The following is a 55,312-nucleotide window of genomic DNA, read 5'->3' on the forward strand; positions in this document are numbered from 1 at the left end:
CCCGGCTGAAGCCGGTCCCACTAACAGCATCGCGTGCATCCGGTGAGACCGGCTAGAGCCCCAACCTGTGGGACCGGCTTTAGCCGGGAAGGCGTCGGGCGTTACACCGAAAATCTATAGCGCACACACCGGCCTATTCCCGGCTGAAGCCGGTCCCACTAACAGCATCGCGTGCATCCGGTGAGACCGGCTAGAGCCCCAACCTGTGGGACCGGCTTTAGCCGGGAAGGCGTAGTGCGTTACGCCGCAAATCTGTAGCGCACACACCGGCCTCTTCCCGGCTGAAGCTAGTCCTACGAGATCAAACCGATTCGACCACCTTCGCACGGCGCAGGTCCGGCTGTTTCCAACCGTCTGCCGCAGCTTCTTCGATGGCTTGCTGGATCGCGCGCTTGCGGTTGTTTTCCGCGCGGCGGCTAAAGAACCAGACCAGGAAAGTCGCAATCGACACCGCCAGCAGAATCAAACTGGCAATCGCGTTGATCTCAGGCTTCACGCCCAGGCGCACCGCCGAGAACACTTCCATCGGCAGGGTCGTCGAGCCCGGGCCGGAAACGAAGCTCGCCAGCACCAGGTCGTCCAGCGACAGTGCGAAGGACATCATCGCCCCCGCCGCCAGCGAGGGCGCGATCATCGGGATGGTAATCAGGAAGAAAACCTTCCACGGCCGGGCACCGAGGTCCATTGCTGCTTCTTCGATGGACATGTCCAGCTCACGCAGACGCGCCGACACCACCACCGCCACATACGCCGCACAGAACGTCGTGTGAGCGATCCAGATGGTGACGATGCCGCGCTCCTCGGGCCAGCCGAGCAACTGCGCCATCGCCACGAACAGCAGCAACAGCGACAGACCGGTGATCACTTCCGGCATCACCAGCGGCGCGGTGACCAGACCGCCGAAGAAGGTCTTGCCCTTGAACCGGGTGATGCGCGTCAGCACGAACGCCGCCATGGTGCCCAGCGCCACCGCCGCAATCGACGTATACAGCGCGATTTCCAGCGAGCGCATGACCGCGCTCATCAGTTGGGTGTTGTCGAGCAGGCCGACGTACCACTTTACCGACCAGCCACCCCAGACCGTCACCAGCTTGGAGGCGTTGAACGAGTAGATCACCAGAATGACCATGGGCGCGTAAATGAAGATCAGGCCCAGTACCAACATCAGGTTCGAGAATCGGAAGCCTCTCATGCCTTGCCCTCCAGCTCTTTGGCCTGACTGCGGTTGAACAGAATGATCGGCACGATGAGGATCAACAGCATCACCACCGCCAGCGACGACGCTACCGGCCAGTCACGGTTGTTGAAGAATTCCTGCCACAGCACTTTACCGATCATCAGCGTCTCGGGGCCGCCGAGCAGTTCCGGGATGACGAACTCGCCCACCACCGGAATGAACACCAGCATGCAGCCGGCGATGATGCCGTTCTTGGACAGCGGCACGGTGATTTTCCAGAAGCTGTTGAAGGTGCTCGAGCCCAGGTCCGATGCGGCTTCCAGCAGACTTTGATCGTGCTTCACCAGGTTCGCGTACAGCGGCAGGATCATGAACGGCAGATACGAATAGACCACGCCGATGTACACGGCAAGGTTGGTGTTGAGGATCTGCAACGGCTCGCTGATCACGCCCAGCCACATGAGGAAAGCGTTGAGCAGGCCGTTGTTACTGAGGATGCCCATCCACGCGTAGACGCGGATCAGGATCGCGGTCCAGGTCGGCATCATGATCAGCAGCAACAGCACCGTCTGCATCTCTTTGCGGGCGATCGAGATGCCATACGCCATCGGATAGCCGATCAACAGGCACAGCACAGTGCTGATGAACGCCATCTTCAACGAGCCGAGATACGCCGAGATGTACAGATCGTCACTGGTCAGCAGCGCGTAGTTGGCGAAGTTGAGCACGATGTCGAGCTTCTGCTCGACGTAGGTGAAGATCTCGGTATACGGCGGAATCGCTACATCGGCTTCAGCGAAGCTGATCTTGATGACGATCAGAAACGGCAGCGCGAAAAACAGGAACAGCCACAGGAACGGCACGCCGATAACGGCCTGACGCCCGGTGGGTTTTATTCGATTGAAAGCCCGTTTTATTTTTCGGATTTTCATGAGCGCAATACCACGCCGCTGTCGTCTTCCCACCAGACGAACACTTCGTCGTCCCAGGTCGGTCGCGTGCCCTGGCGTTCGGCGTTAGCGACAAACGACTGCACCAGCTTGCCCGACGGCAGCTTCACGTAGAACACCGAGTGACCGCCCAGATAGGCGATGTCGTGAACCTTACCCCGGGACCAGTTGTGCTCGAACGAAGGCTGCTCGTTGGTCACCAGCAGCTTTTCAGGACGCAGCGCATAGGTAATCCGCTTGTCTTCCACCGACGTGGTGACGCCGTGGCCGACATAGATTTTGCGTTCGAGCTCAGGGCTGCTGATCAGCGCGTGGCCTTCCATGTCTTCGATGACCTCACCGTCGAACAGGTTGACGTTGCCGATGAATTCACAGACCAGACGGCTGGTGGGCGTTTCGTAGATATCGATCGGGCTGCCGATCTGCGCGATCCAGCCCAGGTGCATGATCGCGATGCGCTCGGCCATGGTCATGGCCTCTTCCTGGTCGTGGGTCACCATCACGCAAGTCACGCCGACGCGCTCGATGATCTCCACCAGTTCCAGCTGCATCTGCGAGCGTAGCTTTTTATCCAGTGCGCCCATGGGTTCGTCGAGCAGCAGCAGCTTCGGTTTCTTCGCCAGCGAACGCGCCAGGGCCACACGCTGACGCTGACCGCCGGACAACTGATGCGGCTTGCGCTTGGCGTACTGGGTCATCTGCACCAGTTTGAGCATCTCGGCCACGCGGGCTTCGACTTCGGCCTTGGGCAATTTGTCCTGCTTGAGGCCGAAGGCGATGTTGTCCGCCACGGTCATGTGCGGAAACAGCGCGTAGGACTGGAACATCATGTTGATCGGACGTTCATACGGCGGCATGTCGGTGATGTCGACGCCGTCGAGGTAAATACGGCCTTCGGTCGGGCGTTCAAAGCCGGCGAGCATGCGCAGCAGGGTGGACTTCCCCGAGCCGGAGCCGCCGAGCAGGGCAAAGATTTCACCCTTGTTGATCTGCAGAGACACGTCGTCCACAGCAATCGTCTCATCGAACTTCTTCGTGACCCGATCGATTTTGACCAGCACCTGTTTCGGTTGCTGACCACCCTCAAGGGATTTCTTGTAGGCGCCGGAGGCAACTGCCATGGGTGAAACTCCCAACTGTTTTTGCGCCCGGCCAATGTGGCCGGGCGCCAAGGTCTTTATTTACCGGTTTTGATCTTCGTCCAGCTGCGCGTCATCACACGCTGGATCTTCGGCGGCAGCTCGGAGTTGACGTACAGGCGCGCCTGTATCTCCTTGGAAGGATAAACCGCCTCATCGTTGCGAATCTCCTGATCCATCAGCTCGCCCGAAGCCGGGTTCGGGTTGGCGTAACCCACCTGGTCGCTGACCTTGGCGATGACGTCGGGCTTGAGGACGTAGTTGATGAACGCGTGAGCGGCCTTCACGTCCGGCGCATCCGAAGGGATCGCGAGCATGTCGAACCACAGGTTGCCGCCCTCTTTCGGGATCGAGTAAGCAATCTTGACGCCCTTGCCGGCTTCTGCGGCACGGGCCTTGGCCTGGAAAACGTCACCGGAGAAACCGGCCGCGATGCAGATGTCGCCGTTGGCCAAGTCAGTGATGTACTTCGACGAGTTGAAATAGGTCACGTACGGACGGACTTTGAGCAGCTTGGCTTCAGCGGCTTTGTAGTCTTTCTCGTCGGTGCTGTTCGGGTTTTTGCCCATGTAGTTGAGGACTGCGGGCAGCATTTCGTCAGCCGAGTCGAGGAACGCGACGCCGCACTTCTGCAGCTTCTTGATGTTTTCAGGCTCGAACAGCGTGGCCCAGGAGTCGATGGTGTCGACGCCCAGCACTTCCTTGATCTTGTCGACGTTGTAGCCGATGCCGTTGGTGCCCCACAGATACGGCACGGCGTACTGGTTGCCCGGATCGTTTTTTTCCAGACGCTTGAGCAGTTCGGGGTCAAGGTTGGAATAATTGGGCAGCTGGGATTTATCGAGCTTCTGAAACGCCCCGGCCTTGATCTGTTTGCCCAGGAAGTGGTTGGACGGCACGACCACGTCATACCCGGTGTGGCCGGCCAGCAGCTTGCCTTCAAGGGTTTCGTTGGAGTCGAAGACGTCGTACTTGGTCTTGATTCCGGTGCTGGACGTGAAGTCCTCCAGCGTCGTGGTGCCGATGTAATCGGACCAGTTATAAATGCGAACGGTGGAATCCGCGTAGGCACCGGCAGCGAGTGTGAGCCCGGCGCCGAGCAGCAAGCCTTTTGAAAATAAAGAAATAGACACGTGTGCCGTCCTTTTTAGTAGGTGGGCTGTTGCCCGTACCGATGACAGTAACGACTGCCTGTGACCCATCCGGCGCGCAACTTACCTTCGATAAACCCTTCTCGCAAAAAAACTTTTTGTGACGCGGGTGTCATGACAGGTGACGTGGGTGGGGCAAGCGCCCCACCCGGTCACGCTTATTTACCCGATTTGATGTTGGTCCAGCTGCGGGTCATCAAACGCTGAGTCGCTGCCGGCAAGTCGGCGATCGCGTACAACTTGGCCAGAACGTCTGCTGGCGGGTATACGCCCGGGTCAGAGGTAATGTCCTTGTCGACGAACTCGGTTGCCGCCTTGTTGCCGTTCGGGAAGTGAACGGAGTTGGTGATTTCAGCCATCACCTTCGGTTGCAGGAGGAAGTTCATGAACTTGTAAGCGCCTTCGACGTTCTCGGCATCTTTCGGGATGGCGACCATGTCGTAGAAGCTGCCTGCACCTTCTTTCGGAATGTTGTAGCTGACTTTGACTTTGCCGCCCGCTTCTTCAGCGCGCGCCTTGGCCTGATAGATGTCACCCGAGTAACCCACGGCTACGCAGATGTTGCCGTTGGCCAGGTCCGAGATGTACTTGGACGAGTGGAAGTAGGTGATGGAAGGGCGAATCTTCTTGAACAGATCCTCGGCCTTCTGGATGTCCTCTTTCTTCTGGGTGTCGGTCGGCAGGCCCAGGTAATGCAGCGCCACTGGCAGCATTTCGGTTGGCGAGTCGAGGAAGCTGATCCCGCAGCCTTTCAGCTTGGCAGCGTTTTCCGGCTTGAACAGCAGGTCCCACGAGTTGACCGGTGCATCAGCGCCCAAAGCGGCTTTGACTTTTTCAGCGTTGTAGCCGATGCCGATCGAGCCCCACATGTACGGGAATGCGTGCTTGTTGTCCGGGTCGCTGATCGACACGGCTTTCAACAGCGCAGGGTCGAGGTTTTTATAATTTGGCAGCTTGGACTTGTCCAGCTCCTGGTAGACGCCGGCTTTGATTTGCTTGGCCAAAAAGTTGTTCGACGGAACGACGATGTCGTAACCCGATTTCCCCGCCAGCAGCTTGGCTTCCAGGGTCTCGTTGCTGTCGAACACGTCGTAGACCACTTTGATGCCCGACTCTTTCTCGAAGTCGGCGATGGTGTTTGGTGCGATGTAATCGGACCAGTTATAGACGTGGAGGACTTTGTCATCGGCCTGTGCAGCGGCGGCCACTGCGCCCATGAGGGACAAGGCCAGGAGGGTTTTGCCAAATTTCTTCATTCGTACGGCTCCAGTGTTTTTTATGTAAGCGGCGTCTAGACGGCGGACAGTCTGGCAATTTCCCGGTAAAAATTCAGCCCTGCAATGACTCAAGCGTCAGGTCCAGGCACTTGCGCGCCTTTTCAATCAACTCGTCGATCTCGGCGAAGGTAATCACCAGCGGCGGCGAGATGATCATGGTGTCGCCCACGGCCCGCATGATCAGGCCATTGTTAAAGCAAAAAGTGCGGCAAATCATGCCTGCGCCTTTGCCGACATAACGCTCGCGAGTGGCCTTGTCTTTCACCAGTTCGATTGCGCCCAGCATGCCGACGCCCCGCACTTCACCCACCAGCGGGTGATCGCTCAGCTCGCGCAGACGCTTTTGCAAATAGGGTGCCGTTTCGGACTTCACCCGTTCGACGATTTTTTCTTCGCTCAGAATGCGAATGTTCTCCAGACCCACTGCTGCCGCCACCGGGTGACCGGAGTAGGTAAAGCCGTGGTTGAAGTCGCCGCCCTCGTTCAGCACCCTGACCACCTCGTCGCGCACGATGACGCCGCCCATGGGTATGTAGCCCGAGGTCAGGCCCTTGGCAATGGTCATGAGGTCAGGCTTGAGGTCGTAGAAGTCGCTGCCGAACCATTCGCCGGTACGGCCAAAGCCACAGATCACTTCATCGGCCACAAAGAGGATGTCGTACTTGGCGAGGATCTCTTTGATCTTCGGCCAGTAGGTATCCGGCGGCACGATCACGCCGCCAGCACCCTGGATCGGCTCGGCGATAAACGCGCCGACGTTGTCTACGCCCAGTTCGAGAATCTTCTTCTCCAGCTGTTCGGCCGCCCAGACGCCGAACTCGTCGGGGGTCATGTCCCCGCCTTCACCAAACCAGTACGGCTGCGGAATGTGCACGATGCCCGGAATCGGCAAATCGCCCTGCTCGTGCATGTAGGTCATGCCGCCCAGGCTCGCGCCAGCGACGGTCGAACCGTGGTAACCGTTGACGCGGCTGATGATGACTTTCTTGCTTGGCTGGCCTTTGATCGCCCAGTAATGGCGAACCAGGCGCAGCACCGTGTCGTTGCCTTCGGAGCCTGAACCGGTGAAGAACACGTGGTTCATGCCCTCGGGGGCAATGTCGGAAATGGCCTTGGCCAGTTGAAGTGCCGGCGGGTGAGCGGTCTGGAAGAACAGGTTGTAGTAAGGCAGCTCGCGCATCTGCTTGCTGGCAGCGTCGGCCAGTTCTTCACGACCATAACCGATGGCGACGCACCAGAGCCCGGCCATGCCGTCGAGGATCTTGTTGCCTTCGCTGTCCCAGAGATAAACGCCCTTGGCGTGGGTGATGATGCGCGGGCCTTTCTCTTTCAACTGCTTGAAATCGCTGAACGGCGCCAGGTGATGATCACTGCTGAGGGCTTGCCATTCGCGGGTTTGCTGGTTGTTGGAACTCATGAATCACTCCATTGTGGTATCGCGTGTGGGGCGCCGTCGATTCGCTCGTGATTCGCTCGTGATTCGCTCGTGATCCACTCGGATCTGGCTCGGATTCGGCGACGCCCCGTGACGTCAGACGGCAAAGAGCAGGAATTCCCGCTCCCAGGAACTGATCACACGCTTGAAGTTTTCGTGCTCGGCGCGCTTGACCGCGACGTAGCCGGTGATGAATTTCTTGCCGAGGTATTTTTCGACCGTCTTGCTGTTTTCCATGCGTTCCAGCGCGTCTTCGATGGTCAACGGCAGGCGCAGGTTGCGACGCTCGTAACCACGGCCGACCACAGGGGCACTGGGGTTCAGGCCCTCGACCATGCCAATGAAACCGCACAACAGGCTGGCGGCGATGGCCAGATACGGGTTGGCATCGGCGCCAGGCAGGCGGTTTTCCACGCGGCGGTTCTGCGGACCGGCATCCGGTACGCGCAGGCCAACGGTGCGGTTTTCTTCGCCCCACTCCACGTTAACCGGCGCCGAGGTGTCCGGAAGGAAGCGGCGGAACGAGTTGACGTTGGGCGCGAACAGCGGCAACAGCTCTGGGATCAGCTTTTGCAGGCCGCCGATGTGTTGCAGGAACAGCTGGCTCATCGTGCCGTCTTCATTGGAGAAGATGTTCTTGCCGGTCTCGATGTCGATGATGCTCTGGTGCAGGTGCATGGCGCTGCCGGGCTCGCCGGTCATGGGCTTGGCCATGAAGGTCGCGGCCACATCGTGCTTGAGGGCGGCTTCGCGCATGGTGCGCTTGAACACCAGAATCTGATCCGCCAGCGAAAGCGCGTCACCGTGACGGAAGTTGATCTCCATCTGCGCGGTGCCGTCTTCGTGAATCAGCGTGTCCAGGTCGAGGTTCTGCAGTTCGCACCAGTCGTAGACGTCTTCGAACAGCGGGTCGAATTCGTTGGCGGCTTCGATGGAGAACGACTGACGACCGGTTTCCGGACGCCCTGAGCGCCCCACTGGTGGCTGCAGCGGGTAATCGGGATCGTCGCTGCGCTTGGTCAGATAGAACTCCATCTCCGGCGCAACAATCGGTTGCCAGCCTTGATCGGCATAGAGCTTGAGGACTTTCTTGAGGACGTTGCGCGGGGACAGCTCGATGGGGTTGCCTTGCTTGTCGTAGGTGTCGTGAATCACCTGCGCAGTCGGCTCGATGGCCCAGGGCACCAGAAACACCGCGCTCTGGTCAGGACGGCAGAACATGTCGATGTCTGCAGGGTCCAGCAATTCGTAGTAGATATCGTCTTCGACGTAATCGCCCGTCACGGTCTGGAGCAGTACGCTTTCCGGCAAGCGCATGCCTTTTTCAGCGATGAACTTGTTGGTCGGTGAAATCTTGCCCCGCGTGATACCGGTGAGGTCGGCGATCATGCATTCGACTTCGGTAATCCTGTGTTCTTTCAACCAATCGGTGAGCTGGTCGAGGTTGGTACTCATAAATACCTCAGGGTTTTAATTCCTGGTCGCCGTCATGGCGGTCAGGCGTTCTTTGAAGCGCTGGCGTTACGGTGCCGCATTTTGAATCAAGGCATCGCCAAATGCGGGAAGACTCAAAGATAGTCGTGCTTGTGCGAAACGCGCGGCGGAAGATGCCGCAGACAGCCGGGGCCGGGTACGACAGCCGAAGCAAAAGACGCGCCCGCTGGAACCGCTGCGTGGATAAAGAGTAAGGTGTCGAGGTGCCACGCAGAGGCATGGGCAGTGCACGGCGCCCTGGCTGGGCCGCTACACTTAACGCGTGTGGTATGAAAAGCAGGTGCCCGAATGGCTGAGTGCAGGCGGTGAGGCCGATCAGCGGAAGGCGAAACATGAGACCCCCGGTATTATTGCTGTTATGGGTTGCAATCGAGCTTAGCGTTGTTCATTTTTTTCCACAACACGCCCGTAAAAAATAAAACACGCCCTGCTCAAACCCGCAGTTTGCATTACGTTAGGTGCCTAACATTTGCCCTAAAGTGCGGCGAAAATGGCTTTTTGGCGCCCTTTTAGGGCAAAACAGGGCTCCCTTGACTTCGTCTGGCCTTTCGGATTGACTGAAACCCGTAATGCTCGATGATTGATATTTTCAACAACAAAGGTGTTGCATCATGTCGGTACCCCCGCGTGCCGTTCAGCTCAACGAAGCGAACGCGTTCCTTAAGGAACATCCTGAGGTTCTATACGTTGACCTTCTGATTGCAGATATGAATGGAGTGGTGCGTGGCAAGCGCATCGAACGCACCAGCCTTCATAAGGTTTACGAGAAAGGCATCAACCTCCCAGCTTCCCTATTCGCACTGGATATCAACGGCTCGACGGTGGAAAGCACCGGTCTGGGTCTGGACATCGGTGACGCTGACCGAATCTGCTATCCAATCCCCGACACTCTCTGCAATGAGCCCTGGCAGAAGCGTCCTACCGCACAACTCCTGATGACCATGCACGAGCTGGAAGGCACGCCTTTCTTCGCGGATCCGCGTGAAGTGCTGCGCCAGGTTGTCAGCAAGTTCGACGAGATGGGCCTGACCATCTGCGCTGCATTCGAGCTTGAGTTCTACCTGATCGATCAGGAAAACGTGAACGGTCGTCCGCAACCGCCGCGCTCACCGATCTCCGGCAAACGTCCACATTCGACACAGGTCTACCTGATCGACGATCTGGACGAGTACGTCGACTGCCTCCAGGACATTCTGGAAGGTGCAAAAGAGCAAGGCATTCCCGCCGACGCGATCGTCAAGGAAAGTGCCCCGGCGCAGTTCGAAGTGAACCTGCACCACACCGCCGACGCGCTGAAAGCCTGTGATTACGCGGTCCTGCTCAAACGCCTGATCAAGAACATCGCCTACGACCATGAGATGGACACCACCTTCATGGCCAAGCCTTATCCGGGCCAGGCAGGTAACGGTCTGCACGTGCACATTTCGATCCTGGATCGTGATGGCAAAAACATCTTCACCAGTGAGGATCCCGAGCAGAACGCCGCATTGCGTCATGCGATCGGCGGTGTGCTCGAGACCCTACCCGCGCAGATGGCGTTCCTTTGCCCGAACGTCAATTCGTACCGTCGGTTTGGTGCTCAGTTCTACGTTCCGAACTCGCCGTGCTGGGGTCTGGATAACCGGACCGTGGCCGTACGCGTACCGACCGGTACCGCCGATTCGGTGCGTATCGAGCACCGGGTTGCCGGTGCGGATGCCAATCCGTATCTGCTGATGGCATCGGTACTGGCAGGCATTCACCACGGCCTGACCAACCAGATCGAGCCCGGTCCGCCCGTGGAAGGCAACTCCTACGAGCAGAACGAGCAAAGCCTGCCGAACAACCTGCGTGATGCACTGCGCGAGCTGGACGACAGCGAAGTCATGGCCAAGTACATCGATCCGAAGTACATCGATATCTTTGTTGCGTGCAAGGAAAGTGAGCTGGAGGAGTTCGAGCACTCCATCTCCGACCTTGAATACAACTGGTACCTGCACACGGTTTGATGGCTGCAAGGTCAAGAAAACGCCACCTTTTCGAGAGAATTGGTGGCGTTTTTTCATTCATGAGCTGCGCGGACACCCTGTGGGACCGGCTTCAGCCGCGAAGGCAATCTCGCGGCTGCCACTGTAGAATGCCGGCGGCCCCGACCGAGAGAGCACTGATGACCCGCCTTGCCCCACCCCGCAAACCTCGTGCACGCAGCCAGGCGCGGATCGACTCAATCCTTGATGCCGCACGTGCGCTGCTGGCCTCGGACGGCGTGGCTAGCCTCTCCATCTACAGCGTCGCCGAACGGGCCGAGATCCCGCCTTCCTCGGTCTATCACTTCTTCGCCAGCGTTCCCGCGCTGCTCGAAGCGCTCACGGCCGATGTTCACGAAGCCTTTCGCGAAAGCCTGCAGCAGCCCATCGATCATGATCAGTTAAATCAGTGGCGTGACCTGTCCCACGTAGTGGAATCGCGCATGCTCGCGATCTACAGCGACGACGCTGCCGCGCGGCAGTTGATCCTCGCCCAACACGGTTTGACCGAAGTCACTCAGGCGGATCGTCAACACGACATTGAACTGGGCAACCTCATGCATGAGCTGTTCGCCCGGCATTTCCAACTGCCGACGCTGCCCGATGATGTTGAGGTGTTTGCCCTGGCGCTGGAACTTGCGGATCGGGTGTACGCGCGATCGGTGCAATTGCACCACGCGATTACCCCGCGCATGGCCGAGGAAGGGTTGCGTGTGTTTGATGCGTATCTTGGGTTGTACCTGCCGCCGTATTTGCCGAAGCGCGCGATCGAGCAATAACGCAGGTCAGTTGTGGGGGCGCCACCCCGGTCACTCCCACAAGTCCTCGACCAGCCCGAAGCCCGAGTCAGACGCTAAACCTGTGGGAGCGAGCTTGCTCGCGAAAGCATTCTGTCAGACAGCCTGACTCTTACTGACCCACCGCATTCGTGAGCAAGCTCTCTCCCACAGGTCCTCAATCAGCCCGAAGTCCGAGTCAGACGCTGGCGTTGTGGGAGATCGCTTGCGATTCAGCATCGATCACAACTTGGCGATCGACACCTCGGTAGATTTCACGAAGGCGATCACTTCGCTGCCAACCACCAGTTCCAGCTCTTTGACGGAGCGAGTGGTGATAACGGAAGTGACGACGCCCGACGCGGTCTGCACGTCGATCTCGGACAGCACGTCGCCGGTGACGATTTCCTTGATGGTGCCTTTGAACTGGTTACGCACGTTGATGGCTTTGATAGTCATGGTAAGGCTTCCTTAGTGAGATCAGCTCCGGGGCAAGATTGCCTCTGGAGTTAGTTGGCCCAGCGCAGTTGCGTGGGCAGCGGTGAAGTCGGTTCGGGTTCGGGCGGGTTGCCTGGCAGCGACAACACGCGGTTGAGCACTTCGGTTTCCAGCGCGGCGAGTTGGTAGGAGCCCCGCGCCCTCGGACGGGCCAGATCCACCTGTAAATCAAGCCCGATACGGCCCTCTTCGATCAGCAAGACCCGGTCGGCAATAGCGACTGCCTCGCTGACGTCGTGGGTTACCAGCAATACGGTGAAGCCGTGCTTCTTCCACAGGTTCTCAATCAGCTGCTGCATCTCGATTCGGGTCAAGGCATCCAGCGCGCCAAGGGGCTCGTCGAGCAGCAACAGGCGCGGCTGGTGAATCAGCGCACGCGCCAGCGCCACACGTTGTTTCTGACCACCTGACAATGCCGCCGGCCATTCATTGGCGCGCTCGGCCAGGCCCACGGATTCCAGCGCTTCCAGCGCTTTGCCACGCCAGTCGCCGCTGAGGCCAAGGCCGACGTTGTCGATGATCTTTTTCCAGGGCAGCAAACGCGCTTCCTGGAACATCAGTCGCGTGTCTTCGCGCGCATCCGCCAGCGAGCCGTTACCGGCGAGCAGTTGGCCGCTCGACGGTTGATCAAGGCCCGCCAGCAGGCGCAGTAACGTGCTCTTGCCGCAGCCGCTTCGGCCCACGACCGCCACGAACTGGCCGGCCGGGATGTGCAGATCGATATCTTTCAAGACTTCCCGCGAGCCGAAGGTCTTCTTCAGCTTGCGGACCTGCAAGGGGATCCCGCGCAAGAGGTTTGCCGGTTGTTGAAGATTGCTCATTGCGCGCCACCTTTAGCCACTTGATACGCCGGGTGCCAACGCAGGCAGACCCGTTCCAGACCACGCGCCGCGAGGTCTGCCAGTTTACCGAGTACGGCGTATAGGACGATCGCCAGTACCACGACATCGGTCTGCAGAAATTCTCGAGCATTCATCGCCAGATACCCGATGCCGGAGCTGGCCGAGATGGTTTCCGCAACGATCAGCGTCAACCACATGAAGCCCAGCGCAAACCGCACGCCGACCAGAATCGAAGGCATCGCGCCCGGCAGAATCACGTGGCGGAACAGTCCGAAGCCGCTCAAGCCGTAGCTGCGGGACATTTCCACCAGCGCCGGATCGATATTGCGAATGCCGTGATACGTGTTCAGGTAAATCGGGAACAGCGTGCCCAGCGCGACCAGAAATATCTTCGCGGTCTCGTCGATGCCGAACCACAGGATGACCAGCGGAATCAGCGCCAGGTGCGGCACGTTGCGGATCATCTGCACAGAGCTGTCGAGCAGGCGTTCGCCCCATTTCGACAGCCCGGTGATGAAGCCGAGCGCCAGGCCGATCCCTCCACCGATGGCGAAGCCGATCCCGGCACGCCAGCCACTGATTGCCAGATGGGTCCAGATTTCGCCGCTGCGCACCAGCGTGACGCCGGCCTCAATCACTGCGCTCGGGGCTGGCAGAATGCGGGTAGACAGCCAGCCTGCGCTGACCGCCAGTTGCCATATCGCCAGCAGCAGGACCGGTAGCAACCAAGGCGCCAGTCTGTGGGTAATTCTTTCCACGCTCATGGAGTTGTCTCCTTCCAATGCCGGGCTTACTGGGCTTTCGCGACAGCAGCGGGTGGCGTCCAGATCACATCAGCGATGCGCAACGGTTTAGGGATCAGCTTGAGCTGGTAGAAGGTGTCGGCGATTTTCTGCTGCGCGGTGACGGTTTCGGGCGTGATGAACGAGGCGCCGTAGCCCTGACGTTTCACCGCCGTGCGCGTGATGTCTTCGGGCAGGCCGAGCAGCGGCGCGACCTGTTTGGTCACTTCCTCCGGGTTGGCCTTGGACCATTCGCCGACGGCGCGCACTTCTTCAACCAGGGTCTGGATCACCTTGGGATGCTGCTGCGCATAGGGTTTGGTCGCCAGGTAGAACTGATTGTTGTCGACGATGCCTGTGCCGTCGCGCAGGGTTTTGGCCTGCAGCTGCTGCTCGGCGGCGGCCTGGTACGGATCCCAGATCACCCAGGCATCGACGCTGCCGCGCTCAAAGGCTGCACGGGCATCGGCGGGCGGCAGAAATACAGTCTGGATGTCGGTGTACTTCAGGCCAGCATCTTCCAGTGCCCGCACCAACAGGTAGTGCACGTTGGAGCCTTTGTTAAGGACGACTTTCTTGCCTTTGAGGTCTTTGACCGAACTAATCGGCGAATCCTTGGGCACCAGAATCGCTTCGCTGGTGGGCGCAGGCGGTTCGGAGGCGACGTACAGCAGATCAGCGCCAGCGGCCTGGGCAAACACAGGCGGGGTTTCGCCCGTCACACCGAAGTCGATCGAGCCCACGTTCAGGCCTTCAAGCAACTGCGGGCCACCGGGAAATTCGGTCCACTGGACCTGCACGCCTTGATCGGCGAGCTTCTTCTCGAGCGAGCCTTTTGCCTTGAGCAGCACCAGCGTGCCGTATTTCTGGTAACCGATGCGCAATGTATCGGCCTGGGCCTGAGTAAGGGCGCCGAAGGAAACCGCCGCAGCAAACAGAGCGACCAGGCCTCGACGCAAAATAACGGTGCCCATGGCACGCTCCTTTGGTGTGTAGCTAAGAGGTGGCACCTGCTCGTCCGATGGCGGACCAGTAAGGCAGAAAGGGATTCATGGCCGGCGATCTCGCCAGGACGGAGAGACCATAACAGGGGATAGTTATTCTCTAAAATCATATTTATTCATTTGGTTAGCACCAAAAGGAATATGCGTAGGTAGCTTGTACTCTGAGTGCAAATGGAATTGTGGGAGCGAGCTTGCTCGCGAAGACTGGCTTTCATTCTCCAGAGAAAGTGGCTGCATGCCCCGGCCCCTTCGTGAGCAAGCTCACTCCCACATAGGTGGGAATTCCTTCGTGGATGGCGTTTACAGCACAAAAAAAAGGCCGATAAATCGGCCCGAATGTCATGGTTGAAACGGGTATATCAGCGGTTCGGCTGTGGCGTCAGGCGCAGGTACGGCGTGACGGCTGTATAGCCTTTAGGGAAGCGTTCCTTGATCTCCGCTTCATCCTTGATAGACGGCACGATGACGACGTCTTCGCCATCCTTCCAGTTCGCCGGCGTCGCGACTTTATAGTTGTCGGTCAGCTGCAAGGAATCGATCACCCGGAGGATCTCGTGGAAGTTACGCCCAGTGCTGGCCGGGTAGGTGATCGTCAGGCGGACCTTCTTGTTCGGATCGATCACGAACAGCGAGCGGACCGTCAGGGTTTCGCTGGCATTGGGGTGAATCAGGTCATAGAGCTCGGAAACCTTGCGATCTTCGTCTGCCAGGATCGGGAAGTTCACAAGGGTGTTCTGTGTGGTGTTGATGTCGCCGATCCACTTGGTGTGGGATTCGGCCGAGTCCACGGACAGGGCAATCGCCTTGACGTTGCGCTTGTCGAATTCGTCTTTCAGTTTTGCGGTGAAGCCCAGCTCGGTGGTGCAGACAGGCGTGAAGTCGGCGGGGTGCGAAAACAACACCGCCCATTTGCCATCCAGCCATTCGTGAAACCTGATCGGTCCTTCGCTGGAGTCCTGTTCGAAGTCGGGTGCGATGTCGCCGAGTTTAAGGCCCATACGTTGGTGCTCCTTGGTGATGATTCATCGGTTTACTGTGCATTCCAGCATCTGAAAGCAAAAGGAACGATTCGTGCTGAATGGCATTGATTCAGGCATAAAAAAGCCCCGCCGAAGCGGGGCTCTTTTCAACACATCACGCTTATTTGAAGGCGTAGGTGTAGTTGAGGACCAGACGGGTCTGGTCGGTGTCTTGCTGGCTAGCGTACAGATCGGAATCAGAACGCAGGCTGGCACGACGGAGGGTCACGCCGAAGCCTTTCATGAAGCCGTCCTGGAACACGTAGTCGATACGCATGTCACGTTCCCACTCCGAACCACGACCCAGCGCAGCATTCTGCAGGCGAATCTGGTCGCCCTTCAGGTAAGCAACGGCCGCTTTCAAACCTGGAACGCCCAGGCGTGCAAAGTCGTACGAGTACTGACCGAACTTGGTCTTCTCACCGGTGCGGGTGAAGTTGGTGATCATGCTGTCGGTGAACAGGTAAACGCTGTTACCGCCTTCGCCTTCGTTGCGACCGCGGCTATCGACGACGCTGCCGTTGTTGATGATCGGCATGGCGCCGTCGTCACTGACAGACTGGTAGCCCAACAGGAATGCGTTGCCACCCAGGGTGTAGGTGAACATCGCGGTCCAGGTGTTGTTGTCGACTTCACCGTTGTCGCTGTAGCCGTTGTTGTTGAACTTGTAACCGGTGTTGGCGGTTTGGCCGTTCTTGCCATCGGAGGTGCTGTGGAAGTAGCGCAAGTCAGTCTTGAACGACTGGTCTTCAGCGATCGGCAGGACGTGTACCAGGCCGAGGAACTGTTGCTTGTAATAATCTTCCAGGTTGGCGTAGTAGTACTGAACGGTCAGGTCTTTGGTGACCTTGTAATCGCCGCCAGCGAACTGGAAGTTATTGGAACCTTTGGTGCCACCACCCAGAGACAGGTCATCATAGTTGGTGGACGCACGACCGGCAGCCTTGGTCAATTTACCCGCTGTCAGCGTCAGGCCGTCGATTTCCTTGGACGTGACGATGCCACCTTCGAAGGTTTGCGGCAGCAGACGACCGTCGTTCGATACGAGGATTGGCAGGTTAGGCTGTAGGGCGTTACCGACTTTAAGCTCGGTCTTGGACAGCTTGACCTTGGCGTTCGCACCTGCACGCGCCCAGTCAGCCACCGGCGTACCGTCAGTGGATGTCGGAGAGACGGTGTTCGCAGTGCTGCCGTCGGCGGCACGGTTGTCGATACCACCGCTCAAGTTGATGCCGTACATGCCTTGAACGTCGAGACCGAAACCAACGGTACCCGGGGTGTAGCCCGAGATGAAGTTGAACAGGAAACCCTGGGTGGTCTGACGCTGATCCTGACCTTTGAGAGTACCGCTAGCGTTACGGTTCTCACGCGGATCTTGTTCGAAGTACAACGTACGGGAACTGAGTGTCGCTTTGCTGTCATCCAGGAAACCGGCTGCACCAGCCTGAGTAGCCAAGACACCTGCGTATACGGCCAAGGCCAGGGTGGACTTCTTCATTGTGTATCGCTCCTCGTGAATCTAATTTTTGTAGTTCCCGGGCCCGAGCCTAAGGCTCAAAACCGAGGATGCGCGATTAGCGCCGGACCTGACTCGGCGAGTCAATGGCCCCAAGACTAATTGACTAGACCGCGTTACAGCTGGCTGCAAGGTAAGGTAGATCCTTTAAACCTAAAAAGACTTGTTAGACCTGCTTTTATGCCAAGCAGTTATATGTCACAAGCCGTTTCAGCCGTCCGTTGCGGAGTGTATCGGCCCTAATCCCTAATTCCCAAAACATATTTCAGTGCCGTTCGTCAGATCGATAGGTTTGGGCGGGTCGTACAACAGGAACTTGACCGGCAAGTCACGGTCGGCCTGCGAAACCAGGTGAGAATTGTCGCTCCAACCTGCTGAAATACATGAGATTTCTTCGCCGCTAGCCGCATTCATTGCAGTTGTCACCCTGCCTTTCGTCTGTTTCCGAACGACGCAGGGCGAAAAGCTCATTCGCGACACAGCCCCCGTTAAACTCGTCGCCTCAACCGTGCAGTCATCCCACATCAGCCTGTTAAAAATGCGCCATCCCTGCGGAGACATCGTTTAGCGGGCGTCGCGATCGTATTTACAAATTGTGACGTTTAGATGAACTGTCTAGCGGAACAGTGCTTTTTGTTCTGGGCTTTTGGAGCTGTCGAGCACACATGGACCTTGGAGCGGTTTGGCAACACCACTGAAGACCTCGCGCACTGGGAGGAGACCCGCCGGAAGAACCCGCCGCTGTCGCATCCAGTCATTCGTACGCACCCGGTCAGCGGCCGCAAGGCGTTGTTCGTCAACGAGGGTTCACCACGCGGATCAATGAACTGGAAGCTGCCGAGAGTGAGGCCATTTTGAAATTGCTGTTCACCCATGGCACGCAATGTTTTCAGTGGGACCGGCTTCAGCCGGGAAGAGGCCGCTAGATGCGCTGTAGATTTGCGGCGTGACACCTGACGCCTTCCCGGCTAAAGCCGGTCCCACAAATTTGAGGGTCAGCGAGCCCATTGCATGCACGCAACGCTTTCAGTAGGACCGGCTTCAGCCGGGAAGAAGCCGGTAGGTGTGCTGTAGACTTGTCGCCGCTTTAGGGCGTGCATCACTTTGGTTACTCAGCACGGGTAAATGCGCGAATAGCGTGCAAAAACGCTCACTAAACGGCCAAGTCCGAAAGCCGAGTTGAATCTCAGCTCGATGTAAGCAGTGAAGTCGCTCGGTCTACAAGGCCCTAAACCCGTCTCCTGCAGGACATTACGAATATTCCTACAGACATTTCCCAAAACTGGCACGCACGCTGCAATACGTTATACATCACCAGTTTTGGGGACCTTGGTACAGGCAGGCCGGGGATTCCCCTCTTTTATTCCTCCCGGAGACTGACCTCCAGTCTCCAGCGCCCGTCCTGGGTTGCACCGCGCCAGTCGCCGTGCAGAGGACGGGCCGCCAGCAAGTTCAGCAACAACCCCTTGTCACTCCGTTGCACCCTCCAGCGCACATCTTTGCCGTTGAGCTTCAGCTCGCCTTTCTGCGCCTGACCCTGGGCGTTAAACAGCAACGCCACCGCGCCATCGATGTGTTCGCCATGGAGCTGCGGCTCACGGTTAAACCACACGGCAACGCCATCCGGCAGCACCTCAATGGTTTGCAGCTGGACAGGATCCGGGGTTGTCACGCGGCCGATCATCAGACCGACCATCACACCAACAATCGCCACCGAGCCCAGAAACTTGGGCCACAGCTTCGGTCTGGGGTCTTCTTCAGGGGTAGAATGCATCCCGTCCTTTCGTTCGGAGCCGTGCATGTTTCACGTGATCCTTTTTCAACCAGAAATTCCGCCGAATACCGGCAACATCATCAGGCTCTGCGCCAACAGCGGCTGCAGCCTGCATTTGATCGAGCCGCTGGGTTTCGAGCTGGATGACAAGCGCCTGCGTCGAGCCGGCCTTGATTACCACGAATACGCCACGCTGCATCGTCACGCCGACCTGCCAAGTTGCCTTGAAACCATCGGCCAGCCTCGGCTGTTTGCTTTTACCACAAAGGGCTCGCGGGTTTTTCACGATGCGCAATTCGAGGAGGGTGATGCCTTCCTCTTCGGCCCGGAAAGCCGGGGCCTGCCACCGGAGGTGCTGGACCTGCTGTCGAGCGACCAACGCCTGCGCCTGCCCATGCGCGAAGGCTGCCGCAGCCTGAATCTCTCGAATACTGTCGCAGTGGCAGTGTATGAGGGCTGGCGGCAGTTGGGGTTCAAGTAGCCAACCCGCAGCACCGTCGAATGCCGCCCACAAAAAAGCGCCCATCACGGGCGCTTTTTTATTGCAGCGACAGCGCTTACTGAACGGTAGGCGTTGGCGTTTCGCCGCTTTCCTGCATGCGTTGCAGTTCTTGCGCGTACAGGGCGTCGAAGTTCACCGGGGCCAGCATCAGCGCAGGGAACGAACCACGGACAACCAGGCTGTCGATGGTTTCGCGAGCGTACGGGAAAAGGATGTTCGGGCAGAACGCGCCCAGGGTATGACTCATCGAGCTGGCATCCAGGCCCTTGATCAGGAAGATACCGGCTTGCTGCACTTCAGCGATGAAGGCGATTTCTTCGCCGTTCTTCACTTCGACCGACAGGGTCAGCACGACTTCGTAGAAGTCATTTTCCAGCTGCTTCTGGCGGGTGTTCAGGTCCAGGCTGACGCTCGGGGTCCATTCCTGACGGAAGATCGCCGGGCTTTTTGGCGCTTCGAACGACAGGTCGCGGACGTAGATGCGTTGCAGGGAAAACTGCGGTGCTTCTTCTTCGTTGGAAATGGCGCCGTTATTCGGTTGATCAGTCATCTCAAATCCTTACATTGAGGTCTTGTAGGCTTCCGGGCTGTGCAAAAAACCATCGTTTCCACATTCCGGTTCGAATTCAGGCGCTCAGCAGCTTATCCAGCTTGCCGGCGCGCTCCAGCGCGAACAGGTCATCGCAACCGCCCACATGGACCGAGCCGATCCATATCTGCGGAACCGAGGTACGCCCGGATTTCTTGGTCATTTCAGCACGAACCTGTGGCTTGCCGTCGACCTTGATCTCTTGGAAGCCGACACCCTTGCCCGCCAGCAGCGACTTGGCGCGGGAGCAATAAGGGCAATAATCGCTGGAGTAGACGACGACGTCGGTCATTTCACTTCACCAGCGGCAGGTTGTCACCGCGCCACGACGAGATACCACCGGACAGCTTGGCGGCATTGAAGCCCACCTTCAGCAGTTCGCGGGCGGTATGGCCGGCGTGCTGGCCAGCGGCGTCGACGATGATCAGGGTTTTAGGCTTGAATTTCTCGAGCTCCGCCGTGCGGGTCAGGATTTTGTCCTGGGGGAAATTCACGGCGCCGACGATGTGGCCGGCGGTGAAGTCTTTCTTGGCGCGGACATCGATGACAACGGCTTCATCGCGGTTAACCAAAGCGGTCAATTCGCCAGTGCTCAGGCTGCGGCCGCCTTTGCTAAGCTCGGTTGCGATCAGCAGGCCCAGCAGGATGACGAAAGCACCCGTCAGCAAATAGTGATTCGTGGCAAATTCAATCAGGTGAGCAACCATCATCGGGTTCCAGGGCGTTAAAATGTCGGCCAGTATACACAGCCCCCAAGGTGGGCCAAAGCCCGTACGGCAGTGACGTCGTTTAGCTTGTTGCTGATTTGAACTTGTCCCTAAACTGTCGATCTTTTTTCTACTTCACCTATTAGCCAAGAGTGGGATTCATGACTACCACGCCTAAACCTCTGGTTCTGATCATCCTTGACGGCTTCGGTCACAGCGACAGCCACCACGGCAATGCGGTCTACGCAGCGAAGATGCCGGTCTTCGATCGCTTGTACCAGACCATGCCAAACGGCCTGATCTCCGGGTCCGGCATGGATGTCGGTCTGCCTGACGGGCAGATGGGCAACTCCGAAGTCGGCCACATGAACCTGGGCGCCGGCCGCGTGGTGTATCAGGATTTCACCCGCGTGACCAAAGCGATCCGCGACGGTGAGTTCTTCGAGAACCCGGCTATCTGTACAGCGGTCGACAAGGCCGTAGGCGCTGGCAAAGCCGTGCACATCCTTGGCCTGCTGTCCGACGGCGGTGTTCACAGCCATGAAGATCACCTGGTGGCGATGGTCGAGCTGGCCGCCAAGCGTGGCGCCGACAAGATTTACCTGCATGCCTTCCTCGATGGCCGCGACACGCCACCGCGCAGTGCCCATCAATACCTGCAGACCATGGAAACCGCCTATGCGCGCCTGGGCAAAGGGCGCACCGCCACGATCATCGGCCGTTACTTCGCCATGGACCGCGACAATCGCTGGGACCGTGTCGAATCCGCCTACAACCTGATCGTTGACGGCACCTCGGAATTCCACGCCGACAACGCCAAGGCCGCGCTGGACGCCGCTTATGAGCGCGGCGAGAACGACGAGTTCGTCAAAGCCACCCGCATCGGCGCGCCGGTGACAGTCGAAGACGGCGACGCGGTGGTGTTCATGAACTTCCGCTCCGACCGTGCCCGCGAACTGACCCGCGTATTCGTCGAAGACGATTTCGCGGACTTCGCCCGTCGGCGTCAGGCCAGACTGGCCGGCTTCGTCACGCTGACCAAGTACGCAGCCACCATCGACGCGCCGGCGGCGTTCGAAAAAGCCGGCCTGCACAACGTGCTGGGTGAATACCTCTCGAACAACGGCAAGACGCAGCTGCGCATCGCCGAAACCGAGAAGTACGCCCACGTGACGTTCTTCTTCTCGGGCGGCCGTGAAGAACCCTTCCCCGGCGAAGAGCGCATCCTGATCCCGTCCCCTAAAGTCGCGACCTACGACCTGCAGCCGGAAATGAGCGCGCCTGAAGTCACCGACCGAATCGTCGACGCCATCGAGCATCAGCGTTATGACGTGATCGTGGTTAATTACGCCAACGGCGACATGGTCGGCCATAGCGGGATCATGGAAGCAGCGGTCAAGGCCGTTGAGTGCCTGGACATCTGCGTCGGCCGCATCACTCAGGCGCTGGAAAAAGTCGGCGGCGAAGCGCTGATCACCGCCGACCACGGCAACGTCGAACAGATGACCAACGAGGAGACCCACCAGCCTCACACTGCCCACACCACTGAGCCGGTGCCTTTCGTTTATGTCGGCAAGCGTGATCTGAAGGTGCGCGAAGGCGGCGTGTTGGCCGACGTGGCACCGACCATGCTGATGCTGCTCGGCATGGAAATCCCGACCGAAATGACCGGTACGCCGATTCTGGTCGCCAAGTAAGCCTCTCGAACCGGTCCGCCAGTCGCTGACGGGCCGGTTTTGTATGAAATGTCTGACGGCCACGTCGTCCGAGCGTTTTTTTTGCAGCCACCGCCGGGCATACTAGGCCGGTCTTTACTCCTGGTGTCGCCCAACCTCATGCTTCGCGCCCTGATCACCCTCGCCTTGATTTGTCTGCTCAATCCGGCCTTCGCCGACGATGATCGCGCACAGACGCAGAAACAGCTGGATGCCACGCGTCAGGACATCACCGAACTGAAAAAAGCGCTAAGCCAGTTGCAGGAAGAAAAATCCGGCGTCCAGAAAGACCTGCGCTCCACTGAAACTCAGATGGGCAAGCTGGAAAAGCAGGTGGAGGCCCTGCAAAAAGAACTAAAAAAGACTGAAAGCGAGCTGCAACGGCTCGACCAGGAGAAAAAAAAACTCCAGAGCGCACGCGTTGAACAGCAACGACTGATCGCGATTCAAGCCCGCGCTGCCTACCAGAGCGGCCGCCAGGAATACCTCAAACTGCTGCTCAATCAGCAGAACCCCGAAAAATTCGCCCGCACCCTCACCTATTACGATTACCTGAGCCAGGCCCGCCTGGAGCAGTTGCGCAACTTCAATGAAACCTTGCACCAGCTGGCCGGCGTCGAGAAAGACATCGACCTGCAGCAAGCGCAGCTGCTGGTGCAGAAGAGTTCGCTGGATGACCAGAAAGCCCAGCTCGATACCGTGCGCCAGGAACGTCAGGTGGCACTGGCCAAGCTGAATCAGGATTACAAGGTTCGCGACCAGAAGCTTCAGTCGCGGCAGCAGGATCAGGCCGACCTGACCAAGGTTCTCAAGACCATCGAAGAAACCCTCGCCCGCCAGGCTCGCGAAGCCGAAGAGGCTCGCCAGAAGGCATTGCTCGCGCAGCAGGAAGCCGAAAAACGTCAGCGCGAGCAAGAAGCGCTGGCGAAGAACCGGGCCAAAGACGATGCGAAGGACGACAGCGATGTGGCCCCGCGTCGTCCGATCAAAGCGCCCGGCGCGATAGTTTCCAGTGCCGGTCAGTCGTACGGCGGCGCTTTTGAGCAAGCAAGGGGAAAACTTCCTTGGCCCGTCGATGGTCGATTGTTGGCGCGATTCGGTGAAAGCCGTGGCGATGACGAGCGCACCAAGTGGGATGGCGTGATGATCAGTGCAGCTGCAGGCAGCCAGGTCCGCGCGGTGCACGGTGGTCGGGTGGTCTTCGCCGACTGGTTGCGCGGCGCCGGGCTTCTGGTCATTCTCGACCACGGCAATGGTTATTTGAGTCTGTACGGTCACAACCAGAGCCTGTTGAAAGAGGCCGGGGACGTCGTAAAAGCCGGAGACGCGATCTCTACTGTTGGTAACAGCGGTGGTGGTCAGGACACTCCGGCGTTGTATTTCGCTATTCGTCAGCAGGGTCGCCCTAGTGATCCGGCCCAATGGTGTCGTACTCAAGGATAAGTCGACACCTCACTCAGGAGTTCGTAAGACATGCTGTTTTCGTCCCGCCTCACCTCGCTGGCCCTGACTATCGCCGTGGTTATCGGCGCTCCTCTGGCCCAGGCTGCCGGCGCCGCCCCTGCTGCGCCTGCAGCCACTGCGCCCGCCAACGCCGCGAACATCAAGGCGCCGCTGCCGCTCGACGAGCTGCGCACCTTCGCCGAGGTCATGGACCGGATCAAAGCCGCGTACGTCGAGCCCGTGGATGACAAGACCCTGCTGGAAAACGCCATCAAAGGCATGCTCAGCAACCTTGATCCCCACTCCGCTTACCTGGGCCCGGAAGATTTCCAGGAGCTGCAGGAAAGCACCAGTGGCGAGTTCGGCGGGCTGGGTATCGAAGTGGGCGTCGAAGACGGCTTTGTAAAAGTCGTCTCCCCCATCGATGACACCCCTGCGTCCAAAGCTGGCATCGAAGCGGGTGACCTGATCGTCAAAATCAACGGCACGCCAACCCAGGGCCAGACGATGCAGGAAGCCGTGGACAAAATGCGCGGCAAGATCGGCGAAAAAATCACCCTGACGCTGGTGCGTGACGGCGGCACTCCATTCGATGTGACGCTGGCCCGCGCAACCATCCAGGTCAAAAGCGTGAAGGCGCAGATGCTGGAGCCGGGTTACGGTTACATCCGCATCACCCAATTCCAGGTCAAGACCGGTGAGGAAGTCGGCAAGGCGCTGGCCAAGCTCCGCAAGGACAACGGCAAGAAGATGAGCGGCCTGATCCTCGACCTGCGCAACAACCCGGGCGGTGTGTTGCAGGCGGCGGTCGAGGTGGCTGACCACTTCCTGACCAAGGGCCTGATCGTTTACACCAAAGGCCGCATTGCCAACTCGGAACTGCGCTTCTCGGCAGACCCGGCTGACGCCAGCGAAGGTGTGCCTCTGGTGGTGCTGATCAACGGCGGCAGCGCCTCGGCGTCGGAGATCGTCGCCGGTGCATTGCAAGACCAGAAGCGCGGCATCCTGATGGGCACCGATACGTTCGGCAAAGGCTCGGTGCAGACCGTTCTGCCGCTGGCCAACGACCGCGCGCTGAAGATCACCACGGCGCTGTATTACACGCCGAACGGCCGCTCGATTCAGGCCCAGGGCATCAATCCGGACATCGAAGTGAAACGCGCCAAGCTCACGGCCGAAGCCGATGGCGACAACTACAAAGAGGCCGATCTGCTCGGTCACTTGGGCAACGGCAACGGCGGCGCGGACAAACCGACCACCAAGGCCAAGGCTGGCAAGGCGCGTCCGCAGGACGATGACTACCAGATGAACCAGGCCCTCAGCTTGCTCAAGGGTTTGAGCGTCACGCGCGGCAATTGAGATGCGCGTCTGGTTGACCGGGCTCATTTGCGCCCTTGCCGTCTCCACGGGAGCTGCACGTGCAGCGCCCGCTGACTCCTCGGCGACCGCAGGCAAAGCGCCGAAGGTCGCCTATCTCAGCCTGATCATCGACGATCTCGGACAAAACCCTGAACGGGACAGCCGCGCGCTGGCCCTTCCCGGCCCCGTGACGCTGGCGATCATGCCTGACACGCCCCACGCAACGGACTTTGCCCGTCAGGCGCACAAGGCTGGCAAGACGGTCATGCTGCACATGCCCATGGACCCGGCGACCGGGCCGTACGCCTGGCACCCGGAACTGCCGCTGCCCGAACTCGAATCGCGTCTGAACGCCGCGCTGCTAAAAGTCCCCTACGCCGCTGGCATCAACAACCACATGGGCAGCCGCATGACGGCCGAGCCGGTGGCCATGGGTTGGTTGGTGGGCGAGTTGCAGCGCCGTCATTTGTTTCTGGTCGACAGCCGCACCAGCGCCAAAACCGTTGCGGCGGCTGAAGCGCAGAAGATTGGGCTGGCCAGTGTGTCCCGCGATGTTTTTCTCGACGACGAGCGCACCGCCGAGGCCATCAGCGGCCAGTTGCAGACAGCGATCAAGCTCGCTCACAAGCAAGGCTCGGCCGTGATGATCGGCCATCCCTATCCGGTGACGCTCGATGTCCTGGAGCGCGAGCTGCCCAAGCTTAAATCCCAAGGTATAGAGCTGATCGAGATCCGCCACATGGTCACTGAGCGCGGAAATGAGGCGATGGCCGGCCATGGCAAGAACGGGCGTTATCGCTAGGCCGACAATGCTTCGCTAGAGATATTTGGCGAAAATCGAATCGACCACGCCTTCTTTGCGCAGCTGATCGAGCGCGCGCTGCAGCCGTTGGACCACGGCGTCCGGGGTGTCTTTGTTCAATGCCAGAAACAGTTCGGCGCTGTTGAAACGCAGCACGGTTTTCAACCCTGTGATGCCCTCCTGCCGCGCCAGATAGCGACCCGCCGGATCACCCGTGGCCCACAGATCGAGCTGGCCATCGACCAGCTTCCTGGCGTTGTCTTTATCGCTGAGCACCGTGATCGGGTTCATACCCTGACGCGCCAGCTCCACGGCAATAGCGTCGCCCTTGTAGGCACCGATTCGGTAAGACCGTGCAGCCTCAAGAGTGCTTAGCTGGATCGGGCTGTCAGCGCGCGCCAGCAGAATCCAGTCGTCCGGGCCGATCGGTCCGACCCACTTGAAGCGTTTTTCGCGCTCGGGCAACCGCGCAGTCACGAACACGCCGTAACCGGGATTTTCCAGCGCCAGTTTGTAGATGCGATCCCAGGGAAAGCGCAAGGTCATGTTGTAGCCGACACCGGCGCGCTTGAAGGTCTCGCGCACTACTTCGACGGCGATGCCCTTGATGTTGGCTTCCTGGGCGAAATTCTTGCCGTCGGTAGCCATGTTGTAAGGCGGGAAGTTTTCGGTCAGCAGGACCATTGAATAGGCCGGCGTATCGTCGGCCCGGGCCGCTCCTGACAGCATTATCGCGACGCTGATCAGTGCAAGAAAAACACCTTTGAACATATCCCTGGCCCCTGATCCTGACGACGGCAAGAGAGTGCCGCTAACGATCAGCAAAGTCCAGTTCGACGACCGGCACGCTCGTCTTCAGAGCAGGTTCGCCACGACGCGCCAGAACACTTCGGCGCAATGCGAGCACCGCCGTGCGGGAGTGAGCCTGCTTACGGAGACTCAGCCCTCAAGCATCAAGGACTGAGCGCGGCCCCAGGCTCAGCGAACCACGATCCCTTGCGCCGCCATGTACGCCTTGGCCTCAGGCACGGTGTACTCGCCAAAGTGGAAAATACTCGCCGCAAGCACGGCACTGGCGTGGCCTTCCAGCACGCCGGCCGCCAGGTGCTCAAGATTGCCGACGCCGCCTGAAGCAATCACCGGGATGCCCAGCGCATCACTGATGGCACGGGTCACGCCGAGATCGAAGCCGTTTTTCATCCCGTCCTGATCCATGCTGGTGAGCAGGATCTCGCCGGCGCCAAGGTCTTCCATCTTTTTGGCCCACATCACCGCGTCCAGGCCGGTTGGCTTGCGACCGCCATGGGTGAAGATTTCCCAGCGTGGCGCTTCGCCGGGCAGCGAAACCCGTTTGGCATCGATGGCCACGACGATGCACTGCGAACCGAAACGGGCAGCGGCTTCACCAACGAACTCGGGATTGAACACCGCAGCGGTGTTGATCGACACCTTGTCGGCACCGGCGTTGAGCAGATTGCGAATGTCCTGCACCGTGCGCACGCCGCCGCCAACAGTCAACGGGATGAACACCTGACTGGCCATGCGCTCGACGGTGTGCAGCGTAGTGTCGCGGCCATCGACGCTGGCGGTGATGTCGAGGAAGGTAATCTCGTCGGCACCCTGCTCGTCATAACGACGGGCGATCTCGACCGGATCACCGGCGTCGCGGATGTTCTCGAACTTCACGCCCTTGACCACACGGCCGTTGTCGACGTCGAGGCAAGGGATGATGCGTTTGGCGAGGGCCATGGGCCGGTTCTCCGAAAACGGTTGGGAATCTGCCCAACATCACAACATTCTGATTTGAAGCACGCCCCTGTAGGAGTGAGCTTGCTCGCGATGCGCCGGGTCAGTCAGCAAACATACTTCTGACACACTGCTATCGCGAGCAAGCTCACTCCTACACGGGGGCGTGCCAGTCAGCCTTTGTACGAATCACAAAACGCCTGTGCTTCAGCCACATCCAGTGTGCCTTCATAGATCGCACGGCCGGTGATTGCGCCGATGATGCCCGGTGCCTTGGCGTCGAGCAGCGCTTTGATGTCGCCCAGGTTATGAATGCCGCCCGACGCGATCACCGGAATGCGGGTGGCAGCGGCCAGCGCGGCGGTGAACGGGACGTTGCAGCCCTGCATCATGCCGTCTTTGGCGATGTCGGTATAAACGATGGCCGAGACGCCGTCGGCTTCAAAGCGCTTGGCCAGGTCGATCACCTGCACCGTGCTGACCTCAGCCCAGCCGTCGGTGGCGACGAAGCCGTCTTTGGCATCCAGGCCCACAATCACTTTGCCAGGGAACGCGCGGCAGGCTTCGGCGACGAAGTCAGGGTCCTTGACCGCCTTGGTACCGATGATCACGTAACTCACGCCGGCTTTGACGTAGTGCTCAATGGTTTCCAGCGAGCGGATGCCGCCGCCGATCTGGATCGGCAGGTTCGGGTAACGACGCGCAATCGCTGTCACGACTTCGCCATTGACCGGCTGGCCTTCGAACGCACCGTTCAGGTCAACCAGATGCAAGCGACGGCAGCCGCCCTCGACCCATTTGGCAGCCATGCTCACCGGATCATCGGAGAACACCGTGGAATCTTCCATCCGACCCTGGCGCAGTCGTACACATGCGCCGTCTTTAAGGTCGATCGCGGGAATAATGAGCATTCTTTTTCCTTCGTCAAAAGAGCTGCGCGCCGCGAGCTGTAAGCTGCAAGTCTGCGCACCTAACCATTCTTGCAGCTTGAAAGTTGCCGCCTCTAGCTGCTCTTCTCCAACGCCCACAGGTCGCTCTCGATGCTTTCGAAACGCTCCTTGAGGTGCGTCTGAACATCGAAGATCGCCCGGTTGTAGTAATGCGGCGCGATCTCGCGGGTGAACAATTCCAGGATTTCAGCCGCTTCGAACGAACCCAGGTCCAGCTCGAAACGGTCTTCCATGAACCGCTTGATCCTGTGGCACGCCTCACTCTCCTGCTCGGGAGTGAGGGTCAGAATCGGCGGTTTGGTCTTCTTGCTCATTACCAGCGGCCGTTCCACGCCGCGAAGTTCTGCAGCAACTGCAGGCCATGGGTGTGGCTCTTCTCGGGGTGGAACTGCACGGCGAAGCGCGAGCCATCGGCCAATGCAGCGGCGAAATCATGACCGTAATGGCCACGGCCGACGATCTGCTGCGGGTTGGGCGATTCGATGTAATAGCTGTGCACGAAGTAGAACCGCGCCATGTCCGGAATGTTGGCCCAGAGCGGGTGATCCACGGCCTGCGCCACTTCGTTCCAGCCCATGTGCGGGACTTTCAGGTGCTGACCATCTTCGTGAAGGTCCTTGCCGAAAAAGCGTACCTGACCGGGGAAAGTGCCGATGCAATCAACACCGCCGCTCTCTTCGCTGCGCTCCATCAGCGCCTGCATGCCCACGCAGATCCCGAGAAACGGACGGTCCTGACTGACTTCACGCACAAGGGCATCGAAGCCCAGACGACGAATTTCCGCCATGCAGTCGCGAATGGCACCGACACCCGGAAACACGACACGGTCAGCTTCACGGATGACGTCGGCGTCGCTGGTAATCAGCACGCGACCGGCGCCGACGTGCTCCAGCGCCTTGGCCACCGAGTGCAGATTGCCCATGCCATAGTCGATAACGGCAACGGTCTGCATTACAGCACGCCTTTGGTCGAAGGCATCTGGCCGGCCATGCGGTCGTCCAGTTCTACCGCCATGCGCAGTGCACGGCCGAACGCCTTGAAGACGGTTTCGATCTGGTGGTGAGTGTTGTGGCCGCGCAGATTGTCGATGTGCAGCGTGACGTTGGCGTGGTTGACGAACCCCTGGAAGAATTCCTGGAACAGGTCCACATCAAAGCCGCCGACGGTGGCGCGGGTGTACGGCACATGCATTTGCAGGCCAGGCCGACCGGAGAAGTCGATGACCACGCGCGACAGCGCTTCATCCAGCGGGACATAGGCGTGGCCGTAGCGACGGATGCCTTTTTTGTCGCCGATGGCTTTGCTGAACGCCTGGCCCAGCGTGATGCCGACATCTTCCACGGTGTGGTGATCGTCGATATGCAGGTCGCCTTTGCATTCGATGTCCAGATCGATCAGCCCGTGACGGGCGATCTGGTCGAGCATGTGTTCAAGAAAAGGAACGCCGATGTCGAATCGGGACTTTCCTGTGCCATCCAGGTTGATCGAGGCTTTGATCTGGGTTTCCAGAGTGTCGCGCTCGACGAACACCATACGTTCGGCCATCACCAGCTCCGCAAAATCATTGGGCGAAAAGGCGGCCATTATAGGCGTGTGGCAGGGAAACAGAAACATGAAGCGAGCAATGCCGGACCGGGGGGAATGCGGGCTGCATGGGATAGACATGTGTGTACAAGCGAATACGTACAGCCAAAAAAATGTGGGAGCGGGCTTGCTCGCGAATAGGCCCTCACATTCGACATCTCTGCCGACCGTTAGACCGCCTTCGCGAGCACGCTCACTCCCACAGGTTCTGGTTAGCCTGAAGCATCTCAGGCTAACCAGATCAGCTTTTAGTGAAACAACACCGCAGTTTTCTGCAGAGTGATCCACACGCCCCATGCCAACGGAATGCCCACTGCCAGCCAGGCCAGAATCGCCAAAGGCTTGGTGCTCGGGTCCGCTTTCCATTCCAGCGAAGTGCTGTGATCGGCGCCGGCATCGTGACCGATGGCTTGTTCAGCCTTCAGCTGCTCGTCGGTCATGAAGTATTTGTCGGCCACCGGACGCACCAGCAGGTTGCAGATGAAGCCCAACACCAGCAGACCCGCGAGGATGTACAAGGTGATGTCGTAGGCATCGGCACGAGCAACGCCGTGGCTCAGCTGGTACTCACGCAGGTAGTTCACCAATACCGGGCCAAGCACACCAGCGGCAGCCCATGCAGTCAGCAAGCGACCGTGAATCGCGCCGACCATTTGCGTACCAAACAGGTCAGCCAGGTAAGCCGGAACGGTGGCGAAACCGCCGCCGTACATCGACAGCACGACGCAGAACGCCGCCACGAACAGCGCAACGCTGCCCAAGTGACCCAGGGTCGGTACCGACGCGTAGAGCAGGAAGCCCAGCGCGAAGAACACGAAGTAGGTGGCTTTACGGCCGATGTAGTCCGAGAACGAGGCCCAGAAGAAACGGCCGCCGATGTTGAACAGGCTCAGCAGACCGGTGAAGCCGGCCGCAATGGCCGCGATGGCCGCCAGTTGCGAAGCATCCAGCTGCCCGAACGGCTGGTCGGTGCCCAGCAGCTTGCCGCCGAACACTTCCTGCAGCAGGGGCGAAGCCATGCCGAGGATGCCGATGCCTGCCGAAACGTTCAGGCACAGCACCAGCCAGACCAGACGGAACTGAGGCGTCTTCCATGCAACGCTGACGTGCACGTGGCGGTTAGTGATCATCGCGCTGTTGGCTTTCTTCGCCGGAGCGGTCCAGCCTTCAGGTTTCCAGCCGGTAGGCGGAACGCGGTACGACAGTGCGCCGCCGATCATGAAGATGAAGTAAATCACCGCCATCACCGCGAAGCTCTGCCATACGCCAACGCTGTCAGGCGTGGCGAAGTGGCTCATCAGTGCGGTTGCCAGCGGAGCACCCACCATCGCGCCACCGCCGAAACCCATGATCGCCATACCGGTCGCCATGCCGCGCTTGTCCGGGAACCACTTGATCAGCGTCGAAACCGGCGAGATATAACCCAGGCCAAGACCGATACCGCCGATCACGCCCGAGCCGATCCACATCAGCCAGATCTGGTGCGTGTATACGCCCAGCGCCGAGATCAGCAGACCGCCACACCAGCACAGTGCCGATACAACACCGGCCTTGCGCGGGCCCGCGTGTTCCAGCCAGCCACCCCAGATCGCTGCGGAGCAACCCAGGAAAATGAAGAACAGGGTGTAGATCCAGCCGAGCATGGAGATCGGCCAGTCACAACTGGACGAAATGACTTGCTCGAAGAAACCCATGTCAGCCGGGCAGGCGACAGCAGTCTTGATGCCGATTGCCTTGGACAACGGCAGCCAGAACACCGAGAAGCCGTAGGCCATGCCGATACACAGGTGGATTGCCAATGCAGCTGGCGGAACCAGCCAACGGTTGAAACCGCGTTTGGCGATAATGCGCTCTTTGGACAAGAACGCAGGCTGAGCGGCCGTACCGCCCAGAGCAGTGCTCGTAGTCATTTATTGTTGCCCCCAATTTTTAGTTATATCCCGCAAGAACAGCGACATCGCTCTGCCACCACTCTTCAAGCACGCAGGCCTCGGTGGTTTATCGGCAGACCGTCTCTTTACGTGACAATTCGACGCAGCAAAGCTGGCGAACGGCGCGAGATTACCATTTGCGACAGAAAAGAAAGCATTCTGCTACTACCTTTTTCGTGCCGTTTGTCATTGTGCGAGGCGCTGACATTTCGATCGGAGGTGTCTGTGGCGATCCAAAACCCGATGCCTGCGTGAGGACGCTATACTCGCGGGCTAAATTTTGAACGACTCGACACAAGGACTCGCCCATGAAAGCGTTCGGCAAAATCCTGGGGCTCACCCTTCTCGGGCTGTTGCTGATCATCGTGGCTCTCGGCTTTGCCCTGACCCACTTTTTTGATCCCAACGACTACAAAGACGAGATTCGAAAACTGGTTCGCGATCGCGCCCACGTCGAGCTCACGCTCAATGGCGATATTGGCTGGAGCCTGTTTCCGTGGCTGGGCCTGGAGCTGCACGATGCCAGCGTTGCCACCTTGAGCGAGCCGTCCAAACCCTTCGCCGACCTGCAGATGCTCGGGTTGTCCGTGCGCGTTCTGCCGCTGCTGCGCAAGGAAGTGCAGATGAGCGATGTACGTGTCGAGGGCCTGAACCTGACGCTGACCCGTGACGAAAACGGCCATGGCAACTGGGAAGACATCGGCAAAGTCCCCGCCACTGCGGCCAATCCAGCCCAGCCGCCCGCCACGCCGGATGCGCCGGCCAATACAGCGCCGGCTAAACCCGACAAGCAGTGGCAGCCGCTCAAGCTGGACATTGACAGCCTGACCGTGAACAACGCGCGGATCGATTTCAACGATATTCCCAAGGCCCGGCAGTTCACCGCCGAGAGCATCCAGCTGAGCACCGGCCCGATCCACAACGCGACCGATATCCCGCTGAAACTGACCGCGTTCCTCAGCACCAACCAACCCGTTGTGCGCACCAAAACCGAACTGACCGGCAAGCTGCGCTTTGATCGCGCGCTCAAGCGTTATCAGCTTGATGACATGCGGTTTTCCGGGGAAGCGGCGGGCGATCCCCTGCAGGGCAAGACGCTGACGTTCTCGGCCCAGGGCCAATTGCTGGCAGACATGTCCGCCAACGTCGCGGAATGGACCAATCTGAAGCTGTCCGCGAATCAACTGCGGGCTCTCGGCGAGTTGCATGTGCGTGATCTGGACAAGACGCCGCAGCTTACAGGCGGTATCTCGATTGCCCAGTTCAACCTGCGCGACTTCCTCGACGGTGTTGGTCAACCGGCGCCCCCCCTTGGCGACGGCAGCCTGAACAAACTGGAGTTGGTCACCCGCATCGCGGCAACACCCAATAGCGTTTCGCTGGATGACCTCAGGGTGAAACTCGACGACAGCACCATCACCGGTCATGTCGGCGTGGAAGACTTCGCTAAACAATCTCTGCGCCTGCAACTCAAGGCCGATGCGTTCGACGCCGACCGATATCGCAAACCCGAAGGCGAGCAGGCGAAGAGCGCCGGGGCCGCGCGCAGAGTCGAAGTTCAGGGCGCGGAAGCCGAAGCCATGGTGGCGTCGGGCACCTCGCCTCTGCCGAATCAGCCGACTCAAGGCGCCTGGAGCGACGCGAAACTGCTGCCCCTCGAGCGCCTGCGCAAACTGGACGTCGACGCCGACCTGAGCTTCGGCAAGCTGACCCTGGAGAAACTGCCGATCCAGAACGCGGTGCTGAAAACCTCGGCGCTTGATGGCGTGATCACGGTCAGCAGCCTGCGCGGCGATCTGTACAACGGTAACTTCGAAGTCAAAGGCGACCTGGATGCGCGCCCTGAGGTGCCATTGGCAAGTATTCAGACGCGCATTGCCAAGGTGCCGGTGGAACATTTCATTCAGAGCCAGGGCACCACGCCGCCGTTGCGCGGTTTGCTTAACCTCACCAGCGATGTGACCGCCAAAGGCAACAGCGAGAAGGCGCTGGTCGAGAGCCTCAACGGTACCGCGAGTTTTGCGCTGAACGATGGCGTGCTGGTCAATGCCAACCTTGAGCAGCAGCTCTGCCGCGGCATCTCGACGCTCAATCGCAAGAGCTTGAGCGGCGAACCGCGCGGCAAGGACACGCCGTTCCAGCAGTTGAATGGCAATCTGGTGTTCCGCAACGGCGTGGCCAGCAACCCGGACCTGAAAGTCCGCACCCCGGGCCTGACGGTCAACGGCGATGGCGACATCGACCTGCGCGTCATGGGCATGAACTACCGCGTCGGCGTGATCATCGAAGGCGACAAGAGCGACATGCCGGACCCTGCCTGCGAAGTGAATCCGCGCTTTGTCGGCATCGAATGGCCGGTGCTCTGCCGCGGCCCGCTGGAAATGGGCGCCAAGGCCTGCCGTCTGGATAACGACGGCCTGGGCAAGGTCGCTGCCAAGCTGGCAGGGGACCGGATCGGCGACAAGATCGATGAAAAGCTGGGGGACAAGGTGAGTCCCGAGCTCAAGGACGCGATCAAGGGATTGTTCAAGCGTTAACCCCGTCCAGCAGCCGCTGCGCCTCCAAATTGTGGGAGCGAGCTTGCTCGCGAAGGCGTCGGGTCATGCACCATGGTGGTGGCTGACCCAACGCACTCGCGGGCAAGCGTTAATGCAGACATGGCGATGCAACCCGACTCTCTCTAATCACCGGAACCCTTGATGCAACCCGAGCAGTTCTCTTCCGCCGTTCTCGATTGGTACGACCGCCACGGCCGTCACGATCTTCCCTGGCAACACGACATCACCCCCTACCGTGTATGGGTGTCGGAAATCATGCTGCAGCAAACCCAGGTCAGCACGGTGCTTGGCTATTTCGATAAATTCATGGACTCGCTCCCGACCGTGCAGGCGTTGGCCGAAGCACCGGAAGATGAGGTCCTGCATCTGTGGACCGGGCTGGGTTACTACACCCGCGCGCGCAACCTGCAGAAAGCCGCGAAAATCGTGGTGGCCGAGCACGGCGGTGAATTCCCCCGCGACGTGGAAAAGCTCGTCGAGCTGCCCGGTATCGGCCTCTCCACGGCGGGCGCGATTGCCAGCATCAGCATGGGCCTGCGCGCGCCGATCCTCGACGGCAACGTCAAGCGCGTACTCGCCCGCTTTACCGCTCAGGAAGGCTATCCGGGTGAGCCCAAGGTGGCGAAGCAGATGTGGGCCACGGCAGAGCGCTACACGCCGCACAGCCGGGTCAATCACTACACCCAGGCAATGATGGATCTGGGCGCCACACTTTGCACCCGGACCAAACCCAGCTGCCTGCTCTGCCCCCTGGAACGTGGGTGCGAAGCGCACATGCTCGGTCTGGAAACCCGCTATCCAATACCGAAACCGCGCAAGGTAGTGCCGCAAAAGCGCACCTTGATGCCGATCTTTGCCAACGACGAAGGCGAGATTCTGCTCTATCGCCGCCCGTCGACCGGGCTTTGGGGCGGACTGTGGAGCCTGCCGGAACTGGACGACTTCAATGACATGCAGCATCTGGCCAACCAGCACGCCCTTGAGCTGGGCGAGCATCAAGCCTTGCCGGGCCTGATCCACACGTTCAGCCACTTTCAGCTGAGCATCGAGCCCTGGCTGGTCCGGGTCCGTGAGTCCGCCCATCACGTGGCCGAGGACGACTGGCTCTGGTATAACCTCGCCACCCCGCCGCGCCTGGGCCTTGCCGCCCCGGTGAAGAAACTGCTGAAACACGCAGCCGACGTATTGAATGCAGGAGAGTCCTCATGACCCGCACCGTGATGTGCCGCAAATACAAAGAAGAATTGCCTGGCCTGGACCGTCCGCCGTATCCGGGCGCCAAAGGTGAAGACATCTACAACAACGTCTCGCAGAAAGCCTGGGGCGACTGGCAGAAACACCAGACCCTGCTGATCAACGAGCGCCGCCTGAACATGATGAATGCCGAAGATCGCAAATTCCTGCAGACCGAGATGGACAAATACCTGTCCGGCGAGGAATACGCCAAGGCCGACGGCTACGTTCCCCCTGCCGAATAACCCATCGGAGACAGTGTCGTCGTAAGCGGAGGAAATAATTCAGATTTTTTTCGACACCATGCTTGACGGCCTCCTGAAAAACACGTTTAATGCGCCCCGTTGCCCAGATAGCTCAGTCGGTAGAGCAGGGGATTGAAAATCCCCGTGTCGGCGGTTCGATTCCGTCTCTGGGCACCACCTTTCGTTTTCAGGTGATGCCAAGCACAGCTGAAAACACACAAGAAGCCCGCCTCGTGCGGGCTTTTTGCTTTTCACGGTTCCCAACTGTTTCCTTGGAAGCCTGGATAGATGTGAATGGATTCGTAAGCTCAGGGCCGGATATGTGTGAAGACGCCTAGGTGGTGGCCGACGTCTCCGACAAACGCGCGTGTCGTCGCTCAAATCACTCGATTGGAGGTGTGGGAGCAGATCGCCGGGCTATCAATCATGCTTATTTTTCTTGTGTCCATGTCGCTTGCCGTGAGAGCGGTTGTTGCCGCCGTCATCTGCCATGTTGCTACCCACTGCGCCTCCGGCAGCGCCGCCTAAGCCGGCACCTATGGTTGACCCTGTTGAGCCACCCAACTGGTTACCAATGACAGACCCACCCGCTGATCCCAGCCCCCCGCCGATAGCCGCTTCGGTCTTGCTTCCTCTTTTGGCACCCAAAGCTCCGCCAGCGGCTCCTCCGACACCCGCACCAACCGCCGCGCCGGTGCTTCCACCCATTTGCTGTCCAATGACATTCCCAAGCGCGCCGCCTATGCCTCCGCCCACTGCGGATGTTCCATCCCCAGCCGCCAGCGCGCATTGAGTGCCAAGCATTCCTAAAAGCAGTACCGATACAGTGATTCGCATGGATTCAATCTCACGTGGGTGAAGTAGTCCCTCGGAGGAACATCGAGCAGGACTAAAACAATGGTGCTGGACTGGGCTAGGGAGATTCAACTCAGAGTATGTCCAGCGGGATGCTCATACCCACACATCGGCTGCTGTGGATAAATCTTGATGAGGTAGAACTACTGGCGGGTGGCCGGCGCCGGGATGAAAAGCCACAAGGGATTACTATTCGCCACGCACCGGTTTTTTACAATTTTCCCCTGAGCGCTCGCCCAGGATCAGTTGAACGAGACTCTGATCAACCTCAGAATGCATTTTTTTGAGCAACCACGGACACGGGAGGTGTGCATGAAGACTATCGAAACGTCCAGCCACCTCATTGGTGTCGGCGTATACACGCCTTCAGAAGCAGCCCTCTATACGGGTATTGCCGCCAAAGACATCCGCCGATGGCTCTTCGGATACAAGGCAGATGGTGTGGATCACTCTGGCCTGTGGCTACCTGAGCTAGGGGTCAACGACGAGAAGCTGCTTGGCTTCCACGACCTGCTTGAGATCAGATTTGTCCATGCCTTCCGAAAGCACGGCGTAAGCCTTCAAGCTATTCGCGCAGCATCCAGGCAAGCCAAGGAAATTTTTAACCAGCACTATCCGTTCACCTGCAGAAGATTCCAGACTGACGGCAGGAGCATATTCGCCACTGTGTTTGATGAGACTGGCGATGAGGCGATCCTGGATCTTGCGAAACGTCAGTACGCATTCAGGCAGGTCATCGCGCCTGCGCTGTATGAAGGCATTGACTATACGGGTGAGGGAAAGGCGCAGCGTTGGTATCCGGTCAAGCGCAGCAAGGCAATTGTGCTCGACCCGAACCGTAACTTTGGAAAACCGGTGCTCTCCTCCACTGGTGTCGATACCGCGTCGATTTATCAGGCTTACCTGGCTGAAGGCCAGGATGCAAAACGTGTGTCTGTGATTTTCGAAATTCCGACTGCGGCAGTGGACGCTGCGGTGACCTACGAGCGCAGGATTGCTGCTTGAATTTTCTGATCGATAACAATCTTCCACCGTCCATTGCCAGAGCCTTGCACGAACTGTGCAAAGGCGAAGGCCATCTCGTAATCCCGCTCAGGGACAGATTCCCCGCCGACACAAGTGATATTCACTGGATTACCGAGCTCACTGCCGAAGGCGGTTGGGCTGTGGTGTCACAAGACAAGTTCTCCAAAGGAAACGCCGAGCGGCAGGCCTTCAGAGAATGCGGCCTGCCGGTTTTCTGTCTTGCCAAGCAATGGGGCCAGACAACCTACTGGAGTAAGGCCGAAAATCTTGTCCGATGGTGGCCTGCCATCATTCGGCAGGCGGAACTGATATCCGGCGGGGCGGCATTCAAGGTTGTCTGGAGATTTTCAGCACCCGGGAAGTTTGAGCAGTTAAAAATGTAACCCTCGCATCAGACCTACCCTTGCGATTCTGTCTCTGGGCACCATAAATACCGAAAAACCCCTGCATCGAAAGATTCAGGGGTTTTTTATTGGGCGTGATTTATTAACATCGCAGGCTTGAGCCAACCAAGGAAGCTTCGTGATGGCATCTGTCAGCAAGCAACAGAAACGGGCCAAACGCGCCAAGACCAAAGCCAAGGAGCAGCGAGTCGCCCGCCAGCATCCGCAGACTCCCGACCCGATCGTCCCGGATTACTTCATGCCTGATTTCTTCTCGGAGGACGACGCAGAGCTGGACGACGATACCCTGCTAAAGAATTTCGTAGAGCCCGACATCCTCGAAACCATGGACGAAGAAGAGCGGGAAGCGATGGCGGCGGTGATCAGGGGCGAGGACATCGGGATGTCGCTCACTGAAGACGAAATGCTACTGATGGAGGTTTACCAGTCCCCTGCGCCAGAGCCGTCTCAGGAGCAACGCCTCGCGCATTACGAAGTGCTCAAGGTTGCCGAGCAGAAAGGGTTCCTGGATTTGCTCGATGCCTTTGCCAAAGGTCCGATAGCCGCACACGCCTTCTACGACTTCGATTTCGACGACTACCTCGACGTTCTGGTGAACACGCTGGGCGCCTACATGATGTGGGCCCACGGACTGGATAAGGCGACCGTCAGGGCGCGCATCCACGACGATGATTTCTATGAGGCGTTCCGCGCCATTCTCAGCGAGATCGAGATGGAATCCACGATGGAGATGCTGGGGATCGACCGCAACAAGCACGACGAACCAGCTCAAGACTGAATACAATACGCGCCCGATGATCCTGGGCCATGCGAATGGCTGCACCGCACAAGGAACCGCCGTCATGGCCTCCCCCGACAAACAGCAAAAACGCGCCCAGCGTGCAAAGGCCAAGGCCAAGCAGAACCGCTCCGGCAAGGCCCGGCCGAGCGTCATTCACCCAGTGCTCAACCACGCCTTCGTAAACGAGCCTTTCGATGACGTCGAAATCGATCTGAGCACATTCGATTTCAAAGACATCGAAGAGAACGGTTTCGACCCGGCGGATTTCGACGACCTGTTCGAAGCAATGAAGCAGGCGGAATCGATAAGCCTGCTGGCGCTGTGCGTGGTCTTCCTGCAATACCCGGTGCTGGAGCTGGTGATTGCTGAAGAAGACGAAGAGCCGGCGACCGACTTCATGATGGGCCTGCTGATTACCTACCGCGGGCTCTTCCACGAGGAAGATGAAGACGCGGCCGTTGAATGGATCGGCAGCGATGCCTTCCAGACTGCCTACAACGAAGCGTCCGTTATCCTGCAGAAAAAGAACGCGAAAGGTGCAGGCGGGCGTTCTTAAAACGTTTTTGATTTACATGACCCCGGTCAAAACGGTAGCTTTACGCCATTACGAGAATGCAACTCCTTCTCAACTAAAGGCTGGCCGTTTTGACACTCCCAAACACTCCTTTGCCTGAACCCATCCCAGGCGAAACGAGCGCTTACTCCCGAACGCGAATTGTCCTGCATTGGTTGTCTGCTGCCGTCATCCTATGGGCCACCTTCAGCGGCTTCGGCGTGGCATTGCTGGATCAGAACGACCCATTTCGGCAGTGGGTTGAGTCGTTCAACCCACAGCTGACCAGTCTGTTTATTCCGTTCTTCGCGTGGCGGTTGTGGCTGGCAATCAAAGCCCCTGCGCGGCACTCCGCTAAAAACGTCCAGGCGCGACTGGCGAGCGCTGCGCACAAGGCGATCTACGGGACGGTGGCGGGCGTGCTGATTACTGGGGTGCTGATGATGAGCCATCCGGTCATGCTGCTGGCGCTGGTGCCGCTGCCACAGCTCATTCACTCAAAGATCGCGCTGCTGGAGCTGCATCAGCTGCACCACGTCCTGTGCGCGGTATTGGCAGGGTTGGTGGCGCTGCATCTGGCGGCGGTGGTACTGCATCAGGTACGCGGAAAATCAGTGCTGAGCAGGATGAGCTAAGGCGCTGAATCTCCTCACCGCAACCCAATCGTCGAGCAAAAAAAAACCGCCATCATCCCTGATAGCGGCTTCTCGACAGCGGTCGGCCACAACCGACTCACTTCCCCATCAATTCAACACAACCTTCCCTGCCTTCCCCGCCTTGCGACGGCTTGAAACGATCAGGCCTGCTGCCACGACCATCAGGCTCAGCAGCCCGGTGGCAATGATTTCCATACGGTGGCCTTCCTGGAACAGCATGATGGTCAGCACGGCGACAATGAACACGATCACCGCCCAGGTCAGGCCGGGGAACAGCCACATGCGGAAGTCCACCGCCTGGCCTTCTGCTTCACGCTTGCGGCGCATACGCAGCTGGGAGACGGCGATCACCAGGTACACCAACAGCGCGATGGCGCCCGAGCTTGCCAGCAGGAAGTCGAAGACCGCCGCGGGCGCAACGTAGTTGGCGAACACGGCAGCAAACGCAGCACCGGTCGACAGCAGCACCGCCCAGTAAGGCGTGCCGGCCTTGGTGGTGCGCTGGGAAACAGCAGGGGCGTCACCACGTTTGCCGAGGGAAAACAGCATGCGTGAAGCCGTGTACAGCGCCGAGTTCAGGCAACTGGTCACTGCGACCAGCACGACGATGTCGACGATCAGCTTGGCGTTCGGAATGCCCATCAGATCGAGCACGGTCTGGTACGAGCCCACTTCAGCCAGACGGCTGTCGTTCCACGGCACCAGCGCGACGACTAGGAGGATCGAGAGCAGGTAGAACAGGCAGATCCGCCAGATCACCGAGTTGGTGGCCTTGGTAATTTGCTGGCCAGGATTCTTCGACTCTGCCGCCGCGATGGTGACAATCTCCGTCCCCATGAACGAGAACATGGTGGTTAGCATCGCCGCCAGCACCGCACCCATGCCGTTAGGCAGGAAGCCCTGCGTGTCATACAAGTGACTGACGCCGCTGACCTGGCTGTTCGGCAGCAGACCCAACACCGCCGCAATGCCCAGCAGCACGAAGCCAATGATCGCAATGACCTTGATCAGTGCGAACCAGAACTCGAACTCTCCGTAGTTCTTCACGCTGAACAGGTTGGTCGCGGTCAGCAGCAGAGTGATCACCAGTGTGAACGCCCAGATGGCCACGTTCGGGAACCACGCGTGCAGAATCGTCGCGGCGGCGTTGGCTTCCAGCGGAATGACCAGCACCCAGAACCACCAGTACAACCAACCGATGGTGAAGCCGGCCCAGTGCCCGATCGCGCGGTCGGCGTAGGTCGAAAAAGAACCGGTGTCAGGCGAAGCGACAGCCATTTCCGCCAGCATGCGCATCACAAGTACCACCAGTGTGCCTGCGGCGCCGTACGCCAGAAGCACGGCCGGCCCTGCTTCGGCGATCGCGTGGCCGGAGCCGACGAAGAGGCCGGCGCCGATGACGCCCGCGATAGAGAGCATCGTGATGTGCCGCGGTTTGAGCCCTTGTTCAAGGTTTGAAGCGTTGGGTGTACTGCTCATGGAACCAACCTTAGAAGGATTTTGTACGGATCAGGACGTGTAGAGGCTCTTCGTAAAGAGAACACAACAGCTCTGTTATTTATTTTTTACGCAAGAATTACGCCAAGATGTTTCAAATACGACGTCGCAGCGGGATACGCCCACTCCAGACGATTTCCGCAAGTCCATGAATGCAATAGCAATTCGCCACTCGTGTAGGAAACGTTACTTGGAGCAACAGGAGGGTGACGATTAGCCGCACCGAAAATACACACTAAATACGAAACGGCACCAAACAAGCGCACAAGAATGGCCGTCGATTGCGCTCATGGCCGAAACACCCTTCCCCACGGCGGTTAAAGCTGGCACCATCGCGCCCTTTTTGCGCAACGGCATTCAATGCCAGCGCTCATCAAGCTCATCCTTATGAAGCTCGCGCCGCACGACCGTGCGACCGCCAGGTTGTGCCCAACTGGCCAACCCGATGAGCCCACCGAACACACGAGGACTGAACATGGCCGAGGCCACGCCCGCCCTGGAAATCCGCAATCTGCACAAACGCTACGGCCAACTCGACGTGCTCAAGGGCATCTCGCTGAGCGCGCGCGATGGCGACGTGATTTCGATTCTGGGTTCCTCCGGCTCAGGCAAGTCGACGCTGCTGCGCTGCATCAATTTGCTGGAGAACCCCCATCAGGGGCAGATTCTCATTGCCGGGGAAGAGCTCAAGCTCAAAGCTACCCGCAAAGGTGAACTGATCGCCGCCGACAACCGTCAGATCAACCGCCTGCGCAGCGAGATCGGCTTTGTCTTTCAGAATTTCAATCTCTGGCCGCACATGACCGTCCTCGATAACATCACCGAGGCGCCGCGTCGTGTGCTGGGGCAGAGCAAAGCCGAGGCCACCGAAGTCGCGGAAGCGCTGTTGGCCAAAGTGGGGATCGCCGACAAGCGTCATGCCTATCCGGCACAATTGTCGGGCGGTCAGCAGCAACGTGCCGCCATTGCGCGCACGCTGGCGATGCAGCCCAAGGTCATTCTGTTCGATGAACCTACCTCTGCCCTCGATCCCGAGATGGTGCAGGAAGTGCTTAGCGTTATTCGTGGCCTGGCCGAAGAAGGCCGGACCATGCTGATGGTGACCCACGAAATGAATTTCGCCCGGCAGGTGTCCAGCGAAGTGGTTTTCCTGCACCAAGGGCTGGTAGAAGAACAAGGATCGCCAGACCAGGTCTTCGATGACCCGCGGTCGGCGCGCTGCAAACAATTCATGTCCAGCAATCGCTAACGGAGCAACATCGATGCAGACCCTGAGAACTATTCTGTTGGCCGCTGCCGCCACCCTGGCAATGGTCTCCAGCGCCTTTGCTGCCGAGACCCTGAAAATGGGCATCGAGGGCGCCTATCCGCCGTTCAACAACAAGGACGCCAGCGGTCAGGTGGTGGGCTTTGACGTGGAGATCGGCAACGCCCTGTGCGCCAAGATGAAAGTGACCTGTGAAACCGTCACCTCCGATTGGGACGGCATCATTCCAGCGCTCAACGCACAGAAGTTCGACTTCCTGATCTCGTCGATGTCGATCACCGAAGAACGCCAGCAGGCCGTGGACTTCACTATTCCGTACTACTCCAACAAGCTGCAATTCGTCGCTCCAAAAACCACCAACCTCAGCGGCGACCTGGCCGCCATCAAGGAAACGCTGAAGGGCAAGACCATCGGCGCACAGCGTGCGACGCTTTCCGGCTCGTGGCTGGAAGACAACTGGGGCGACGACGTGACCGTCAAGCTGTACGACTCCCAGGAAAACGCCTTTCTCGACCTGGCCTCGGGCCGCCTCGACGCACTGCTCGGCGACAAATACGCCAGCTACGAGTGGCTGAAAGGCAAGGAAGGCCAGAGCTTCGAGTTCAAAGGTGATGCGCTTCCGGTTGACGACAAGATCGGCATCGCGGTGCGCAAAGACGACCCGCTGCGCGACAAGCTGAGCGAAGCACTGAAAGAAATCATCGCCGACGGCACCTACAAGAAGATCAACGACAAGTACTTCCCGTTCAGCATCCTCTGACCTGCCTGACTCGCGCTACTGCCTGCCTTTACAGGCAGCGGCGCCTGCCCTCTAGACAAACAACGCCATGAACTTCGATCTCTATGGATTCGGCCCGGCCCTGGCCGCCGGCATGCTGATGACACTTCAACTTGCGCTGTCGGCCCTCTGCCTGGGATTGGTCCTCGGCCTGCTCGGGGCGCTGGCGAAGACTTCGCCGAATCGGGCCTTGCAGTGGCTGGGCGGCACTTACTCCACGCTGGTGCGCGGCATCCCCGAATTGCTGTGGGTCTTGCTGATTTACTTCGGCACGGTCAGCTCGATGCGGGCGATCGGCAAGCTGTTCGATATTCCCAATCTGTCGCTGAGTGCGTTCGCGGCTGGCGTCATTGCCCTGGGCCTGTGCTTCGGCGCGTACGCCACCGAGGTGTTTCGCGGCGCCATGCTGTCGATCCCGAAGGGTCATCGCGAGGCGGGGCTTGCGCTGGGCATGTCGCGCTCGCGCATCTTCTTCAAGCTGGTGATGCCGCAGATGTGGCGCATCGCGCTGCCGGGGCTGGGCAACCTGTTCATGATCCTGATGAAGGACACCGCGCTGGTGTCGGTCATCGGCCTTGAGGAGGTCATGCGCCACGCGCAGATCGCTGTCACGTCCACCAAGCAGCCCTTTACCTTCTATATGGTCGCGGCGCTGATGTACCTGTGCATGACCGCGCTGTCGATGATCGGCTTGGCGTGGCTGGAAAAACGCGCGTCCGTGGGCTTTGTGAGGAGCGCGTCATGAGTTGGGAATTCGTCCTCAAATGGCTGCCAAAACTGCTGCACGGCGCCACCGTGACGCTGGAATTGGTCGCCGTCGCAGTGATCGCGGGCCTCATTCTCGCCATACCGCTGGGCATCGCCCGCGCTTCGCGTAACGCCTATGTCCGGGCGCTGCCCTACGCTTACATCTTCTTTTTCCGCGGCACGCCGCTGCTGGTGCAGCTGTTTCTGGTTTATTACGGCTTGGCGCAGTTCGACGTCGTCACCAAGGGTCCGCTGTGGCCTTACCTGCGTGATCCGTTCTTCTGCGCGGCGCTGACCATGACGCTGCACACCACCGCCTACATCGCGGAGATCCTGCGCGGCGCCATTCAGGCGGTGCCGCCCGGTGAAATCGAAGCGGCTCGCGCACTCGGGATGTCCAAAGGCAAAGCGCTGCTGTACATCATCCTGCCCCGCGCCGCACGCATTGGCCTGCCCGCCTACAGCAACGAAGTCATTTTGATGCTCAAGGCCAGCGCACTGGCGAGCACCGTGACCCTGCTCGACATCACCGGCATGGCCCGCACCATCAACGCGCGGACCTACATGCCGGAGCAGACCTTCCTCATCGCCGGGTTGATCTATCTGGTGATGTCGTTCGTGCTGGTGCAAGGCTTCAAGCTGCTGGAGCGGTACTTGCGGGTGGACGCCAGCCAAGGGCGGTGAAGCCTGATGCGCGCTCTAGCGGGAAACCTGTGGGAGCAAGCTTGCTCGCGCAGAGAACGCGGTCCATGTGGGAGCGAGCTTGCTCGCGAAAGCGTCACTTCAGCCGCCAAAGATCACCGTGGCTGAAGAGCGCTCCCTGCCCAAAATTCACCGTATGCTGCAACGCACATCCCGGCTGCCTTAATCCAATGCCACTCACACCCACGCAACTCCAATCCCGATTCGCAGCGCTCGATGCCTTCCTCCTGGAGCATCAGGCCCTGTGGCGCCCGCGCCCCTTCACCCATCGCCATCTAGCGTGGGAATCGCAGCACCCGGAGCTGTCCCGCTGGCTGCGGCAACGTTCGCTCGAAGAAGCAGAAGCTGCACACAACCACCCCGAACTTCTCGATGCGCCTCAGCCCTTTGCTCAGCTGGCCTTACAGTCGAAGGCGTTGAGCGAGATCGACGCGCTGCCGCCCGTTAGTCTGGCGCCTGTGTCATCGCGCATGAGCGTCGATGTCCCCGGCCGCAAATGGCAGCAGATCGAAGCCTTCGCCAGCCGCTTGAGCTTTCAACAGCAGCCAACCCACTGGCTGGATTGGTGTTCGGGCAAAGGCCATCTCGGTCGACGCCTCGCCCATGGCGGTCAATCGCTGACCTGTCTGGAATACGATGCGGACCTGGTTGAATCAGGAAGGCAACTCAGCGAAAAACTGGGCATCACCGCCGACCATCTGCACCAAGACGTCATGGCCGACGATGCAGCCGGGCGTCTGGGAACGCATCACACGCCCGTCGCTTTGCACGCCTGCGGCGACCTTCATGTGCGCCTCATGCACCTCGCCAGCGACGCACGCTGCCGACAACTGGCCATCGCGCCCTGCTGCTACAACCGCATCGTTGGCGAGCACTACCTGCCGATCTCCCTGCGGGGCAAAGCGTCCGCGCTTACGCTCTCCATCGACGACCTCGGCCTGCCCCTCAGCGAAACCGTCACCGCCGGCGCCCGTGTACGCCGCCAGCGCGACATCTCCATGGCTCGCCGCCTCGGCTTCGACCTGCTGCAGCGAGAGCTGCGAAGCGTCGACGACTACCTGCCAACGCCGTCGCTGCCCGGCGCCTGGCTCGACAAACCCTTCGCCGACTACTGCCGGGACCTGGCTGAACTCAAACAACTCCCCTCCCCCGGCATTCAGGACTGGACGGCACTTGAGGCGGCGGGCTGGAGGCGTTTAGCCGAAGTGCGCAACCTCGAGCTGCTGCGCAATCTCTTCCGCCGGCCGCTGGAAATGTGGCTCATCCTAGACCGCGCGCTTTATCTGACTGAGTGCGGCTACGACGTGCACATCGGCCCCTTCTGCGACAGCCAAGTCACTCCGCGGAATCTGCTCATTCTTGCAGAACGACCATGAGCGTTTTTTGACGCGCACGCCTGTGGATAAGTCTGTTGATGAAATTCCAGCGAACACCCGGAATTCCTGCAATGAGGGGGATGTAACCATTTGTTCATTTTTTAGTCAGCGTAAAATTGGCGCTAAAACAGTAGCTTGCGAACGATTGAGAATGGTTCCTGAATCTGACCGATCGTCGCCTTCGGTTTGTGCGATTGTGAATAACGGTAATCACCTTCCGGCATAAGGGCGGCGAAAAAACTGAAATTAGGGCTTTACTCGCCAGATCAAATCCCTATAATCAGCGCCCACAACGCCGGTATAGCTCAGTTGGTAGAGCAACTGACTTGTAATCAGTAGGTCCCGGGTTCGACTCCTGGTGCCGGCACCAAACATCAAAGCCCCGCAATCGCGGGGCTTTGGCGTTTCTGGGGTATCAGCTCTGATGCCCTGCCTTAAACGATAACGTCCACAAAACGTCCACGGTCATGCCCCGATCAGTTTTTTTCGCAAATCCCTTGCTTCTGCGGGTTTGAGCTTGAGGAGATTTGACCCATTTTTCGCACCGACTGATACCACCACCACTGCGCCTTTGGACCAATCATCTTCAACACCATACATCGCCACGATGTGGTCCATATTCAGCACAACCTCCTTGCCCTTAATATTTTTCACTACAACAAACTTGCTCATCGAGTTTCCCTTTTCTTTGAATTCTTACACGCCGCTAGTGGGTTCAAATGCACCACCTCAGCCAGATGCCCTGGACTGAAGTGAGCATACTTCATGGTCATCGCCAGCGAGGCGTGACCGAGTACACGCTGCAGGGTAAGAATATCTCCCCCTCTCATCATGTAGTGACTGGCGAAGGTGTGCCGCAGCACATGCGTCAGTTGGCCTGCCGGCAGCTCCAACTGCAGCGCGTCGACGGCCTCGCCGAATTTCTTGTAGCAGTCGCCAAACGGCAGCGCGCTTTTGATATGCGTCTGCAGCGCCTCAGTGATCGGTACCGCTCGGTTTTTGGATGATTTGGTGCGGACAAAGTGGATCTTGCACTCCCGCACCTGGCGCGCAGCCAACCCTTCCGCCTCAGACCACCGCGCGCCCGTCGAGAGACATATGCGGGCGACCATCCCTGCAGCCGGCGATCGGTAGTCCAGCTCGTCTAGGAGCGCGGGGATCTGCTCCGCCGTCAGGTACGCCATCTCGGTTTCGTCGAATTTCAAGGCGCGAACGCGGCCAAGCGGGTTGTCGCCTACCCACTCCCCCAGCCTCTCCAGCTCGTTAAACACGGCCCGAAGGTAGGCGAGTTCATGGTTCAGCGTGTTCGGGCTCACCGGCCGCGCCTCATCGCCTTTTTTTCTGCCGCTGCCAATGGTTGTCCTGGAATACTTCCCAGCCAGGCGATCGGAGCGGTACTGCGTAAAGTGGGCAGTCGTGAATTCCGTAGCGCGCGGATTGCCCATGCGCTCCGCCATCGAGTTCAGCGCCCGCTGCCTCTCCTCGCCCCGTTTCAAGACCCGCCCATGGCTGTTGAACCAGAGCGTCACCAAATCCGTTAAACGCCTTTCATCACGCTTGGGGCGGTGGACGAACTCGCCCTTTGCCCCCTCGCCCATCGTTCGGTTGTGATAGACAAGCGCCTCATTCTTCGCACGAAACTTCTTCCTGATCCTGGGCCCGTTACGACCCTCCGGCCGGCAGTCAACTTCGTACCGTCCGTCCTCAAGCTTTTTGATCGACATCTACCACCTCGAGCTTGCCTGCTCATATCCGCGTCCATGCGATTCATGTCACTTACTCAATCGGGCTGATCTGTCCGGACTCCAGCGCGGTATGTCCGGTCATCAGCCAGAGCGTGTACTTCGTGAAGCGAGGGTGCGTGGTTATTTTCATCAGCGCTATGGAGCTGATTTCAAGGCGCAGCCCGAGCTCGTATTTTTTGTAGCTGCTTAGGCTAATGCCCGTCGCATCGCAAAACTGCGACTGCGTCAGCCCTTCCTTCTGCCGAATTGCTTTCAGCTTGTCTGCGAGCTCCAACGCAATATTCCTATTGACAGAGTTCCGTATGTGTACCTATTCTTAGGTTCCGTATGGGTACTTTAGTGACCAATATCCACTTATAGAGATTACCAGAATGAAGATCAGCATCGACACGCCATACGTAACCGTCGGCGAGTACGCACGCCGCTCAGGACAATCAGCCAGCGCCATACGCCGTGAGATCGAGCTCGGCCGCTATCTCATCCGCCCGAAAACCGAAGGGTCCAAATCAGCGGTACTCATCAACATGGTTCACATGGCAGTGGAAGCCGCAGAACAAGCCGAGCGCGTCCTCGGTCCGTCCGCCAAGATCCGCGTCGAACTGTGAGGGGACGGTTGATGCAATTCGAAGATATCTACCGCCTGGAAGTCGTCAGCGCGCTGGAGCACGACCCGCAGCTGGACTTCAAAAAGGTCGACGGTACCTATCTGCAGAAGGGCGTCTGCCCGGGGTGTGGCCAGCGCACGCTGTTCATCGCTCGCAAGCAGCCGTTCCAGCTGAAATGCAACCGCTTGAACCAATGCCGCTACGAGGAAAAAACCCGGGAGCGCTACAGCTATCTGTTCGAAAACCTGAGCCAGCGCTTTCCGCGTACCGAGGCGAACCCCAACGCGACGGCCGATGCCTACCTGCAGCGCAACCGCGGCTTCGATATCGCAAAGATGAAGGGCTGGTACGAACAGGCACGTCGACACTTGGCCGACGGCAGTTGGGGCGACACCGTGCGCTTCCCTCTGTCCAATGGCTATTGGGAGCGGATCATCGACGCCACGGCGGTCAAGGCCAATGACGGAGACAAGGCCGGCATCAAAAAGGGCATGACCTACAAGGGCGATGGCTGGGTACCGCCAGGGCAGACGCTGGAGAAAAACGATCGGGTGTACGTGGTCGAAGGCATCTTCCACGCCATCGCTTTGCATCTGGCTGGATTCAAGGCGATCGCCTCGATCAGTGCGAACAACTTCCCCTGGAACATCATCGACGCGAACAAGGAGAAGCTGATCACCTGGGTTGTCGCCCTGGACAATGACCCTGCAGCGCACGCCGTTATCCCCAAATACCTCGGCAAGATCCGCGAACGGCGCGAGCTGTGCTGCGTGGCCCTGAGCGACCATCGGGATTGGGACGACGTCTACCGCGACGGCGATTTGGACGAGGCCTTCTTGAAGGAGGCGTACTACCAGGGCCGACTGTTCACGGCCGAGAGCACCAGCAAGCTCGCCTACCTGCTTTACCTGAAGCGCCCGGCCGGCTTCTACTTGATGGAGTTTCGCAGCTGCCTGTATTCCGCCAGTGTTAACCAGGCCGAACTGAGCATGGATCTGGGGGAGGAAAAGGTCGACGGCAATCGCGAGATCTTCCTCAAGCACGTCAAGATCAAAAGCGTGGCCAACTGCGTGCCGAATCTGGAGTACCTGGAGAAGGACATCGTCACCGGCGAGCAGCGTTACTTTTTCGACTTCAAATTTCCGGACAAGAGCCGCAGCTGCAAGGCCCCCCTCGCTCCGAACTCGATTACCGATCCTCGTGGCTTCGCTCGATCGCTGCTCGAGCACACGCCGGGTGGCAACTTCGAAGGCGGCGAGCGCGTGCTGGCCATGCTCAAGGCGAAATGGCTCAACGACCAGACCCGCGCCATCCGCACGGTGCGCAGCCTGCCCTTCGTGGGGTATGACGAGGATTCAGGTCTCTACTGCTACCCAACCTTCGGCTACAGCAAAGGCATTGAGGTGCCGGTCAACAGCCACGGTTTCATCGAGCTGGGTGGCAACGGCATCAAGACTGCGCTGGGCAACTTCAAAATGGAGCGCGGCGCCGACTTCGATCCGGAATGGTTCGAAGACTTCTATGCCGTACACAACCTCAACGGCCTGGCCGCATTGTCCTGGTGGACCGCATCGCTGTTCGTGCAGCAGATCAGCGCCAAGCAGGGCTCGTTCACATTCTGTGAGCTCACCGGCGAACCAGGTGCGGGCAAATCCACACTGCTGCGCTTCCTGTGGCAATTGTGCGGCCGCGACAACGAGGAAGGCATTCGGCCCAGCGGTACTGGCGCTAGTGCGGTCGGCCTGTCGCGCTCGTTCGCCGAGGTCAGCAACATGCCTGTGGTGCTAATCGAGTCGGACAAGGAATACACCGACAGCCAAGGGCGCAAGGTCGCTGTGCAGTTCAACTGGGACGAGCTGAAAACCCTGTTTGATCATCACGCCAAGCTGCGTGTGACTGGTGCGAAAACCGCCGGTAACGAGACTCGGGTCAACCTGTGGCGAGGGGCACTGATGATCTCTCAGAACATGAGCGTAGACAGCTCAGAGGCGTTTCTTTCCAGGATCGTCCACCTGCATGCCACCAAAGAACATCACTCACTGGCCCTCAAGCCGCAAGCGGATCGCCTGAAAAGCCTGGATGCCAGCTATCTGGGTGGCTACCTGCGCAAGTGCCTGGCGTTCGAAAAGGAATGGCTGGCTCGCTACTTCGACGCGTTCCCCCGCTTCGAACAGCGCCTGCAGGCCGTCGGCGGGGTCAACGAGGCTCGAATCGTTCTGTGTCACGCCCAGGTGTTGGCAGCGGCGTACGCCACTCAGGCGCTTTTTCCAGACTGGACGGATGCTGTAACGGAGACGCTGACGACCCATTTGGAAGTGCGTGCGATCGCCCGCCAACAACGATGCCGATCGGAGCACCCGGATGCTGCAGCGTTCTGGCAGATCTACCACTACCTGAATGAGAGGGTCGTGAAGACCATCGATGAAAAGGGCGAACGGGAAGAGACGCACGAAACCCTCAACCACAGCAACGAACGGGGAGTGATCGCGATAAACATCGAGCACTTCCAGGACGCATGTCGCAAAGCGGGCCAGGAGGTCCTTACCCGGACGCAGCTGCATCGGGCACTGCCACAAAGCACCTCTTTTCAGTTCGTGGAAACCCGAAAGGCTTATTCACGGCTGGAGCGCCGCACCATCAACTGCTGGATATTTAAAAAATCATCATAACCGTCTGATTTTTATAGCCTTTCATCGAATCGGTGTTCCGTGAGGCTTTGGAGGAGAGGTTTTGCGTGCTGAACCATAGGCTGTCTGTAATTTTTGAACTATTGGAGTATTTATCAATGATTTCAGTTAGTTACAGTTTTTCCCTACTGGAATGTTGCTGGAAGGCGCCGAACTACTTTGTAGTTCACGAACAGTTCATTTTTCGTCTTTCCGCACAGATCAGCTGCAGGCCAGAGCTGGCGTGTCCTGCAGCAATCTATCCACAACCTAATAGTTCAGAACAGTTCAGCAGCACTGAACTACTTTTCCGACCGGTTCGCCCCAGCAAAATCGGGGGCCTAAGCCTAGCTGCTCCGGCAATAGTTCAGAAATTCCACATCTGCTTACCCCCTCACGCGGAATCGGGTCGGCTGGATGCAATTGTCTGACACGCCCGCACCGATGAACCCCCAGCAACACCAGGACACCACCAACAAAGGAGCCACACCATGCAAGTCGAAGTCATCACCGGCCAGTCCGGATCCGGCAAAACCACCCAGCTGCAAAGCATCCAGGCCGAGCTGAAACAGCAGGGCGTCACCGCCCCGATCATCGTCGGCAATTGCTGCACGACGCCTTACTTCGTGATGCAGCTGCAGCGCTGTGCGGAGTCCGGCGATCGCCACTTTCTGGCCGACGACTGCACGCGCCTGCAGATCCAGGCAGTGATGGAGTTGCGAGACAACGATAACGTCCAGTTCCCGGACGACCTTATCGTCCACCTGGTGCGCCAAGCCTGATTCCGAAACCATCTTTGAAGGAGCAACACCATGAAGCCAAACATCAAGGCCCTACCTACCGCGCTGGCCGAAGCGATGAGATACCAGCAGGCGCGCCCGTTGATTATTCAAACCGGCGAAGCCGCGCTGCAGCGTCTGGTCGAGATCGCCAGCAGCGGTACAGGGCAAGGCCGGATCATCGGGGTATTTCTGCTCGGCCTTTACAACGGTCAGGACTATCCATTTGACCTGACCGAGCTGCGCGCCTTGGACCTTTCAGTTTTCCGGGATTGCCTGGACGTGCTCGAGCTCGACTATCAGCCCGAAATGGAGGTGCACATGAGGGTCGCCGATGGCCCGGCCATCTGGAACAGGCTGGTGCAGCAGTGGGCTGAGGGAGTGCTGCCGTAGTGGACATTCATTACAGCGTGAACGGCGTTTCCAGCCTGCTGATATTGCCGGCTCGATACGTCGACGAATGCACCCCAGCAAGTCTGGCTGAATTGATAGCAAGCGATTTCTGGCGCAACCGCCCCACCGAAGCACCCACAGCAATGAGCCTGGTGCATTTAGCAGATGTGGACGGGCAGGACTTGGGGATTTTTGAAGTACAGCGCGACATGCGCCCGATATTCACGGCCAGCCCATTGCGGGAAGCCTGAATGAAACCGGTGTCGAGGAGTTGGCGCTCCTCGACACCTACTACCACCAAGGAGCAATACCGGATGAAAGCACAGTACCCGAGCGGCAGCGGCGGCAAGAATAGCACCCTGCTGAAGTCAGAAACATCCACGACAACCAAGCCACCTCGCCCGTTTGTGGCGATCGCGGTCGTAGGCGCGGCATTGATCGCCTACCAGATCCACAAAACACCGGACGCCCGGCAGCGGCTGGAATGCCTCGCCGATCAGGCACACCGGATGGGTGACCTCAGCAGTCGCGACGTCGCCATTGTCGCGGATCTGCTGGGGCAGCCAGCAGCGACTACCCCATTCAACGAGGAGCAACGTTATGTCTTTTGATTCAAACCACGCTCAACACATCGAATCACCAGGCTGCGAGGTAGACGCGAGCACCCTCTGTCCTTTTATGCCCGGCTGCTCGATTAAGTTCAGGGGAGTCGCAAGAAGCATAATCAAGCCCCGCTTGGAGCACCGCCTGTTCGAATGTATTTCCTGCGGCACCCCGATAATGGCCACCCCCGCCGGCCACGACTGGTGCAAATCGATGGGGCGACCCCGATCCGAATGCGGCTGCAAAGACTGCATAGTTCATTGAGCATTCGAAACATCAAGAATCGACATTGCCAGATGGTTGCCAGCGCCGACAGCACGAAATGGCGCCTCGCATACCCGCAAGTGAATACATGTTAGCGAAGGAATTGAAGCATAGAAGCGAGCGAGTGAATCAAGTGCAAGTTCTTGAGGCACCCTGGGAAGCAACACTTCACCAACTCTATTAAAAGTAAGGATGCTTCGGCATCCTTTACTTTTAATAATCCCTCTCAATTCTTACAGCCAGTTAAGAAATATCTGCAAATTCCCTATGCGACGGCCTGCACGCAGCGGGAAATCAGGGCTTTAATCTGAACCTTCCCGCCCAGTCAATCAGACAAAAATCTTGACGCGACAAAAATTCAGTACCTAGACTCGGCAGGGTTAACTGAATGAAAACCGGAGCGCAGTTATGAGCCCAGCAGTTTCCAAATTGAACGAGCTATGCGAAGAAGTTGAGGAATGCGGACACCACTTTGCGCTGGTAATTGATATCGCAACATCCGGAACCCAGCTTTCCGAGAGAGGTAAGTTAGGATTAACTGAATATGGAATGTACAGTCTTCGACGCTTCGCCAAGCTTGAAAAAGAGCTGCTGAACTACCGAAGTTCTTGTATACCCAACTGATTAAACAGGTCCCGCTGCAAAGCCTTCGGCATTTCACGCAAGCGGTCGAATATCAACCGGTCGACCGCTTGTGCTGAAGGACTTAACGTATGGTCGAACGTTAAATGCGCCACCCACGTGTGCCCGCAGGTAGGCGCCAAGCACTGGCAATAGAGCTTGGCGAAATCAATCGACTGTTCATCACGCGATCCGATCCGCCCCTTCCCCCCACACTCTCTGCAATTCACCCGCACGTAAGCCTCCGAAGTTCCTGATAAGGCACTATTTTGCCATAACTGAGACCCAATCTAAGTGACGCGCTATTCCTTCGGTTCTGCCTCAACATCTCGCCAGTTGATCCGGCGATCAGCTCGAAGACTGTCATTCACCTGATTGAACAACTGGCAAATCGGCCGTATCTCGTTGCTGGTATACACCCGGTCAATCTTCTCGATGTCTCCAAATCCCGCGTTGTTCTCCGGGATGATTCCCGCCAGTGCTGGGTTCATACGCCACGCGGCGATGATATCGTTGCGGGTGATGTTCTTGACCTTCTCCAATTCGTCCTTTGCTTGGAAGTCGCCGACAGGGATGATCTGAATGGCTTTCTCAGAGCCACCCGGGATGTTGACGAACAGCGATCGGAAATTCCCAACCCCTTTGCTCGCACTGATCTGGGCTCTCAACTCGTTTTCGTCGTCTTCAGACAAGTCCGGATCGTTGGTATAGAAGATGTACCCCGCATGCGCGCCGTTGCTGTAGTAGCGCCGGCGGAAGAGGGTCGCCGCTTCGTTGAGCAAAAGCGCCT

The 55,312-nt window shown here is 58.8% G+C and carries 58 protein-coding genes, 2 tRNA genes and 1 pseudogene (1 of these 61 cut by a window edge); 30 read left to right on the top strand and 31 right to left on the bottom strand.

Annotated elements, in window-relative coordinates:
* Positions 1–301: 301 nt before the first annotated feature.
* From AC0Z8Z_RS19425 to AC0Z8Z_RS19455, 7 genes are all read right to left on the bottom strand, one after another.
* Positions 302–1,192 (bottom strand): ABC transporter permease subunit, encoded by an 891-nt coding sequence (locus AC0Z8Z_RS19425; RefSeq protein WP_122622881.1) that lies wholly within the window; start codon positions 1,190–1,192, stop codon positions 302–304.
* Complete coding sequence (locus AC0Z8Z_RS19430; protein WP_037016213.1) at positions 1,189–2,109, bottom strand: ABC transporter permease subunit; 921 nt, start codon at positions 2,107–2,109, stop codon at positions 1,189–1,191. Before AC0Z8Z_RS19430 ends, AC0Z8Z_RS19425 begins: the two co-directional genes overlap by 4 nt.
* Entirely contained in the window at positions 2,106–3,248 is a 1,143-nt protein-coding gene (gene potA / locus AC0Z8Z_RS19435) for a polyamine ABC transporter ATP-binding protein (RefSeq protein ID WP_485620195.1), read from the bottom strand. The genes AC0Z8Z_RS19430 and potA overlap by 4 nt, the downstream gene beginning before the upstream one ends.
* A gap of 56 nt (positions 3,249–3,304) precedes the next feature.
* Entirely contained in the window at positions 3,305–4,399 is a 1,095-nt protein-coding gene (locus tag AC0Z8Z_RS19440) for a polyamine ABC transporter substrate-binding protein (protein ID WP_485620196.1), read from the bottom strand.
* A 176-nt stretch (positions 4,400–4,575) separates the two neighbouring features.
* Positions 4,576–5,673 carry a polyamine ABC transporter substrate-binding protein gene (locus AC0Z8Z_RS19445; protein WP_122533996.1) on the bottom strand — a complete coding sequence of 366 codons (1,098 nt, stop codon included), beginning with the start codon at positions 5,671–5,673 and terminating at the stop codon, positions 4,576–4,578.
* Positions 5,674–5,746: 73 nt separating this feature from the next.
* On the bottom strand, positions 5,747–7,111 hold the full coding sequence (locus tag AC0Z8Z_RS19450) for an aspartate aminotransferase family protein (RefSeq protein ID WP_485620197.1): 1,365 nt from the start codon (positions 7,109–7,111) through the stop codon (positions 5,747–5,749).
* Between the two features lie 114 nt (positions 7,112–7,225).
* Positions 7,226–8,584, bottom strand: coding sequence for a glutamine synthetase family protein (locus tag AC0Z8Z_RS19455; protein ID WP_037016227.1), 1,359 nt, complete (start codon positions 8,582–8,584; stop codon positions 7,226–7,228).
* A 650-nt stretch (positions 8,585–9,234) separates the two neighbouring features.
* On the opposite strand from AC0Z8Z_RS19455, the gene AC0Z8Z_RS19460 reads away from it, so the two are divergent.
* Both AC0Z8Z_RS19460 and AC0Z8Z_RS19465 read left to right on the top strand, forming a co-directional pair.
* A complete protein-coding gene (locus AC0Z8Z_RS19460; RefSeq protein ID WP_065987362.1) occupies positions 9,235–10,611 on the top strand; it encodes a glutamine synthetase family protein in 1,377 nt (458 codons plus the stop codon).
* A gap of 158 nt (positions 10,612–10,769) precedes the next feature.
* Positions 10,770–11,408: a TetR/AcrR family transcriptional regulator gene (locus AC0Z8Z_RS19465; protein ID WP_485620198.1), complete on the top strand. Its 639-nt coding sequence runs from the start codon at positions 10,770–10,772 to the stop codon at positions 11,406–11,408.
* A 240-nt stretch (positions 11,409–11,648) separates the two neighbouring features.
* Here AC0Z8Z_RS19465 and AC0Z8Z_RS19470 read toward each other — a convergent pair whose 3' ends face one another.
* The 6 genes from AC0Z8Z_RS19470 to AC0Z8Z_RS19495 form a co-directional block, all read right to left on the bottom strand.
* Positions 11,649–11,864 carry a TOBE domain-containing protein gene (locus tag AC0Z8Z_RS19470; protein WP_037016233.1) on the bottom strand — a complete coding sequence of 72 codons (216 nt, stop codon included), beginning with the start codon at positions 11,862–11,864 and terminating at the stop codon, positions 11,649–11,651.
* Between the two features lie 50 nt (positions 11,865–11,914).
* Positions 11,915–12,724, bottom strand: a complete 810-nt coding sequence (gene ssuB, locus AC0Z8Z_RS19475; RefSeq protein WP_485620199.1) for an aliphatic sulfonates ABC transporter ATP-binding protein — start codon at positions 12,722–12,724, stop codon at positions 11,915–11,917.
* Positions 12,721–13,509, bottom strand: a complete 789-nt coding sequence (gene ssuC / locus AC0Z8Z_RS19480) for an aliphatic sulfonate ABC transporter permease SsuC (RefSeq protein WP_122533999.1) — start codon at positions 13,507–13,509, stop codon at positions 12,721–12,723. Before ssuC ends, ssuB begins: the two co-directional genes overlap by 4 nt.
* Positions 13,510–13,535: 26 nt before the next feature.
* On the bottom strand, positions 13,536–14,501 hold the full coding sequence (locus AC0Z8Z_RS19485; protein WP_485620200.1) for a sulfonate ABC transporter substrate-binding protein: 966 nt from the start codon (positions 14,499–14,501) through the stop codon (positions 13,536–13,538).
* Positions 14,502–14,890: 389 nt separating this feature from the next.
* On the bottom strand, positions 14,891–15,529 hold the full coding sequence (locus AC0Z8Z_RS19490; RefSeq protein ID WP_172610393.1) for a peroxiredoxin: 639 nt from the start codon (positions 15,527–15,529) through the stop codon (positions 14,891–14,893).
* Between the two features lie 142 nt (positions 15,530–15,671).
* On the bottom strand, positions 15,672–17,048 hold the full coding sequence (locus tag AC0Z8Z_RS19495) for an OprD family porin (RefSeq protein ID WP_485620201.1): 1,377 nt from the start codon (positions 17,046–17,048) through the stop codon (positions 15,672–15,674).
* Positions 17,049–17,729: 681 nt separating this feature from the next.
* On the opposite strand from AC0Z8Z_RS19495, the pseudogene AC0Z8Z_RS19500 reads away from it, so the two are divergent.
* Positions 17,730–17,950: pseudogene (locus AC0Z8Z_RS19500) on the top strand (TauD/TfdA family dioxygenase); the annotation flags it as partial.
* 476 nt (positions 17,951–18,426) lie between these two features.
* Here the strand turns inward: AC0Z8Z_RS19500 and AC0Z8Z_RS19505 are convergent.
* The gene (locus tag AC0Z8Z_RS19505) at positions 18,427–18,867 is read right to left on the bottom strand and encodes a hypothetical protein (RefSeq protein ID WP_485620202.1); all 441 of its coding nucleotides are present in this window, start codon (positions 18,865–18,867) and stop codon (positions 18,427–18,429) included.
* Between AC0Z8Z_RS19505 and trmL the strand changes: the two genes are divergently transcribed.
* Positions 18,866–19,321, top strand: coding sequence for a tRNA (uridine(34)/cytosine(34)/5-carboxymethylaminomethyluridine(34)-2'-O)-methyltransferase TrmL (gene trmL, locus AC0Z8Z_RS19510; protein ID WP_485620203.1), 456 nt, complete (start codon positions 18,866–18,868; stop codon positions 19,319–19,321). The genes AC0Z8Z_RS19505 and trmL overlap by 2 nt on opposite strands.
* Positions 19,322–19,397: 76 nt before the next feature.
* On the opposite strand, the gene secB is transcribed toward trmL, so the two are convergent.
* The 3 genes from secB to AC0Z8Z_RS19525 form a co-directional block, all read right to left on the bottom strand.
* A complete protein-coding gene (gene secB / locus AC0Z8Z_RS19515) occupies positions 19,398–19,892 on the bottom strand; it encodes a protein-export chaperone SecB (protein ID WP_065987376.1) in 495 nt (164 codons plus the stop codon).
* A 76-nt stretch (positions 19,893–19,968) separates the two neighbouring features.
* Positions 19,969–20,223: a glutaredoxin 3 gene (gene grxC / locus AC0Z8Z_RS19520; protein ID WP_485620204.1), complete on the bottom strand. Its 255-nt coding sequence runs from the start codon at positions 20,221–20,223 to the stop codon at positions 19,969–19,971.
* Position 20,224: 1 nt separating this feature from the next.
* Positions 20,225–20,638 (bottom strand): rhodanese-like domain-containing protein, encoded by a 414-nt coding sequence (locus AC0Z8Z_RS19525; protein WP_122534010.1) that lies wholly within the window; start codon positions 20,636–20,638, stop codon positions 20,225–20,227.
* 161 nt (positions 20,639–20,799) lie between these two features.
* Here AC0Z8Z_RS19525 and gpmI point away from each other — a divergent pair, with 161 nt between their 5' ends.
* The 4 genes from gpmI (at position 20,800) to AC0Z8Z_RS19545 (ending at position 25,957) form a co-directional block, all read left to right on the top strand.
* A complete protein-coding gene (gene gpmI / locus AC0Z8Z_RS19530) occupies positions 20,800–22,335 on the top strand; it encodes a 2,3-bisphosphoglycerate-independent phosphoglycerate mutase (protein ID WP_485620205.1) in 1,536 nt (511 codons plus the stop codon).
* 138 nt (positions 22,336–22,473) lie between these two features.
* Positions 22,474–23,796, top strand: a complete 1,323-nt coding sequence (locus tag AC0Z8Z_RS19535; RefSeq protein ID WP_172610386.1) for a murein hydrolase activator EnvC family protein — start codon at positions 22,474–22,476, stop codon at positions 23,794–23,796.
* 30 nt (positions 23,797–23,826) lie between these two features.
* A complete protein-coding gene (locus AC0Z8Z_RS19540) occupies positions 23,827–25,155 on the top strand; it encodes a S41 family peptidase (RefSeq protein ID WP_485620206.1) in 1,329 nt (442 codons plus the stop codon).
* Position 25,156: 1 nt separating this feature from the next.
* Positions 25,157–25,957 (top strand): divergent polysaccharide deacetylase family protein, encoded by an 801-nt coding sequence (locus AC0Z8Z_RS19545; protein ID WP_485620207.1) that lies wholly within the window; start codon positions 25,157–25,159, stop codon positions 25,955–25,957.
* A 15-nt stretch (positions 25,958–25,972) separates the two neighbouring features.
* Here the strand turns inward: AC0Z8Z_RS19545 and AC0Z8Z_RS19550 are convergent, their stop codons facing one another.
* The 7 genes from AC0Z8Z_RS19550 to AC0Z8Z_RS19580 form a co-directional block, all read right to left on the bottom strand.
* On the bottom strand, positions 25,973–26,728 hold the full coding sequence (locus tag AC0Z8Z_RS19550; RefSeq protein WP_122534015.1) for a substrate-binding periplasmic protein: 756 nt from the start codon (positions 26,726–26,728) through the stop codon (positions 25,973–25,975).
* 207 nt (positions 26,729–26,935) lie between these two features.
* Positions 26,936–27,706: an imidazole glycerol phosphate synthase subunit HisF gene (hisF, locus tag AC0Z8Z_RS19555; protein WP_122534017.1), complete on the bottom strand. Its 771-nt coding sequence runs from the start codon at positions 27,704–27,706 to the stop codon at positions 26,936–26,938.
* 170 nt (positions 27,707–27,876) lie between these two features.
* Complete coding sequence (gene hisA, locus AC0Z8Z_RS19560) at positions 27,877–28,614, bottom strand: 1-(5-phosphoribosyl)-5-[(5-phosphoribosylamino)methylideneamino]imidazole-4-carboxamide isomerase (protein ID WP_172610382.1); 738 nt, start codon at positions 28,612–28,614, stop codon at positions 27,877–27,879.
* A gap of 92 nt (positions 28,615–28,706) precedes the next feature.
* Entirely contained in the window at positions 28,707–28,967 is a 261-nt protein-coding gene (locus AC0Z8Z_RS19565; RefSeq protein ID WP_205485137.1) for a DUF2164 domain-containing protein, read from the bottom strand.
* On the bottom strand, positions 28,967–29,605 hold the full coding sequence (gene hisH / locus AC0Z8Z_RS19570; protein WP_485620208.1) for an imidazole glycerol phosphate synthase subunit HisH: 639 nt from the start codon (positions 29,603–29,605) through the stop codon (positions 28,967–28,969). The genes AC0Z8Z_RS19565 and hisH overlap by 1 nt, the downstream gene beginning before the upstream one ends.
* Positions 29,605–30,198, bottom strand: a complete 594-nt coding sequence (gene hisB / locus AC0Z8Z_RS19575; RefSeq protein ID WP_065987388.1) for an imidazoleglycerol-phosphate dehydratase HisB — start codon at positions 30,196–30,198, stop codon at positions 29,605–29,607. Before hisB ends, hisH begins: the two co-directional genes overlap by 1 nt.
* 287 nt (positions 30,199–30,485) lie before the next feature.
* The gene (locus AC0Z8Z_RS19580; RefSeq protein WP_122534021.1) at positions 30,486–32,147 is read right to left on the bottom strand and encodes an OFA family MFS transporter; all 1,662 of its coding nucleotides are present in this window, start codon (positions 32,145–32,147) and stop codon (positions 30,486–30,488) included.
* Positions 32,148–32,476: 329 nt separating this feature from the next.
* On the opposite strand from AC0Z8Z_RS19580, the gene AC0Z8Z_RS19585 reads away from it, so the two are divergent.
* From AC0Z8Z_RS19585 to AC0Z8Z_RS19600, 4 genes are all read left to right on the top strand, one after another.
* A complete protein-coding gene (locus AC0Z8Z_RS19585) occupies positions 32,477–34,705 on the top strand; it encodes an AsmA family protein (RefSeq protein WP_485620209.1) in 2,229 nt (742 codons plus the stop codon).
* Positions 34,706–34,867: 162 nt separating this feature from the next.
* A complete protein-coding gene (gene mutY, locus AC0Z8Z_RS19590) occupies positions 34,868–35,935 on the top strand; it encodes an A/G-specific adenine glycosylase (protein ID WP_485620210.1) in 1,068 nt (355 codons plus the stop codon).
* Entirely contained in the window at positions 35,932–36,204 is a 273-nt protein-coding gene (locus tag AC0Z8Z_RS19595) for an oxidative damage protection protein (RefSeq protein ID WP_485620211.1), read from the top strand. The genes mutY and AC0Z8Z_RS19595 overlap by 4 nt, the downstream gene beginning before the upstream one ends.
* 101 nt (positions 36,205–36,305) lie before the next feature.
* Positions 36,306–36,381 (top strand) — tRNA-Phe (locus AC0Z8Z_RS19600).
* 243 nt (positions 36,382–36,624) lie between these two features.
* Here AC0Z8Z_RS19600 and AC0Z8Z_RS19605 read toward each other — a convergent pair.
* On the bottom strand, positions 36,625–37,041 hold the full coding sequence (locus AC0Z8Z_RS19605; protein WP_485620212.1) for a glycine zipper domain-containing protein: 417 nt from the start codon (positions 37,039–37,041) through the stop codon (positions 36,625–36,627).
* A gap of 330 nt (positions 37,042–37,371) precedes the next feature.
* Between AC0Z8Z_RS19605 and AC0Z8Z_RS19610 the strand changes: the two genes are divergently transcribed.
* The 5 genes from AC0Z8Z_RS19610 to AC0Z8Z_RS19630 all read left to right on the top strand — a co-directional run bounded on the left by AC0Z8Z_RS19610 (position 37,372) and on the right by AC0Z8Z_RS19630 (position 40,458).
* Positions 37,372–38,064, top strand: coding sequence for a DUF433 domain-containing protein (locus AC0Z8Z_RS19610; protein ID WP_485620213.1), 693 nt, complete (start codon positions 37,372–37,374; stop codon positions 38,062–38,064).
* Complete coding sequence (locus AC0Z8Z_RS19615) at positions 38,061–38,468, top strand: PIN-like domain-containing protein (RefSeq protein ID WP_485620214.1); 408 nt, start codon at positions 38,061–38,063, stop codon at positions 38,466–38,468. Before AC0Z8Z_RS19610 ends, AC0Z8Z_RS19615 begins: the two co-directional genes overlap by 4 nt.
* A 142-nt stretch (positions 38,469–38,610) precedes the next feature.
* Positions 38,611–39,267 carry a hypothetical protein gene (locus AC0Z8Z_RS19620; protein ID WP_485620215.1) on the top strand — a complete coding sequence of 219 codons (657 nt, stop codon included), beginning with the start codon at positions 38,611–38,613 and terminating at the stop codon, positions 39,265–39,267.
* Between the two features lie 64 nt (positions 39,268–39,331).
* Positions 39,332–39,826, top strand: coding sequence for a hypothetical protein (locus AC0Z8Z_RS19625; protein ID WP_122534028.1), 495 nt, complete (start codon positions 39,332–39,334; stop codon positions 39,824–39,826).
* A 110-nt stretch (positions 39,827–39,936) separates the two neighbouring features.
* Positions 39,937–40,458 carry a cytochrome b gene (locus tag AC0Z8Z_RS19630; protein ID WP_485620216.1) on the top strand — a complete coding sequence of 174 codons (522 nt, stop codon included), beginning with the start codon at positions 39,937–39,939 and terminating at the stop codon, positions 40,456–40,458.
* Positions 40,459–40,566: 108 nt separating this feature from the next.
* On the opposite strand, the gene gabP is transcribed toward AC0Z8Z_RS19630, so the two are convergent.
* Complete coding sequence (gene gabP, locus AC0Z8Z_RS19635) at positions 40,567–41,958, bottom strand: GABA permease (protein WP_485620217.1); 1,392 nt, start codon at positions 41,956–41,958, stop codon at positions 40,567–40,569.
* Positions 41,959–42,451: 493 nt separating this feature from the next.
* Here gabP and AC0Z8Z_RS19640 point away from each other — a divergent pair, with 493 nt between their 5' ends.
* The 6 genes from AC0Z8Z_RS19640 to AC0Z8Z_RS19665 all read left to right on the top strand — a co-directional run bounded on the left by AC0Z8Z_RS19640 (position 42,452) and on the right by AC0Z8Z_RS19665 (position 47,216).
* On the top strand, positions 42,452–43,225 hold the full coding sequence (locus tag AC0Z8Z_RS19640; RefSeq protein WP_122534031.1) for an ABC transporter ATP-binding protein: 774 nt from the start codon (positions 42,452–42,454) through the stop codon (positions 43,223–43,225).
* Positions 43,226–43,238: 13 nt separating this feature from the next.
* Entirely contained in the window at positions 43,239–44,003 is a 765-nt protein-coding gene (locus tag AC0Z8Z_RS19645; RefSeq protein WP_485620218.1) for an ABC transporter substrate-binding protein, read from the top strand.
* Positions 44,004–44,070: 67 nt separating this feature from the next.
* The gene (locus AC0Z8Z_RS19650) at positions 44,071–44,766 is read left to right on the top strand and encodes an ABC transporter permease (protein ID WP_122534033.1); all 696 of its coding nucleotides are present in this window, start codon (positions 44,071–44,073) and stop codon (positions 44,764–44,766) included.
* Entirely contained in the window at positions 44,763–45,452 is a 690-nt protein-coding gene (locus tag AC0Z8Z_RS19655) for an ABC transporter permease (protein ID WP_192171307.1), read from the top strand. The genes AC0Z8Z_RS19650 and AC0Z8Z_RS19655 overlap by 4 nt, the downstream gene beginning before the upstream one ends.
* 188 nt (positions 45,453–45,640) lie before the next feature.
* Complete coding sequence (locus AC0Z8Z_RS19660; RefSeq protein WP_485620219.1) at positions 45,641–46,846, top strand: methyltransferase; 1,206 nt, start codon at positions 45,641–45,643, stop codon at positions 46,844–46,846.
* Between the two features lie 294 nt (positions 46,847–47,140).
* Positions 47,141–47,216 (top strand) — tRNA-Thr (locus AC0Z8Z_RS19665).
* 95 nt (positions 47,217–47,311) lie between these two features.
* Here AC0Z8Z_RS19665 and AC0Z8Z_RS19670 read toward each other — a convergent pair.
* From AC0Z8Z_RS19670 to AC0Z8Z_RS19680, 3 genes are read right to left on the bottom strand one after another with little or no spacing between them, the layout of a single operon-like run.
* On the bottom strand, positions 47,312–47,518 hold the full coding sequence (locus AC0Z8Z_RS19670; RefSeq protein WP_485620220.1) for a hypothetical protein: 207 nt from the start codon (positions 47,516–47,518) through the stop codon (positions 47,312–47,314).
* Positions 47,515–48,570, bottom strand: a complete 1,056-nt coding sequence (locus AC0Z8Z_RS19675) for a phage integrase (protein WP_485620221.1) — start codon at positions 48,568–48,570, stop codon at positions 47,515–47,517. Before AC0Z8Z_RS19675 ends, AC0Z8Z_RS19670 begins: the two co-directional genes overlap by 4 nt.
* 52 nt (positions 48,571–48,622) lie before the next feature.
* Positions 48,623–48,865 carry a helix-turn-helix domain-containing protein gene (locus AC0Z8Z_RS19680; protein WP_485620222.1) on the bottom strand — a complete coding sequence of 81 codons (243 nt, stop codon included), beginning with the start codon at positions 48,863–48,865 and terminating at the stop codon, positions 48,623–48,625.
* A gap of 97 nt (positions 48,866–48,962) precedes the next feature.
* On the opposite strand from AC0Z8Z_RS19680, the gene AC0Z8Z_RS19685 reads away from it, so the two are divergent.
* The 7 genes from AC0Z8Z_RS19685 (at position 48,963) to AC0Z8Z_RS19715 (ending at position 54,525) form a co-directional block, all read left to right on the top strand.
* Complete coding sequence (locus AC0Z8Z_RS19685) at positions 48,963–49,196, top strand: hypothetical protein (RefSeq protein WP_485620223.1); 234 nt, start codon at positions 48,963–48,965, stop codon at positions 49,194–49,196.
* Positions 49,197–49,207: 11 nt separating this feature from the next.
* Positions 49,208–51,865: a toprim domain-containing protein gene (locus AC0Z8Z_RS19690; RefSeq protein ID WP_485620224.1), complete on the top strand. Its 2,658-nt coding sequence runs from the start codon at positions 49,208–49,210 to the stop codon at positions 51,863–51,865.
* Between the two features lie 488 nt (positions 51,866–52,353).
* The gene (locus AC0Z8Z_RS19695) at positions 52,354–52,644 is read left to right on the top strand and encodes a hypothetical protein (RefSeq protein ID WP_485620225.1); all 291 of its coding nucleotides are present in this window, start codon (positions 52,354–52,356) and stop codon (positions 52,642–52,644) included.
* A gap of 30 nt (positions 52,645–52,674) precedes the next feature.
* Positions 52,675–53,034 carry a DUF7673 family protein gene (locus AC0Z8Z_RS19700; protein ID WP_485620226.1) on the top strand — a complete coding sequence of 120 codons (360 nt, stop codon included), beginning with the start codon at positions 52,675–52,677 and terminating at the stop codon, positions 53,032–53,034.
* Entirely contained in the window at positions 53,034–53,285 is a 252-nt protein-coding gene (locus tag AC0Z8Z_RS19705) for a hypothetical protein (RefSeq protein WP_485620227.1), read from the top strand. Before AC0Z8Z_RS19700 ends, AC0Z8Z_RS19705 begins: the two co-directional genes overlap by 1 nt.
* Before the next feature lie 63 nt (positions 53,286–53,348).
* Positions 53,349–53,645 (top strand): hypothetical protein, encoded by a 297-nt coding sequence (locus AC0Z8Z_RS19710; protein ID WP_485620228.1) that lies wholly within the window; start codon positions 53,349–53,351, stop codon positions 53,643–53,645.
* Positions 53,646–54,309: 664 nt separating this feature from the next.
* Positions 54,310–54,525, top strand: a complete 216-nt coding sequence (locus AC0Z8Z_RS19715) for a hypothetical protein (RefSeq protein WP_485620331.1) — start codon at positions 54,310–54,312, stop codon at positions 54,523–54,525.
* On the opposite strand, the gene AC0Z8Z_RS19720 is transcribed toward AC0Z8Z_RS19715, so the two are convergent.
* Positions 54,498–54,758, bottom strand: a complete 261-nt coding sequence (locus tag AC0Z8Z_RS19720) for an ogr/Delta-like zinc finger family protein (RefSeq protein WP_122536546.1) — start codon at positions 54,756–54,758, stop codon at positions 54,498–54,500. The two genes, AC0Z8Z_RS19715 and AC0Z8Z_RS19720, sit on opposite strands and share 28 nt — an antisense overlap.
* Positions 54,759–54,824: 66 nt before the next feature.
* Positions 54,825–55,312, bottom strand: partial view of a phage portal protein gene (locus AC0Z8Z_RS19725; RefSeq protein ID WP_485620329.1) — the 3' portion only. It continues 376 nt past the right edge of the window; 488 of the gene's 864 nt are visible here — the last part of the coding sequence; the start codon falls outside the window, past its right edge; the stop codon is at positions 54,825–54,827.

It is taken from the genome of Pseudomonas sp. 1L-C-7-B-C1 (assembly GCF_057291635.1).

Bases quoted from the DNA above. Each gene is read 5' to 3' on its own strand.
- AC0Z8Z_RS19425 (WP_122622881.1), bottom strand. From the start codon at position 1,192: ATGAGAGGCTTCCGATTCTCGAACCTGATGTTGGTACTGGGCCTGATC.
- AC0Z8Z_RS19430 (WP_037016213.1), bottom strand. From the start codon at position 2,109: ATGAAAATCCGAAAAATAAAACGGGCTTTCAATCGAATAAAACCCACC.
- potA (WP_485620195.1), bottom strand. From the start codon at position 3,248: ATGGCAGTTGCCTCCGGCGCCTACAAGAAATCCCTTGAGGGTGGTCAG.
- AC0Z8Z_RS19445 (WP_122533996.1), bottom strand. From the start codon at position 5,673: ATGAAGAAATTTGGCAAAACCCTCCTGGCCTTGTCCCTCATGGGCGCA.
- AC0Z8Z_RS19450 (WP_485620197.1), bottom strand. From the start codon at position 7,111: ATGAGTTCCAACAACCAGCAAACCCGCGAATGGCAAGCCCTCAGCAGT.
- AC0Z8Z_RS19455 (WP_037016227.1), bottom strand. From the start codon at position 8,584: ATGAGTACCAACCTCGACCAGCTCACCGATTGGTTGAAAGAACACAGG.
- AC0Z8Z_RS19460 (WP_065987362.1), top strand. From the start codon at position 9,235: ATGTCGGTACCCCCGCGTGCCGTTCAGCTCAACGAAGCGAACGCGTTC.
- AC0Z8Z_RS19465 (WP_485620198.1), top strand. From the start codon at position 10,770: ATGACCCGCCTTGCCCCACCCCGCAAACCTCGTGCACGCAGCCAGGCG.
- AC0Z8Z_RS19470 (WP_037016233.1), bottom strand. From the start codon at position 11,864: ATGACTATCAAAGCCATCAACGTGCGTAACCAGTTCAAAGGCACCATC.
- ssuB (WP_485620199.1), bottom strand. From the start codon at position 12,724: ATGAGCAATCTTCAACAACCGGCAAACCTCTTGCGCGGGATCCCCTTG.
- ssuC (WP_122533999.1), bottom strand. From the start codon at position 13,509: ATGAGCGTGGAAAGAATTACCCACAGACTGGCGCCTTGGTTGCTACCG.
- AC0Z8Z_RS19485 (WP_485620200.1), bottom strand. From the start codon at position 14,501: ATGGGCACCGTTATTTTGCGTCGAGGCCTGGTCGCTCTGTTTGCTGCG.
- AC0Z8Z_RS19490 (WP_172610393.1), bottom strand. From the start codon at position 15,529: ATGGGCCTTAAACTCGGCGACATCGCACCCGACTTCGAACAGGACTCC.
- AC0Z8Z_RS19495 (WP_485620201.1), bottom strand. From the start codon at position 17,048: ATGAAGAAGTCCACCCTGGCCTTGGCCGTATACGCAGGTGTCTTGGCT.
- trmL (WP_485620203.1), top strand. From the start codon at position 18,866: ATGTTTCACGTGATCCTTTTTCAACCAGAAATTCCGCCGAATACCGGC.
- AC0Z8Z_RS19505 (WP_485620202.1), bottom strand. From the start codon at position 18,867: ATGCACGGCTCCGAACGAAAGGACGGGATGCATTCTACCCCTGAAGAA.
- secB (WP_065987376.1), bottom strand. From the start codon at position 19,892: ATGACTGATCAACCGAATAACGGCGCCATTTCCAACGAAGAAGAAGCA.
- grxC (WP_485620204.1), bottom strand. From the start codon at position 20,223: ATGACCGACGTCGTCGTCTACTCCAGCGATTATTGCCCTTATTGCTCC.
- AC0Z8Z_RS19525 (WP_122534010.1), bottom strand. From the start codon at position 20,638: ATGGTTGCTCACCTGATTGAATTTGCCACGAATCACTATTTGCTGACG.
- gpmI (WP_485620205.1), top strand. From the start codon at position 20,800: ATGACTACCACGCCTAAACCTCTGGTTCTGATCATCCTTGACGGCTTC.
- AC0Z8Z_RS19535 (WP_172610386.1), top strand. From the start codon at position 22,474: ATGCTTCGCGCCCTGATCACCCTCGCCTTGATTTGTCTGCTCAATCCG.
- AC0Z8Z_RS19540 (WP_485620206.1), top strand. From the start codon at position 23,827: ATGCTGTTTTCGTCCCGCCTCACCTCGCTGGCCCTGACTATCGCCGTG.
- AC0Z8Z_RS19545 (WP_485620207.1), top strand. From the start codon at position 25,157: ATGCGCGTCTGGTTGACCGGGCTCATTTGCGCCCTTGCCGTCTCCACG.
- AC0Z8Z_RS19550 (WP_122534015.1), bottom strand. From the start codon at position 26,728: ATGTTCAAAGGTGTTTTTCTTGCACTGATCAGCGTCGCGATAATGCTG.
- hisF (WP_122534017.1), bottom strand. From the start codon at position 27,706: ATGGCCCTCGCCAAACGCATCATCCCTTGCCTCGACGTCGACAACGGC.
- hisA (WP_172610382.1), bottom strand. From the start codon at position 28,614: ATGCTCATTATTCCCGCGATCGACCTTAAAGACGGCGCATGTGTACGA.
- AC0Z8Z_RS19565 (WP_205485137.1), bottom strand. From the start codon at position 28,967: ATGAGCAAGAAGACCAAACCGCCGATTCTGACCCTCACTCCCGAGCAG.
- hisH (WP_485620208.1), bottom strand. From the start codon at position 29,605: ATGCAGACCGTTGCCGTTATCGACTATGGCATGGGCAATCTGCACTCG.
- hisB (WP_065987388.1), bottom strand. From the start codon at position 30,198: ATGGCCGAACGTATGGTGTTCGTCGAGCGCGACACTCTGGAAACCCAG.
- AC0Z8Z_RS19580 (WP_122534021.1), bottom strand. From the start codon at position 32,147: ATGACTACGAGCACTGCTCTGGGCGGTACGGCCGCTCAGCCTGCGTTC.
- AC0Z8Z_RS19585 (WP_485620209.1), top strand. From the start codon at position 32,477: ATGAAAGCGTTCGGCAAAATCCTGGGGCTCACCCTTCTCGGGCTGTTG.
- mutY (WP_485620210.1), top strand. From the start codon at position 34,868: ATGCAACCCGAGCAGTTCTCTTCCGCCGTTCTCGATTGGTACGACCGC.
- AC0Z8Z_RS19595 (WP_485620211.1), top strand. From the start codon at position 35,932: ATGACCCGCACCGTGATGTGCCGCAAATACAAAGAAGAATTGCCTGGC.
- AC0Z8Z_RS19605 (WP_485620212.1), bottom strand. From the start codon at position 37,041: ATGCGAATCACTGTATCGGTACTGCTTTTAGGAATGCTTGGCACTCAA.
- AC0Z8Z_RS19610 (WP_485620213.1), top strand. From the start codon at position 37,372: ATGAAGACTATCGAAACGTCCAGCCACCTCATTGGTGTCGGCGTATAC.
- AC0Z8Z_RS19620 (WP_485620215.1), top strand. From the start codon at position 38,611: ATGGCATCTGTCAGCAAGCAACAGAAACGGGCCAAACGCGCCAAGACC.
- AC0Z8Z_RS19625 (WP_122534028.1), top strand. From the start codon at position 39,332: ATGGCCTCCCCCGACAAACAGCAAAAACGCGCCCAGCGTGCAAAGGCC.
- gabP (WP_485620217.1), bottom strand. From the start codon at position 41,958: ATGAGCAGTACACCCAACGCTTCAAACCTTGAACAAGGGCTCAAACCG.
- AC0Z8Z_RS19640 (WP_122534031.1), top strand. From the start codon at position 42,452: ATGGCCGAGGCCACGCCCGCCCTGGAAATCCGCAATCTGCACAAACGC.
- AC0Z8Z_RS19645 (WP_485620218.1), top strand. From the start codon at position 43,239: ATGCAGACCCTGAGAACTATTCTGTTGGCCGCTGCCGCCACCCTGGCA.
- AC0Z8Z_RS19650 (WP_122534033.1), top strand. From the start codon at position 44,071: ATGAACTTCGATCTCTATGGATTCGGCCCGGCCCTGGCCGCCGGCATG.
- AC0Z8Z_RS19655 (WP_192171307.1), top strand. From the start codon at position 44,763: ATGAGTTGGGAATTCGTCCTCAAATGGCTGCCAAAACTGCTGCACGGC.
- AC0Z8Z_RS19660 (WP_485620219.1), top strand. From the start codon at position 45,641: ATGCCACTCACACCCACGCAACTCCAATCCCGATTCGCAGCGCTCGAT.
- AC0Z8Z_RS19670 (WP_485620220.1), bottom strand. From the start codon at position 47,518: ATGAGCAAGTTTGTTGTAGTGAAAAATATTAAGGGCAAGGAGGTTGTG.
- AC0Z8Z_RS19675 (WP_485620221.1), bottom strand. From the start codon at position 48,570: ATGTCGATCAAAAAGCTTGAGGACGGACGGTACGAAGTTGACTGCCGG.
- AC0Z8Z_RS19685 (WP_485620223.1), top strand. From the start codon at position 48,963: ATGAAGATCAGCATCGACACGCCATACGTAACCGTCGGCGAGTACGCA.
- AC0Z8Z_RS19690 (WP_485620224.1), top strand. From the start codon at position 49,208: ATGCAATTCGAAGATATCTACCGCCTGGAAGTCGTCAGCGCGCTGGAG.
- AC0Z8Z_RS19695 (WP_485620225.1), top strand. From the start codon at position 52,354: ATGCAAGTCGAAGTCATCACCGGCCAGTCCGGATCCGGCAAAACCACC.
- AC0Z8Z_RS19700 (WP_485620226.1), top strand. From the start codon at position 52,675: ATGAAGCCAAACATCAAGGCCCTACCTACCGCGCTGGCCGAAGCGATG.
- AC0Z8Z_RS19710 (WP_485620228.1), top strand. From the start codon at position 53,349: ATGAAAGCACAGTACCCGAGCGGCAGCGGCGGCAAGAATAGCACCCTG.
- AC0Z8Z_RS19715 (WP_485620331.1), top strand. From the start codon at position 54,310: ATGAGCCCAGCAGTTTCCAAATTGAACGAGCTATGCGAAGAAGTTGAG.